The 57,671-nt window shown below is 58.7% G+C and carries 52 protein-coding genes (1 of these 52 running past the window's edge); 18 read left to right on the forward strand and 34 right to left on the reverse strand.

Annotation, left to right across the window (positions count from 1 at the left end; all coding sequences use genetic code 11):
- Nucleotides 1-209: 209 nt before the first annotated feature.
- Together MHK00_RS03805 and MHK00_RS03810 are read left to right on the forward strand one after the other, a co-directional pair.
- Entirely contained in the window at nt 210-926 is a 717-nt protein-coding gene (locus tag MHK00_RS03805; protein ID WP_250410542.1) for a TVP38/TMEM64 family protein, read from the forward strand.
- Between the two features lie 53 nt (nt 927-979).
- Nucleotides 980-1,558, forward strand: coding sequence for a hypothetical protein (locus MHK00_RS03810; protein WP_005328374.1), 579 nt, complete (start codon nt 980-982; stop codon nt 1,556-1,558).
- On the opposite strand, the gene MHK00_RS03815 is transcribed toward MHK00_RS03810, so the two are convergent.
- Complete coding sequence (locus MHK00_RS03815) at nt 1,555-2,394, reverse strand: DUF3097 domain-containing protein (RefSeq protein WP_200435636.1); 840 nt, start codon at nt 2,392-2,394, stop codon at nt 1,555-1,557. The two genes, MHK00_RS03810 and MHK00_RS03815, sit on opposite strands and share 4 nt — an antisense overlap.
- Nucleotides 2,395-2,427: 33 nt before the next feature.
- On the opposite strand from MHK00_RS03815, the gene MHK00_RS03820 reads away from it, so the two are divergent.
- On the forward strand, nt 2,428-3,201 hold the full coding sequence (locus MHK00_RS03820) for an Rv1486c family protein (RefSeq protein WP_250410544.1): 774 nt from the start codon (nt 2,428-2,430) through the stop codon (nt 3,199-3,201).
- On the opposite strand, the gene MHK00_RS03825 is transcribed toward MHK00_RS03820, so the two are convergent.
- The 3 genes from MHK00_RS03825 to MHK00_RS03835 all read right to left on the reverse strand — a co-directional run bounded on the left by MHK00_RS03825 (nt 3,198) and on the right by MHK00_RS03835 (nt 7,940).
- Complete coding sequence (locus MHK00_RS03825) at nt 3,198-4,271, reverse strand: ferrochelatase (RefSeq protein WP_005324811.1); 1,074 nt, start codon at nt 4,269-4,271, stop codon at nt 3,198-3,200. The genes MHK00_RS03820 and MHK00_RS03825 overlap by 4 nt on opposite strands.
- 31 nt (nt 4,272-4,302) lie before the next feature.
- Complete coding sequence (locus tag MHK00_RS11935) at nt 4,303-5,757, reverse strand: NlpC/P60 family protein (protein WP_005328380.1); 1,455 nt, start codon at nt 5,755-5,757, stop codon at nt 4,303-4,305.
- Nucleotides 5,758-7,475: 1,718 nt separating this feature from the next.
- Nucleotides 7,476-7,940 (reverse strand): Rv1476 family membrane protein, encoded by a 465-nt coding sequence (locus tag MHK00_RS03835; protein WP_040425242.1) that lies wholly within the window; start codon nt 7,938-7,940, stop codon nt 7,476-7,478.
- Between the two features lie 328 nt (nt 7,941-8,268).
- On the opposite strand from MHK00_RS03835, the gene can reads away from it, so the two are divergent.
- Together can and MHK00_RS03845 are read left to right on the forward strand one after the other, a co-directional pair.
- A complete protein-coding gene (can, locus tag MHK00_RS03840; protein WP_250410546.1) occupies nt 8,269-11,082 on the forward strand; it encodes an aconitate hydratase in 2,814 nt (937 codons plus the stop codon).
- 191 nt (nt 11,083-11,273) lie between these two features.
- Nucleotides 11,274-11,849, forward strand: a complete 576-nt coding sequence (locus MHK00_RS03845) for a TetR/AcrR family transcriptional regulator (RefSeq protein ID WP_005324819.1) — start codon at nt 11,274-11,276, stop codon at nt 11,847-11,849.
- Between the two features lie 77 nt (nt 11,850-11,926).
- Here MHK00_RS03845 and MHK00_RS03850 read toward each other — a convergent pair whose 3' ends face one another.
- From MHK00_RS03850 to MHK00_RS03870, 5 genes are all read right to left on the reverse strand, one after another.
- Nucleotides 11,927-13,063 carry an ATP-binding cassette domain-containing protein gene (locus tag MHK00_RS03850; RefSeq protein ID WP_250410548.1) on the reverse strand — a complete coding sequence of 379 codons (1,137 nt, stop codon included), beginning with the start codon at nt 13,061-13,063 and terminating at the stop codon, nt 11,927-11,929.
- Nucleotides 13,054-13,746 carry an energy-coupling factor transporter transmembrane component T family protein gene (locus tag MHK00_RS03855; RefSeq protein WP_200435641.1) on the reverse strand — a complete coding sequence of 231 codons (693 nt, stop codon included), beginning with the start codon at nt 13,744-13,746 and terminating at the stop codon, nt 13,054-13,056. Before MHK00_RS03855 ends, MHK00_RS03850 begins: the two co-directional genes overlap by 10 nt.
- A complete protein-coding gene (locus tag MHK00_RS03860; RefSeq protein ID WP_179387566.1) occupies nt 13,746-14,456 on the reverse strand; it encodes an ECF transporter S component in 711 nt (236 codons plus the stop codon). Before MHK00_RS03860 ends, MHK00_RS03855 begins: the two co-directional genes overlap by 1 nt.
- Before the next feature lie 182 nt (nt 14,457-14,638).
- A complete protein-coding gene (locus MHK00_RS03865; protein WP_250410550.1) occupies nt 14,639-15,610 on the reverse strand; it encodes a nucleoside hydrolase in 972 nt (323 codons plus the stop codon).
- Nucleotides 15,611-15,631: 21 nt separating this feature from the next.
- Complete coding sequence (locus tag MHK00_RS03870; RefSeq protein WP_005324825.1) at nt 15,632-16,306, reverse strand: NAD(P)H-binding protein; 675 nt, start codon at nt 16,304-16,306, stop codon at nt 15,632-15,634.
- Nucleotides 16,307-16,410: 104 nt separating this feature from the next.
- Between MHK00_RS03870 and MHK00_RS03875 the strand changes: the two genes are divergently transcribed.
- Together MHK00_RS03875 and MHK00_RS03880 are read left to right on the forward strand one after the other, a co-directional pair.
- Nucleotides 16,411-16,680 (forward strand): ACT domain-containing protein, encoded by a 270-nt coding sequence (locus tag MHK00_RS03875; RefSeq protein ID WP_005324826.1) that lies wholly within the window; start codon nt 16,411-16,413, stop codon nt 16,678-16,680.
- Between the two features lies 1 nt (nt 16,681).
- Nucleotides 16,682-18,046 carry a PFL family protein gene (locus tag MHK00_RS03880; protein WP_005324827.1) on the forward strand — a complete coding sequence of 455 codons (1,365 nt, stop codon included), beginning with the start codon at nt 16,682-16,684 and terminating at the stop codon, nt 18,044-18,046.
- 24 nt (nt 18,047-18,070) lie between these two features.
- Here the strand turns inward: MHK00_RS03880 and MHK00_RS03885 are convergent, their stop codons facing one another.
- The 9 genes from MHK00_RS03885 to MHK00_RS03925 all read right to left on the reverse strand — a co-directional run bounded on the left by MHK00_RS03885 (nt 18,071) and on the right by MHK00_RS03925 (nt 27,419).
- The gene (locus MHK00_RS03885; protein WP_005324828.1) at nt 18,071-19,393 is read right to left on the reverse strand and encodes a DUF2254 domain-containing protein; all 1,323 of its coding nucleotides are present in this window, start codon (nt 19,391-19,393) and stop codon (nt 18,071-18,073) included.
- Between the two features lie 6 nt (nt 19,394-19,399).
- Entirely contained in the window at nt 19,400-21,031 is a 1,632-nt protein-coding gene (locus MHK00_RS03890) for an ABC-F family ATP-binding cassette domain-containing protein (RefSeq protein WP_250410552.1), read from the reverse strand.
- A gap of 115 nt (nt 21,032-21,146) precedes the next feature.
- Entirely contained in the window at nt 21,147-21,554 is a 408-nt protein-coding gene (locus tag MHK00_RS03895; protein WP_005324830.1) for a metal-sulfur cluster assembly factor, read from the reverse strand.
- Complete coding sequence (sufU, locus tag MHK00_RS03900; protein WP_005324831.1) at nt 21,555-22,007, reverse strand: Fe-S cluster assembly sulfur transfer protein SufU; 453 nt, start codon at nt 22,005-22,007, stop codon at nt 21,555-21,557. It abuts the gene before it with no gap.
- Nucleotides 22,004-23,251: a cysteine desulfurase gene (locus MHK00_RS03905; protein WP_250410554.1), complete on the reverse strand. Its 1,248-nt coding sequence runs from the start codon at nt 23,249-23,251 to the stop codon at nt 22,004-22,006. The genes sufU and MHK00_RS03905 overlap by 4 nt, the downstream gene beginning before the upstream one ends.
- 45 nt (nt 23,252-23,296) lie before the next feature.
- Nucleotides 23,297-24,055 (reverse strand): Fe-S cluster assembly ATPase SufC, encoded by a 759-nt coding sequence (sufC, locus tag MHK00_RS03910; protein ID WP_005324834.1) that lies wholly within the window; start codon nt 24,053-24,055, stop codon nt 23,297-23,299.
- Between the two features lie 30 nt (nt 24,056-24,085).
- Complete coding sequence (gene sufD / locus MHK00_RS03915; protein ID WP_005328395.1) at nt 24,086-25,240, reverse strand: Fe-S cluster assembly protein SufD; 1,155 nt, start codon at nt 25,238-25,240, stop codon at nt 24,086-24,088.
- Nucleotides 25,241-25,245: 5 nt separating this feature from the next.
- Entirely contained in the window at nt 25,246-26,685 is a 1,440-nt protein-coding gene (gene sufB, locus MHK00_RS03920) for a Fe-S cluster assembly protein SufB (protein WP_275431205.1), read from the reverse strand.
- Nucleotides 26,682-27,419 (reverse strand): helix-turn-helix transcriptional regulator, encoded by a 738-nt coding sequence (locus MHK00_RS03925; protein ID WP_250410556.1) that lies wholly within the window; start codon nt 27,417-27,419, stop codon nt 26,682-26,684. Before MHK00_RS03925 ends, sufB begins: the two co-directional genes overlap by 4 nt.
- 269 nt (nt 27,420-27,688) lie before the next feature.
- Between MHK00_RS03925 and mptB the strand changes: the two genes are divergently transcribed.
- From mptB to MHK00_RS03950, 5 genes are all read left to right on the forward strand, one after another.
- Nucleotides 27,689-29,413, forward strand: a complete 1,725-nt coding sequence (gene mptB / locus MHK00_RS03930; protein ID WP_250410557.1) for a polyprenol phosphomannose-dependent alpha 1,6 mannosyltransferase MptB — start codon at nt 27,689-27,691, stop codon at nt 29,411-29,413.
- 6 nt (nt 29,414-29,419) lie between these two features.
- Nucleotides 29,420-30,349, forward strand: a complete 930-nt coding sequence (locus MHK00_RS03935; protein ID WP_005328403.1) for an ABC transporter ATP-binding protein — start codon at nt 29,420-29,422, stop codon at nt 30,347-30,349.
- Nucleotides 30,350-30,406: 57 nt separating this feature from the next.
- On the forward strand, nt 30,407-31,171 hold the full coding sequence (locus MHK00_RS03940) for an ABC transporter permease (protein WP_250410559.1): 765 nt from the start codon (nt 30,407-30,409) through the stop codon (nt 31,169-31,171).
- Between the two features lie 69 nt (nt 31,172-31,240).
- On the forward strand, nt 31,241-32,269 hold the full coding sequence (locus MHK00_RS03945; RefSeq protein ID WP_250410560.1) for a COX15/CtaA family protein: 1,029 nt from the start codon (nt 31,241-31,243) through the stop codon (nt 32,267-32,269).
- 64 nt (nt 32,270-32,333) lie between these two features.
- Entirely contained in the window at nt 32,334-33,311 is a 978-nt protein-coding gene (locus MHK00_RS03950) for a quinone oxidoreductase family protein (protein ID WP_250410562.1), read from the forward strand.
- An 83-nt stretch (nt 33,312-33,394) separates the two neighbouring features.
- On the opposite strand, the gene MHK00_RS03955 is transcribed toward MHK00_RS03950, so the two are convergent.
- On the reverse strand, nt 33,395-34,339 hold the full coding sequence (locus MHK00_RS03955; protein WP_150850955.1) for a heme o synthase: 945 nt from the start codon (nt 34,337-34,339) through the stop codon (nt 33,395-33,397).
- Between the two features lie 348 nt (nt 34,340-34,687).
- Between MHK00_RS03955 and tkt the strand changes: the two genes are divergently transcribed.
- From tkt to pgl, 5 genes are all read left to right on the forward strand, one after another.
- Nucleotides 34,688-36,760: a transketolase gene (gene tkt, locus MHK00_RS03960; protein WP_005324848.1), complete on the forward strand. Its 2,073-nt coding sequence runs from the start codon at nt 34,688-34,690 to the stop codon at nt 36,758-36,760.
- Nucleotides 36,761-36,787: 27 nt separating this feature from the next.
- The gene (tal, locus tag MHK00_RS03965) at nt 36,788-37,873 is read left to right on the forward strand and encodes a transaldolase (protein WP_005324849.1); all 1,086 of its coding nucleotides are present in this window, start codon (nt 36,788-36,790) and stop codon (nt 37,871-37,873) included.
- A gap of 99 nt (nt 37,874-37,972) precedes the next feature.
- Complete coding sequence (gene zwf / locus MHK00_RS03970) at nt 37,973-39,505, forward strand: glucose-6-phosphate dehydrogenase (RefSeq protein ID WP_005328410.1); 1,533 nt, start codon at nt 37,973-37,975, stop codon at nt 39,503-39,505.
- Nucleotides 39,506-39,519: 14 nt separating this feature from the next.
- The gene (locus tag MHK00_RS03975; protein ID WP_179386532.1) at nt 39,520-40,455 is read left to right on the forward strand and encodes a glucose-6-phosphate dehydrogenase assembly protein OpcA; all 936 of its coding nucleotides are present in this window, start codon (nt 39,520-39,522) and stop codon (nt 40,453-40,455) included.
- Between the two features lie 42 nt (nt 40,456-40,497).
- Nucleotides 40,498-41,259 (forward strand): 6-phosphogluconolactonase, encoded by a 762-nt coding sequence (gene pgl / locus MHK00_RS03980; RefSeq protein WP_200435649.1) that lies wholly within the window; start codon nt 40,498-40,500, stop codon nt 41,257-41,259.
- A gap of 146 nt (nt 41,260-41,405) precedes the next feature.
- Here pgl and secG read toward each other — a convergent pair whose 3' ends face one another.
- The 4 genes from secG to gap all read right to left on the reverse strand — a co-directional run bounded on the left by secG (nt 41,406) and on the right by gap (nt 44,987).
- Nucleotides 41,406-41,639 carry a preprotein translocase subunit SecG gene (gene secG, locus MHK00_RS03985; protein WP_150851357.1) on the reverse strand — a complete coding sequence of 78 codons (234 nt, stop codon included), beginning with the start codon at nt 41,637-41,639 and terminating at the stop codon, nt 41,406-41,408.
- Nucleotides 41,640-41,823: 184 nt separating this feature from the next.
- Nucleotides 41,824-42,606: a triose-phosphate isomerase gene (gene tpiA, locus MHK00_RS03990; RefSeq protein WP_005328415.1), complete on the reverse strand. Its 783-nt coding sequence runs from the start codon at nt 42,604-42,606 to the stop codon at nt 41,824-41,826.
- Between the two features lie 38 nt (nt 42,607-42,644).
- Nucleotides 42,645-43,862 carry a phosphoglycerate kinase gene (locus MHK00_RS03995; RefSeq protein WP_250410564.1) on the reverse strand — a complete coding sequence of 406 codons (1,218 nt, stop codon included), beginning with the start codon at nt 43,860-43,862 and terminating at the stop codon, nt 42,645-42,647.
- 117 nt (nt 43,863-43,979) lie between these two features.
- Nucleotides 43,980-44,987 (reverse strand): type I glyceraldehyde-3-phosphate dehydrogenase, encoded by a 1,008-nt coding sequence (gap, locus tag MHK00_RS04000; RefSeq protein ID WP_250408520.1) that lies wholly within the window; start codon nt 44,985-44,987, stop codon nt 43,980-43,982.
- Between the two features lie 540 nt (nt 44,988-45,527).
- Here gap and MHK00_RS04005 point away from each other — a divergent pair.
- Nucleotides 45,528-47,174: an L-lactate permease gene (locus MHK00_RS04005; protein WP_436232065.1), complete on the forward strand. Its 1,647-nt coding sequence runs from the start codon at nt 45,528-45,530 to the stop codon at nt 47,172-47,174.
- A 132-nt stretch (nt 47,175-47,306) separates the two neighbouring features.
- Here MHK00_RS04005 and whiA read toward each other — a convergent pair whose 3' ends face one another.
- From whiA to MHK00_RS04060, 11 genes are all read right to left on the reverse strand, one after another.
- The gene (gene whiA, locus MHK00_RS04010) at nt 47,307-48,296 is read right to left on the reverse strand and encodes a DNA-binding protein WhiA (RefSeq protein ID WP_250410565.1); all 990 of its coding nucleotides are present in this window, start codon (nt 48,294-48,296) and stop codon (nt 47,307-47,309) included.
- 174 nt (nt 48,297-48,470) lie between these two features.
- Nucleotides 48,471-49,454: a gluconeogenesis factor YvcK family protein gene (locus MHK00_RS04015; protein WP_005324869.1), complete on the reverse strand. Its 984-nt coding sequence runs from the start codon at nt 49,452-49,454 to the stop codon at nt 48,471-48,473.
- Nucleotides 49,455-49,477: 23 nt separating this feature from the next.
- Nucleotides 49,478-50,359, reverse strand: a complete 882-nt coding sequence (gene rapZ / locus MHK00_RS04020) for an RNase adapter RapZ (protein ID WP_034668409.1) — start codon at nt 50,357-50,359, stop codon at nt 49,478-49,480.
- Between the two features lie 40 nt (nt 50,360-50,399).
- Nucleotides 50,400-52,475 (reverse strand): excinuclease ABC subunit UvrC, encoded by a 2,076-nt coding sequence (gene uvrC, locus MHK00_RS04025; RefSeq protein ID WP_250410567.1) that lies wholly within the window; start codon nt 52,473-52,475, stop codon nt 50,400-50,402.
- Between the two features lie 3 nt (nt 52,476-52,478).
- Nucleotides 52,479-53,027 carry a PH domain-containing protein gene (locus tag MHK00_RS04030; RefSeq protein ID WP_040425246.1) on the reverse strand — a complete coding sequence of 183 codons (549 nt, stop codon included), beginning with the start codon at nt 53,025-53,027 and terminating at the stop codon, nt 52,479-52,481.
- Between the two features lie 75 nt (nt 53,028-53,102).
- The gene (ribH, locus tag MHK00_RS04035; RefSeq protein ID WP_200435652.1) at nt 53,103-53,582 is read right to left on the reverse strand and encodes a 6,7-dimethyl-8-ribityllumazine synthase; all 480 of its coding nucleotides are present in this window, start codon (nt 53,580-53,582) and stop codon (nt 53,103-53,105) included.
- Nucleotides 53,583-53,611: 29 nt separating this feature from the next.
- Nucleotides 53,612-54,874, reverse strand: coding sequence for a bifunctional 3,4-dihydroxy-2-butanone-4-phosphate synthase/GTP cyclohydrolase II (locus MHK00_RS04040; protein ID WP_250410569.1), 1,263 nt, complete (start codon nt 54,872-54,874; stop codon nt 53,612-53,614).
- A 32-nt stretch (nt 54,875-54,906) separates the two neighbouring features.
- The gene (locus MHK00_RS04045) at nt 54,907-55,500 is read right to left on the reverse strand and encodes a riboflavin synthase (RefSeq protein WP_179386540.1); all 594 of its coding nucleotides are present in this window, start codon (nt 55,498-55,500) and stop codon (nt 54,907-54,909) included.
- A gap of 35 nt (nt 55,501-55,535) precedes the next feature.
- Complete coding sequence (gene ribD, locus MHK00_RS04050; RefSeq protein ID WP_250410571.1) at nt 55,536-56,558, reverse strand: bifunctional diaminohydroxyphosphoribosylaminopyrimidine deaminase/5-amino-6-(5-phosphoribosylamino)uracil reductase RibD; 1,023 nt, start codon at nt 56,556-56,558, stop codon at nt 55,536-55,538.
- Nucleotides 56,558-57,226 (reverse strand): ribulose-phosphate 3-epimerase, encoded by a 669-nt coding sequence (gene rpe / locus MHK00_RS04055; RefSeq protein WP_005324881.1) that lies wholly within the window; start codon nt 57,224-57,226, stop codon nt 56,558-56,560. The genes ribD and rpe overlap by 1 nt, the downstream gene beginning before the upstream one ends.
- Before the next feature lie 19 nt (nt 57,227-57,245).
- On the reverse strand, nt 57,246-57,671 hold the 3' portion of the coding sequence (locus MHK00_RS04060; RefSeq protein ID WP_250410572.1) for an RsmB/NOP family class I SAM-dependent RNA methyltransferase. The gene runs 1,125 nt beyond the window's last position; only the last 426 of its 1,551 coding nucleotides appear in the window; its start codon lies off the right edge, out of view — the gene reads right to left on this strand; it ends in the stop codon at nt 57,246-57,248.

A 57,671-nucleotide genomic window follows, 5' to 3' on the forward strand; every position in this document is an offset into this window, starting at 1 on the left:
TCGCGGCCGGGCAAATTTAACTTCAGAGTTTTCTACCGGATCGATGTAATGAGACATTAGTGCTGGTTAGACCGGAACTATCTCATAAGACATGCGGAACGATGTCTCCGAACCAGACACCCCCTCGGGCACAGCGTTCCGGCGGTTACCACTAAGGTAGCCGCCGGATTTTTCTATTCAGTACTCCCACAAGGACTACGATCTCCCCCATGACCACACTTTTGAGTTGGGCGCGCAGCTTCGGCCATTTCCTCAAATCGCTCGCCTGGTCCGCTTGGCGGTCAATTCTCCAGTGGTCGATGCGTCGTTGGGTAGCCGTCCTCGCCGCCATCGTCACCGGCGTCACCCTCCTTTACTTCTTCGATCTGCCGGACGTGGCTCAGCTTCGCGTCGCCTCCACCCGCTATGGCGCCTGGTTCCCCCTCCTTTTCACCCTAGGTTATGTCATATTTACGCAGCTTCCCTTTCCCCGGACGTTGTGGACGGTAGCCGCAGGAATACTTTTCGGCCCCTGGAAAGGACTCGCGCTATCCCTGTGCGCCTTGACGGTGTCAGCGGCCCTGTCGCTCCTCATCGTCCGCACGCTCCTTGGAGACTGGATCCGGCCGCACCTGACCCACCCCGCAGTGTTTAAAATCAATGCCCACTTAGAGCGGCGCGGCTGGCTGGCCATCGCTTCGCTGCGAATGGTGGCCGGCGTCCCCTTTAGCCTCCTCAACTACGTTGCCGCCCTAACTCCGGTGAAGCTTAGCCACTTCACCGTGGCCACTCTCCTCGGTTCCATCCCGACTACTGCCCTCGGCGTCTTCTTCGGCGATGCCCTCACCGGCCACACGTCGCCCGGCATCATTGTCGCCATGGTAGCTTTTGCCGCCATCGGTATGGGCGGGCTGTATATGGATTCGCGCCTACCCACTCGCCCATAAGTCAAGTGCGAGCGGTAGACTATTTCGCAATTGGTTCCTTAAGGAGGATTTCTGTGCTTGCTGTCCACGCCCGCTACCGGGGCCGCTCCGTGCGTCGCGCAGATTTGGTCCAACGTTCTGCAACGGCTCTATCCACCCTCAACGGTGTGGGCGAGTTCCACGTGCTCGGCGTGGAAGATATTTGCGCCGTAGTTGATTCAGCAACTGCCGTGTGCGACGTGGTCATGGCCTTGCTTGCCGACGGCGACTGGGCTATCGGCATCGGCATTAGCCCCGGCAACCAGGAAGATGAGGAAGGCGCGCGCCAGGTAGCAACCGCCGCATTGCGGAAGTCCGCCCGCATGGGGCAGGTCTACGCCAAACTCAATAAGCGCGGGCGCGCCTCGGAGGCAAGTGATATTGCAGCCACCTTTGCCCTGCTTGGGTACGTTCTGCACAAGCGCACCATCGAAGGGCGCGAAGCAACCTCGCTCGTCCGCGCAGGGCTCAACCAGAATGAGGCCGCCGAAGAGCTAGGAATTTCCAAGCAAGCCATGTCGCAACGCCTCCAGGCAGCCGGCTGGAGCGCAGAGATGGCGGGGTGGCAGTTGGCCGTCAACCTCATTGAACGCGCCAACCTTGCCCATCCCTAGAGCAAGTCGGACTTGCTCAACTCAGGTGTAGTAACGAAGTCCACGAGGCGCTCCACGGCGCCGATCAGGCTGGAGTCCAGGTCGCGGAAAGAATGCACGGCGTTATAGACATGACGCCACCCATCCTTCGGGTCGCTCCACCCTACGCGGCGGCAAATGCCGGTTTTCCAATCCTCGCCGTAGGGCACATCTGGCCATTCACGCAGGCCTACGCGCTGCGGCTTTACCGCCGCCCAGATATCGATGAAGGGGTGTCCAGTTACCAGGACATGCTCTCCCACGGTTTCCGTTAATCGGGTTTCCTTGGAGCCTTGAACCAAGTGATCCGCCAATACTCCGACCCTGCGGCCCGGCCCTGGCTGAAACTCTGCGAGGCGCGCCTCCAAGTTGTCCAAGCCCTCGAGGTATTCGACGACCACGCCTTCCACACGCAGGTCGTGACCCCACACTTTTTCCACAATGGCGGCATCATGCACGCCTTCTACCCAAATTCGCGACGGCGCGGCGACCTTAGCCTCCACGTTTTCTACGCGGCGGGAGCCGGAGTTGGACTTACGGGGAGCCTGCTTTTCGACGTACCGGGTAAGCGTTACTGGCTTGCCTTCCACTAGGAACCCGCCTTTGACCAGGTTAAAGACCCGTTCTACGCCGTGGCGATCCTCAAGGCGTACCACCTCACCGAAAACGGTTTTATCCACGCCCATAACAGCCCCCACAAAGTCATCGCCGCGCACTTCCACTACCATTCCGGGCTCGGCTGGTACTTCTGGGTACTGGCGCGGCTTCGACCGCGAGTGGCCAGCAAAAATATCTCCGCCATAAGGATCAAAACTCATGGCCCGTTAGTCTATCTACTAGACTGGCTCGCCATGGATATGCGCGCCGAAGTATGGTCACCTTTACAAAACACCGCCGTCTGGCTTGGCTCGTGGCTGTGGGGACATGAAACCACCGATGACTTGCTGGACGCGCTTACTGAACTAGGCGGACGTCCAGAGTGCCTTGACGAATCCCCCTTCGTCGATCTATTAGCCATGCTGCGCGCGGAGACCACCGAGCTCACCGCTCATCGCGGTGTACGCGCAGAGCCTATTGTGCGCCTCGCACTGTCCGGGCCAGGCGAGCCGCCTGCATTGCCGGCAGGATCGGAGTCCTATCGCGCGGCCGCACAAAGTTCTGCCGGGGCAATCATAGTTCGCACCAATGATCCCTTGCGTAACTTAGTCCTCGTCCCCCACATTCGCCACAGCCATACAGCGTGGCAAGTGGTCGTCGAAAAGCAGCAGCTCCCCGCGCCCGCCTGGCTAAGCCCCGGTGAAGCTGATGCCCTCCTCTCTCAGGCAACCAATGAGTCCGCCGATCTCATCGCCGCAACCGGGTATAGCACCGAGGCCTTGCCCAACCCACGCCTCACCGTGGGAACCCTGAGCGACTTCTATGACACACCCGGACTTCCCCGTTCAACGCCAGCTCGAGCAGCCAAGCTCTTTGCCCGTGCCGACCGAGTGGCCGCGATCATCGAAACCGTCACTGACCGCATCAATGACCACAGCCTTGATCCACAATTGCTTCGCTTGTGGCGCCACATCCGCCAGGCCCGCATGACGGGCGTGTCTTATGCGCTTGGAGAGTTTGCCCGTTAACGCGACCAGATATCGCAGCACCCCGCCGCGCACGGCTCACCATTGACTGTGCACCCTTGCACCGTGACGCTCCCGCTGGTCTCCCACTCGCGGCCCTGCTCTAGCTCATCGATGAGATCAACGACCATCTCCGCAAACCGTGGAGTCGGACCCGCTGTACGAGTGCGCAGGACCTTGACGCCCATCTCTTCGGCTGCCTTCTGCAGCTCGGAATCGAGATCCCAGATGACCTCCATATGGTCTGAGATGAAGCCAATCGGACACACCACTACCGTGTCGATACCTTCGTTGTGGTGGATATCAGTGGTGTGATCAATAATGTCAGGCTCGAGCCACGGAGTGCGTGGATTGCCCGAACGTGACTGCCATACAAGGTCATAATCAGAAATACCGGCCCGTGCGGCCACCAACCGCGACGCCTCTGCCACCTGGCGGGAGTAAAGGTTTTTATCCCCTTCTGCGCCGCCCACGTTATCGTGCGCGACGGGAACCGAATGGGCGGTAAACAGCAAGCGAGTGGATTCCTTCTTTTCTTCCGGAACCTGTCCCCAGACCTCCGTGACAGCGGCTGCCATTTCGGCCACGAACTTCGGATGGTCGAAGAATTGGCGAATCTTAGTAAATTCAATGTCCGGCAGACCCTGCTCCGCCAGATGCTCGCGCATCCGCTGAATATCCTCATCATATTGCCGGCATGCGGAGTACCCACCCCATGCAGAGGTAGCGAAGACAGCTACCTTGCGCACCCCGTCCTGAGACATCTTCTCCGCAGTCTCACTGGCAAAGGGGTGCCAATTTCGATTGCCAAAGTAGACAGGTAGATTATGTCCGCGTTTTTTCAGCTCCACTTCGAGGTGATCGATGATTTCGCGGTTAAGCGCATTGAGCGGACTTACCCCTCCGAAGTGGTAATAATGCTCGCCCACCACTTCTAGCCGCTCGCGAGGGATGCCTCGACCTCGGGTAACATTCTCCAAAAAAGGAACGACCTCCTCGTTTCCTTCCGGGCCACCGAAAGAAAGAACGAGGAGGGCGTCGAAGTTTTGGGCATTCTGTTGTGCGTCAGTCATGCCCTAAACCATACCAACCAAAAGTTGGAGATTAGAGAAGGCGCACGACATCGGGAGTAGCGCCACCCCAGCGAACTGGAACTACTGAAACAGTCTGACCAGACTGTGGCGCTTCAATCATTTGGCCGTCGCCTAGGTAGATAGCTACGTGCTGGCTTCCACCAGCTCCGTAGAAGATAAGGTCACCGCGCTGTGCATTCGCACGAGGAACCTTCTTACCCTGCTGGTACTGCGCACCAGTGTAATGAGGAAGGTCCAGGCCGGCTGCCGCGTAGGCGTACTTGACTAGCCCCGAGCAATCGAAGCCAGACTGACCGAAGTCACCGAAGGAATCAGCCACGCCACCATCGCGAAGCCCACCAGTAGGACCATTATTATCGCCGCCACCCCACACATAAGGGACACCAACCTGGGACTCGGCGCGAGAAATCACGGCCTCGATCTGAGCGTCTCGGCCCGCATCTGCACCAGTGGTGGTTTCCTCGGACTCAGTTACCTCATCCACCTCGGGAGCGTCAACACTGGCGGCAGGTGCAGTGTTCGGACTGCCCAAACCAAGCAAGTCAGATGAACCTTGCATGAGGGTGCGCACATCGTCCTCATCAACGGCTGCGGCGATATCATTCGCAAGTCCGAGCGCATCGTTCACGGAGGATCCAGTGCCAAAATCGACGTTCTGGAACGTCGGCGTTGTACCCTTGTTGAGGGCGTTTCCGAAGTCCGCTTCTGGAGTAGTCTTCTCCTGCTCAGCAACGGATGGAGCCTCCGGATTATCGGCAACGTCCGCACTGCCAGGAGCCTCAAGCGAGCCCCGATCTACTACCTCATCTGTAAAGCCCTGAGACTTGTCCTCGGAAGTCAAGTCTTCAGAGTTGACCGTAAAGGCGTTAGTCGAAGCTGCAGAATCAAGATTATCAACTTGATTTGGCGAGGTTGGAAGAGAATCCTGCTGCGAGAGCTGTATCCCGCTTGCTGCCCCCTCTTGGGGCGCAGCCTGCTGCTGGCGGGCAAAAGTGGCCTCCGCAAACCTTTGGGTAGCGTTTAGTCGAGCTTCATTCTGGGCCAGCTCTCGACGCTCCTGCGCGACCCGACTCTCGGCTTCTCGCTTTTCCTCCCCCGCCTGGCGCAGCTCATCTTCCAAGCTGGCAACATACTCTTCATTAGTGCCCGGCTCGCCGTTCACTTGTTCCAATTGGGTTCGAATCTGAGCAATACGGTCTTCCGCTCCGGAAACATCCGCTTCCGCGCGACCTAGCTCTGCCCGGGACTCCTCTACAGCGGCCTGCAGTGAATCTGCATTGGCAACCGCACGGTCAATTGCTACGTGGTCTGAGTTTTGATCCTGGACCGTACCCGGGTTTGGCGTTGATACTTCATCGGCGCCCGCTGGGGCTACGGTGGAAAGCGTTGAAATAGCTGCGGTACCTGCTACTGCAGCAATGAAAGCGCGAACATGTCGAATGCGCGGAAGGCGAATGGTGGCCACTGAAATACTCCTAGTTTGGGCCCACGCTGCTCGTTTAGTGAGAGTCCATGAAGACTCCGGACATAGGTATGCCCGGGATCCCCGCCTGTATATTTCGCACAAACACAGGCGTTATCGCATGCCTTATTGGGCGGCCTAGAGGTTCGCCTTGGGTAGATATCAATAGATACGCGAAGCTAACCCCCTGGTGCCCGCAGACACTAGAGCGGTAATTGTTGATAGACTGCCTACTTCGGCTGAGACTTCACTCCGGGTGTGCACATTCTGTGGACGCTCAGCAGACTTAGGGCTTTCATGTTGGAACTAGAGACAGTTGAGGACGATTGCTGCGCCGATACTGGACGACTCTAACCGCTACTGTTTCCCCACAACAGCGATATCCAGACAATTTGCACTCTGGCAAGAGAGCCTAAAGGTCTACTTGCGCGAGTCCGCCAAGCCGGACACAGATGGTCTACAACTATCCTCTGTTCAAACAAAGTCCCACGACTGTGAAATCCACTTCTATTCTTGCGCTGCGCGCGACATACGCTCCAGGGTGCGTTTTACAACCCGCGATTCCGTATGCCCCGATCACGTCTTCGTTGCACTGAGCACCGTGAGAACTGCTCTACGGGTTCTGGCAGACCTCGCCGCGGCGCCAACTGGAGTCCAAAAGGTCTAACCTTTTGAGCACTACCAAGCCGTCGAGGGCAAGCAGCCACAAACCATGAACAGGCCGCACGAAGCTGACCCTTGTGGAGTGATTCGGCGTTCCCGGACCCTATCCCTATGGACCTCTCCGTACGCACCTTCTGTAACAACAGGCTTTTAGCCTTAGCCATATAAAGGTTCGCACCAAAATTTCCACACGGTGGAGTTCTAATGAACCCGTCTCACCTCATAAACGGAAGGTGGGTTGATGTGTAATTTTTCGAACATTGTAATCGCTCAAGTTCTTTGCCTGCGTTCCCAATCGCTATCGAAAGGTCCCGGTTCATTGACTTCCAAGAACGGCCACTCGACGTTCTAACTTTCGCTCGAGGCGTGCTTCCCCACATACCCGTGCGAGTTCTCTCGTGACAGTCAAGGCTAAGCCCATGAACCCAGGAAGCAAGAAATGTCTCCTGAGTCGACAACCGAACCTTACGTCACGACACGCCCGTTTCGCACAATTTTCCCGCAATTCACGTGAGTCAAGTTAATTCACATGACTCAACATGTGCACCTAACCTGCAATGATTTTGTTACCATCCCGTTATTGTGACTTTAATCACTAGACAGCCGGAGCCCCATACGCCCTACTAGCCCCGAGTCTGACCATAACCAGGACAACTCAACCACTCCCCCACCGGATGTCAACCCCTAAGGGTTTACTTTGACCACTCCCCCGCCCCATCCACGATCCCCAATTAGGTATCCGGCTCACGTTAAGTCCAGGCCGAACTTCTGCCTCCCCAATCCGCAACCGACTCTCCCGGCATCCCGTGAGTGAACGAAAGTGTGTCATCCACATTCACCCGGAGCCCTTCAGTACACACCTTCGGGCCAGTTGCCCGAATTTCTCGGGGCATCAAAGGCCCGCAAAAGTTTCACCCTCTAACGTGATACTTTCTCGAACAAACTTAATTTTCAGGGACTATTTGTCGAATTCTGAAAAGCCAAGTTCCACGTTTCTCGCCCGGCTTTCATCACTAGCCCGTCTCGCACGCCCAGCTTCCGTAGGTTCTTTTCAACTATTAGAGCGTGCGACGGCCGGCCGCTAGGAAAGAGCCAACCAATACAATCACGGCGATTACGGCAACTGCCCCCACCACTGCGCCGACCGGGAAGCTGATTTGGTCTAGCCCCCTGTAGTACTCAGACAGAAGGTCTACTTGTTCAACCCCAGGCGGGATCTGTGCCTGCACCGACTCAATGTCGGCACGGCTATAAGTGTCACTAACGGAAGAAACATGGCGAGGGGTTTGTACGATGACGGTATTCAAGCCTGTCGCATCCTGGAGCTCTTGGGCAATGTCACGGACATCAGGTGCCCGATCAGCCACCACATCAACCACGGCCACTCCGTCACCGTCTCGCAAGCCTTGAGCTACCTCCGCGTTGAGCTGTGCATCTTGGCTGAGCGTTGGGGACGTGTAGGCCACGCCATCCTCTTCCAGCTGGCCTGCCAAATCAGCTACATCTACGCCCGCGGGAACCATGTGTATCTCTTCCTTATATATAGGGCTCCTAAACTTCTTCTCCCCCAAGATACGGGCGGGCCACAGACGTCCTTCCCCTCAACTCGCCGAATTTCTCGAAAAGGTGAAAACAGAACGCTTGTACTGTTACAATGGCAGCGACCGAAGGTTTTAGCCTCTACAATATCTAGGTGAACCATCGCGTTCTTTGTCGCCTTCAACACAGCGGGCCCCATGGTCGCGTCGCGTCACACCAGTGACCAATGATGCCGAGCACTGCCCCGCGGTGACGACTGGCGGCGAGTACCAAACAGAACACACTGTTTATTAACAAGGAATGGAGCTCCCTGTGACTGAAAGCTTGAACTCCTTCGAGGCCAAGAAGACCCTTGACGTCAACGGCAAGTCTTATGACTACTTTGACATCAACACCGTCTCCGGCTTGGAGAAGTTGCCTTACTCCCTCAAGGTGCTGGCAGAAAACCTGCTGCGTAACGAGGACGGCAAGAACGTAACCAAGGACCACATCAACGCCTTGGCAAACTGGGATCCGGAGGCAGAGCCGGACACCGAAATCCAGTTCACCCCAGCACGCGTCCTCATGCAGGACTTTACCGGTGTTCCTTGCGTTGTTGACCTCGCTACCATGCGTGAGGCCGTCTCCGCACTGGGTGGCACCCCGGATCAGGTTAACCCTCTCAACCCGGCCGAAATGGTCATTGACCACTCCGTCATCGTTGAGGCTTTCGGCTCTACCGATGCGCTGGAAAAGAACGTTGAAATTGAGTACCAGCGCAACGAAGAGCGCTACCAGTTCCTCCGCTGGGGTGCTGAGAACTTCTCCAACTTCCGCGTTGTTCCTCCAGGAACCGGCATCGTCCACCAGGTAAACATCGAGTACCTGTCCCGCGTTGTATTCGACAACGAGGGCCTCGCTTACCCGGATACCTGTATCGGTACTGACTCCCACACCACCATGGAAAACGGCCTGGGCATTCTGGGCTGGGGCGTCGGCGGCATCGAAGCAGAGGCTGCCATGCTCGGCCAGCCGGTATCCATGCTTATCCCGAAGGTCGTAGGCTTCAAGCTGACCGGTGAGATTCCTACCGGCGTCACTGCAACCGACGTCGTTCTTACCATCACCGAGATGCTGCGCGAGCACGGCGTTGTTCAGAAGTTCGTTGAGTTCTATGGCAACGGCGTTAAGTCTGTCCCGCTGGCAAACCGCGCCACCATCGGCAACATGTCCCCTGAGTTCGGTTCCACCGCTGCGATCTTCCCGATTGACGAGGAGACCACCAAGTACCTCGAGCTCACCGGCCGCCCGCAGGAGCAGATCGACCGCGTCGAGGCCTACGCCAAGGCACAGGGAATGTGGCTGGAAGAGGACGCTCCAGAGGCAAAGTACTCCGAGTACCTCGAGCTGGACCTGTCCACCGTTGTTCCTTCCATTGCCGGCCCGAAGCGCCCGCAGGACCGCATCCTGCTGACCGAGGCTAGGGAGCAGTTCCGCAAGGATCTGGCTAACTACACCACCGACGAGGTTTGCGTTGACGAATCCTCTGTCGAGGCAAAGCGCATGTCCGCAGAAGGCGGCGCCCCAGTTATGGAGGACGTCACCGGTGGCTTGAACAAGGCTCGTGAGGGTCACGGCGAGTCCTCGGCTACTGGCGCGAAGGGCCGTCACTCCAACCCAATTACCGTTGAGTCCCAAAACGGTGGCGAGTTCACCTTGGACCACGGCATGGTTGCCATTGCCTCCATCACTTCCTGTACCAACACCTCTAACCCATCCGTCATGGTGGGCGCGGGCCTTATCGCCCGTAAGGCAGCAGAAAAGGGTCTGCAGTCCAAGCCATGGGTTAAGACCATCTGTGCTCCTGGCTCCCAGGTTGTTGATGGCTACTTCCAGCGTGCAGACCTGTGGAAGGACCTCGAAGCCATGGGCTTCTACCTCTCCGGCTTTGGTTGCACCACCTGTATCGGTAACTCCGGCCCACTGCCGGACGAGGTTTCCGCAGCCATCAACGAGAATGACCTCGCTGCCACCGCGGTCCTTTCCGGTAACCGCAACTTTGAGGGTCGTATCTCCCCGGATGTCAAGATGAACTACTTGGCTTCTCCAATCATGGTCATCGCCTACGCCATTGCCGGCACCATGGACTTTGACTTTGATGCTCAGCCGCTGGGTCAGGATAAGGAAGGCAACGACGTCTTCCTGAAGGACATCTGGCCTTCCCCGCAGGAGATTGAGGACACCATCCAGTCCGCTATTTCCCGCGAGATGTACGAGGCTGACTACGCCGACGTCTTCAAGGGCGACGATGCTTGGCGCAACCTGGACGTGCCGGAGGGTGAGACCTTCAAGTGGGATGAGGATTCCACCTACATCCGCAAGGCTCCTTACTTCGATGGCATGCCAACCGAGCCGAACCCGGTTGAGGACATCAAGGGCGCACGCGTTCTGGCAAAGCTGGGCGATTCCGTCACCACTGACCACATCTCCCCTGCTTCCGCTATTAAGCCGGGCACCCCGGCCGCGCAGTACCTCGATGAAAACGGCGTTGCCCGCCAGGACTACAACTCCTTGGGTTCCCGTCGCGGTAACCACGAGGTTATGATGCGCGGTACCTTCGCGAATATTCGCCTGGCCAACCAGTTGGTCGACGTCACCGGTGGCTACACCCGTGACTTCACCCAGGAAGGCGGCCCGCAGGCCTTCATCTTCGATGCTTGCCAGAACTATAAGGAAGCCGGCATCCCGCTCGTTGTCATCGCCGGCAAGGAGTACGGCACTGGCTCTTCCCGTGACTGGGCAGCCAAGGGCACCAACCTGCTTGGCGTGAAGGCTGTTATTACTGAGTCCTTCGAGCGCATCCACCGCTCCAACCTGATTGGTATGGGCGTTATCCCACTGCAGTTCCCACAGGGCGAGTCCCACGAGTCCTTGGGCCTGGATGGTACGGAAACCTTCGACATCGAGGGCATCTCCGCCTTCAACGATGGCTCCATCCCGAAGACCGTCCACGTCACCGCTACCAAGGAGTCCGGCGAGGCCGTCGAGTTCGATGCCGACGTCCGCATCGACACCCCGGGTGAGGCTGACTACTTCCGCCACGGCGGCATCTTGCAGTACGTTCTGCGTCAGATGGTCAAGAACTAAGCGTCTTCGCGCAGTCCTTTAGCCCAACCGATGGGTTAAAGGACTAAGTTCAGTCGACAACGCGGGGTTGCACCGCCCTCTCTCAGGAAGGGCAATGCGGCCCCGCGTTTCGTCACGTCGATTTTATTTCTTATTTAAAATTACTGATTAAACAATCTTTAGATATCCCCCATTAAGGAGAGTTCCCTACTATGCCCATCGTGAGCGAATCTGAACTTAGCCGCCGCCGGCACGACATTCTCGTAGGTGCCCGCCGCTGCTTTGCAGAGCACGGGTACGAGGGAGCGACTGTTCGGCTACTCGAACAAGCTACGGGTAAGTCACGTGGCGCAATTTTTCACCACTTCGGTGACAAAGAGTCACTATTCCTTGCCTTGGCGCAAGAAGATGCCGCTCGTCAGGCCGAAGTCGTGGCTCAAAATGGCTTGGTAGAAGTCATGCGGGAAATGCTCCAACATCCTGAGCGCCACGATTGGCTGGCCACACGCTTGGAAATCACCTCCCTGCTACGCACTGACCCCTCGTTCGCCGCTCGGTGGAAGGAAAACCAGTCGGTTCGTGATGAAGCCGTTCGCGCACGCTTGGCATCTAATGCGGATAAGGGCCGCCTTCGGGATGATGTAGAAATCGATACCTTGGCCATCTATCTTGAGGTATTTATGGATGGATTCATTAATCGGCTTGCCTTGGGCGATACCGCGGAACTAGAAAATGTTCTTGACTTAGTAGAGCAATCCATCCGCGGTGCTCAGGCGAGCCCACAGTAATCCCCCGTACATCCAATCCTGCTCCCGGCTGCTTCTTAACTGATATTGGAGAGAGCCGGGAGCAGTTTTGTATGCGCTTATAGCTGCGGCGCCAGCAGTGTTTTTTCCGTTACTTCAGCATAGGTTTCTATTTCTGCCACAAACTTAGAATCGTGGCAGGTAACTACGAGGGCGCTGCCGGACTGCAGTGCGTAGTGGATGAGTTGGTGCATGAGCCAGCGGTCGGCAGCTGAAAGCAAGGTGTCTGGTTCGTCGAGCAGGACCACCGGTCGCTGCTGTCCGATCACGTGGGCAACTTGCGCTAGCCGCAGGCGAGACGATGATAAATCGAGAGGATGGTCTGCGGGGTTTAGTCCCAGCAGGTTGCGCACGGTGTCATTGGGGACGAATTCCTCCACTGTTGGGAACACTGCCTGATCAAATGGCGATTGCAGGGCAAGAGCGGGTGGATTCGGGACAGCTCCGGCGCCATCGAGCCCAGCCGCGGCGCGCAGGAGCGTGGTCTTGCCACTGCCGTTATCGCCACGCAGCCACGTAACCGCGGATTCCGTGATAGGGATTTCCACCGGTCCGACGCTGAAGGAAGTGCCACGGGGCTGAGAAAAGTGCCACCATTTCTTCTTTGCTGCACCCCGGCGTGCCGTTAGCGGACCGATGCTACCAGTCCGGGGACTTGGGGAAACACGCGGTAAGTCGACGGCCGCTACGAGTGGGTCTGTGCCAATGATGTCCCCACCCAATTCTGGCCAGGAGGAACTAGAAACGGAAATGACGCAAGTCTCCGGCATCGACTGCAAGAGGCGAACCACTTGCGTGCGCGAATCAGCATCAAGCCCGGCTGCGGGCTCGCACACAATCATGATTTCTGGCTCGCGAATGGCGACACAGGCAGCCGCAAGCCTGCGTGTTTGGCCACCGGATAGCTGCGTTGGGTCATGTTCGCAATAGTCAGACAGTCCTACAGCGCGAAGCATTCGCTCCCCACGCCGCTGCATTTCAGGGGCAGGCACGCCGGCATTTTCGAGGCCTAAAACTACTTCTTCGATACAGGTTTCCCGCAGGAAGCTAATCTGTGCTGAGGCATCCGTGCCGATGATGGCTTCGGTAGATAGGTGCTCGGCTAGTTCCACGGCAACGTCTTCGACGGCTGTGTCGGGCTCGACAAGTACTTGATATATGGCCCCAGGATTGGGCTTAATGCGGGCTAGATCCATGTAGCAATCACCACCGCAAGGCTAACTAGCGGAATGACGAAGCGTAAGACGCGGGAGACCCTGGAATCGGCAACGGGGCGCAGTAGGGTGCGTTGCCCTTCTTGGTCGAATCCGACGGCGGCGAGGGCCTGGCCACGTTGGGTTCCTTGGGTAAGGAGGCGAGCGATAACGGGAATAATGACGCGCGAGATGGTATTGCGCCAGGTCACGGTGATGCCGGCGAGCTGGTTGGCTTCACGCACGCAACGCCAAGCGTGCGCGCCTTGGGGCAGGGTTTGTAGGGAGGCTCCCACGATATACGCGACCTTGTGGCCAGCGCGCGACACTTGCAGCCACTTGGCGATATCAGCAATGCGCAGGGCTGCCATGGCCGCGATGAAGCAGGCCATGAGGGCGCAGAATCGGAGGGTGAGGGTGGCGGCGAGAACCAGGCCGTCGCTTGTTAGCAGCGGCAGCACTGGGTCATCACCGTAGGGGGCGTGAATGACCAGCATGGAAAGGGCCGCTGGGGCGCTTAGCGCCAATGTTGTCAAAATCACGGAAGCGTTGCGGGTAGCGGCAGTACCGCAGGCTAGGGCGATGAGCGCTACGCTTGCCGACGCCACCGGGTTATTCAGCGCCAAAGTAAGGATCCAGCCGCAGGCCGCGATGGTGACAACGGTGGCGGGATGAAGGCCGTGCATTAACGTGGCTGGAGGGATTCTCGGGTGCGCTGCGGCAGTGCCTTGACCGCTGCCCAGACAATGAGGAAAACCAGTGCCTTATCCAGGGGATCCGAAATAAAGGACTGCAGCGTAACCGAGGCGATGAGGGAATTGCCCAATTCTCGGAAGAGCGAAACAACCGCGCCCGTACCAAGACCTGCGGTACCGCCATAAACAAAGGCAGCCACTGGTGCGGCGAGCATGCCGGAAATGATTCCAATGATGGCGCCGCTGAGAATGACCCACCACACCTTAGTGAAAGCGCCCTTCTTGATTACCAGTCCGGAGAGGAACCCCGTGGCGGCGGACACGGCGGCGAAGGGCAAAGCGGCGGGGTTCAACAGTCCCCATACGACGGAGGACAAGGTACCAGTAGCCAATCCGGCGATGGGTCCCGCGAGCGCGGCTACCAGGATCGTTCCCACGGAGTCGATATACAGCGGAACACCGATAGAACCGATGATTTCGCCGACAACAATATTGAGCACTAGTGCTACCGGGATGATGGCGATGGTTCGCGCCGGTAATGCCGGAACGGTGCCGGTGAGAAGGAGCGCGGCGCCAACGAGGTAGCCGGCGAGGGTAATGAGCGCCTCGGTCGAGCCGGCAACGGATTCCCAATCAGTAGGACGCAGAAGAACCAGATAAATCCAGGTTGCGGCGACGATGAGTGCACCCGCGATGACCATAGCCTTGCGGACGGGGGTGAGAGAAAGCTGTGACACAGTAAAAGTCCAAATCCATATACCGAAAAATGGGCAAAATAAACGCCGACCGCGGATGGTGCTGCTTTCCTATGTCACCTCGGAAAGCGAGCTCGCACGGCACGTGCGCCGCGGATAATAGTAGAGGCTCTGCGTGCTAAAAGCCACTAATGCGAAACCAATAGCGTCAATGCCCGCGCGCATTCGTGGTGTGCGGCCTCCATGTCTGCGCTTGTTACCAGCCGCGCGTTGTGGGCGCGGCCCCAATGGTTGCGCAAATCTGCGACGCTCGTACCACGCAGCAGTGGCGATTCCGCCTCGACGTCCATGGTGGTTTCTATCGCGTCGAAATTGATGCGTCCGAGTGCAATCATGCAGGTCAAGAGGTCGTGAATCTGAGCTTGATATCCCTCCCCCTGTGCCTGGTGGAATTCAAAATAAAAACGCAGCACGTCCGGCAGGATTTGTGCCGTGGGGTGCCCCCCCAACAATTCCAAGGCCTCGTCTAGGCGCTGCGGAGTAATGAGAAACTGTTCCGTTACTTCGAGGGAACACAGCGTGGTGAGAACGCGTGGGGCGTTTGAATGAAAATGTTGGGCGGCGGCGTGCGGATCCACCCAAAAGTTCCATTCGGCAGTTGGCGTGGTGTTTCCGCCGTAATTGACCGCGCCGCCCATGATGGTGATGGCACCGAAGCGCGCGGCAGCCTCGCTATGGGTTGCTTCGAAGGCCGCAAGGTTGGTGACCGGTCCAGTAACGATCAGCTGCAGATCGTCATGGGTGGCTAATGCTTCTTCCCATACCTGCTGCCAATCGCGCTGTTGTAGCTTGGCGGCGGCAGCGGGGGCGTGTGCGTAGCCCAGCCCTGTCGGGCCATGGGTCTCAGGGGTGGTGGTGAGATCTACCTTGAGGGGTTGGGGTAGGCCGGGGGCTACGGGGACGTCGGAAAGCGAGCACAGGTCCAGAATCCAGCGGGCATTATCCGCGGTCCGGTGGACCTCGACGTTGCCGGCCGTGGTGGTAACCCCCACCAGCTCGATCTCCCCGGCATGATGCAGCCCCGCCAGGTACATAAGGGCGAGGCAATCGTCGACGCCGGGATCGCAATCAATAAGTACAGCTGGTGGCTTAGCAGTCATAATGCCAGCCAGTCTAGCGCCTTACTTGATGGAGCTCACCGGATTGTCGCCATCAACGAAGGCAAGCGGGGATCCCGGCAGGTTTTCACGGCCAAGGGACTCGACGATGACGTCCGCAACCAGCTCGCGAGAAGAAGTCAGAGACTCCTTCAGCTTCTTATCCTCAATCTGCTCAATGCCCTTGGCTGGTTCCTCGGTCAGCATCGCTGGCTTGAGGATGAGGTGCGGGTAGCTGGCCTGTACAAGGCGGTTGTCTACTTCCTTCTTGGACTCCACGTAGGCATACCACTTCTCATCGGCAGGATCCGTGGTTGCTACCTGGGAGCCGACATAAGAGATCATCACATAGGCAGGCACATTCTTGCCCTCCTGCTGCAACTTGTCCATGGCGTCGAGGGTAGCGAGGGCGCCATCGCGGTCGACGGCCCAGGTGAGGTCTGCCCCACCGCGGCCGCCATTGCCAGCGCCCCAGACTACAGCGTCATAAGCGGCGAAAAGCTCTGCCCACTGATCCACGGTTTGTTCAGTAATATCAGCCATAACCGGGGTCGCGCCGAGCTTTTCAATCTCGGCCTTCTGCTCTGGGTTGCGGATGAGGGAGTGGACCTCATGGCCGGCGTCAACCAGCTTAGGGGCGGTCAGCAGCCCGACCTTGCCGTGTCCACCGATGTACAGAATCTTCTTCTTATCAGTCATACCTCCCCACCGTAACAACGGCGCGGCCGGCGTGCAGACGGCCTCCTTACTCCGGCACGCACAAACCACCGCGGCGCGCTCGGCAAGCAGATAGAATTGCACGCATGTATGCCATTATGACCGTCACCGGAGCCGATAGCACCGGCATCATCGCCGCGGTGACCACTACCCTTGCAGAACTCGATATCAACGTCATTGACGTCTCCCAGACGCTCATGGGCGGATACTTCACCATGATCCTGCGCGTCGAATTCGATGCGGACAAGGTCTCCATCCAGGCCATCAAGGAGCGCATGCGCCCCGTGGCGGAGGAAAAGCACCAGTCCATCCGCATTCAGTCCGAAGACCTCTTCACCGCCATGAACGAAATTTAATATGAGTACGCGTTTTAATACCACCAATATCTTGGACACCATCGAGATGATTGAGAACTATCGTCTCGATATCCGCACCGTGACCATGGGCATCTCGCTCCTCGGATGCACCCGCTCCACCATGGAGGCTACCTGCCAGGCCATCTATGACCGGGTCACCCAGCAGGCAGGGCGCCTCGTCGAGGTATGCGAAGGCATCGAGGGCGAGCTCGGCATCCCCATCGTCAATAAGCGCATTTCCGTAACCCCCATCTCCTTGGTGGTGGCCGGCGTAGAGGGAAACCCCGTTGATGCGGCGAAGGCACTGGACAAGGCAGCCAAGGAGGTAGGCGTCAACTTCGTGGGCGGCTATTCCGCCTTGGTAGAAAAGGGCGCTACCACCGCGGAGCAAAAGCTCATCAGCTCCATTCCGGAGGCGCTGGCTACTACGGACGTCGTGTGTTCCTCCGTAAACATCGCCAGCTCCCGCGCGGGCATCAACATGGATGCAGCCAAGAAGATGGGCGAGGTCATCAAGGAAGCGGCCGAGCTGACCAAAGACGATTCCGCCATTGCGTGCGCCAAGCTCGTGGTCTTTGCAAACTCCGTGGGAGATAACCCCTTTATGGCCGGCGCCTTCCACGGCATTGAGGAACCCGATTGCGTGGTCTCCGTGGGCGTTTCCGGCCCGGGTGTGGTCGACCGTGCCTTGGGCTCGCTCGAGGGGGCCAGCTTAGACCAGGTTGCAGAAGAGGTGAAGAAGGCTGCTTTCAAGATCACTCGCGCCGGGCAGCTGGTGGGCAACATGGCCTCGGAGCGCCTGGGAGTGCCTTTCGGCATCATCGACCTTTCGCTTGCCCCCACCGCCGAATTGGGCGATTCGGTTGCGCACATCTTGGAGCACATGGGCCTAGACCAGGTAGGCACCCACGGCACCACTGCGGCCTTGGCTCTGCTTAACGACGCCGTTAAGAAGGGCGGCATGATGGCTTGTTCCCGCGTGGGCGGGTTGTCAGGTTCCTTCATCCCCGTTTCCGAGGACAAAGGCATGATCGACGCGGTCAAGTCCGGCTCCATTTCCATGGACAAGCTGGAGGCCATGACCGCTATTTGCTCGGTTGGTTTCGACATGATTGCCCTGCCGGGCGACACCTCTGCCGCGACGATCTCGGGCATGATCGCTGATGAGGCCGCCATTGGCGTGATGAACCATAAAACCACCGCAGTACGCGTCATTCCGGTACCTGGCGCCCAGGTAGGCGACGAGGTCAGCTTCGGCGGGCTTCTTGGCTACGCCCCTGTCATCCCGGTCAATCAGGTGGGCAATACGCAGTTCATAAACCGCGGCGGCTTCATCCCCGCCCCGGTGCATGGATTCCGCAACTAGCGCCAGCGACAACCGCGCCGCGGTCTAATCCGCGGCGTGCTCCTCGCCTGGCTTATCGGATTCCGCCCACGCAGCTAGGTTGGCCTGGAAGTGCTGGTAGGAGGCCTCCAACTGTTTCAGCTCCACCTCGCCGCCTACCTGGCGGCGGGCATCGGAGTAGATGGCCCGGGCGGCGTCGTCAAGCACGCGCCGGCGTTCCGCTGTGCGAAGAAGGGCAACCACCTTAGCGAGGTTATCCAGCATGCTGAGGTAGATCTCCGCATTATCGGCCGCATCGCGCCGAATCTGTGTAAACATCGCCTCGACGATCTCGTCATAGCTAAAGGTCTGATAATCCAGCCGAAATTCGCCGTCCACATGCACAATGCCCTGCGGAAGCCGCTTATCCCCAATCACGGTGAGGATCTGGGTGAAGCGGTCAATGATGTCAATTACCGTAAATGGGTCATTAACGCCGGTGCTCAAAGCGCGGGCAGCAATTTCTGCAAGGTGCCGAGCGGTAAACCGAGGATCGTGGGCAGAGGCGTTTTCGCGGTGTTGCGTGAGCACGATATGACGCTCAATATCTTCCGGCAAACGTGGCACGCCGTGGGCAATGACCTCGCCTTCCAATACGAGGTCTCCCGGTGCCACGCCGAGGTGCACCGCGCAATCCTCTTGCGCTGCAGCCTGCGCGATGGCGTCATAGTCCACGAATTTGAGATAGCCAGTCTCACTACTGCGGCGCTTTTGCGCGTTCGTGTAGAACTCTGGCCCCGGCGCTTTTACTTTCTCCTCCTCCTCACCGCGGCGGATGAGCCGGCGCATGTGGCTTTCTACGTCTTGGGCAACCACGTGCACCACGTGGGACATGCTGATGGATTGCGCAATGTGCACGATGAAGTAGATGAGGAAGACAACGCAGGCGATGGCCAGCAGAACCGTGACGGCTACATTGAGGGAAGGAACGTATTCTTCTACCCCACCGCCGCCGGTACGAACCGCGCGCAGGGATAGGAGCGCAAAAATAAAGGTTGCCAGGTAGATCGCCAACGTGGATTGAATGGAGCGATCCTTTAAAAACTCGTGCAGGAGGCGCGGGCCCATCACCGTGACGACACCGGATAGCGCGGTCAGCGTGATGAAAAAGACGGTGCCGGCCAAGGAGAGTGACGAGGTTGCTACCGCGCTTAAAATCCCTTGCGCGCTATCGGCGCTGCCGTCATAAAAGGGCGTGTCCGACACGTCAAAATTGCTACCAACCGCAATGAGCAATTCCGCGCCGATCGCGGCGATGGCCACCGCCACGGCGGGGATGAGCCAAAACTTCTCCCGCCAAGCGGGCATCCTCTCCAGCAGTGTCTTCATAAATCCCTAAGCTAGCTCCACGATCTCCATATAGTCATCGGACCACAGGTCCTCATCACCATCGGGCATGATGATCACGCGTTCCGGATCCAGTGCCTTAACCGCACCCGGATCGTGCGTCACCAGCACCACAGCGCCCGTATACGTTTTCAGTGCATCAAGCACCTGCTCGCGCGAAATCGGATCCAGGTTATTGGTCGGCTCGTCTAGCAACAGGACGTTCGCGCGGCTGGAGACCAAGGCGGCTAGCGCAAGGCGCGTCTTCTCACCGCCGGAGAGGGTACCCGCAGGCTGCTCCAGCTTCTCACCGGAGAACATGAAGGCGCCAAGCAGGCTGCGCAACTCCTGCTGATCCGCGTCTGGGCAGGCATCGATAGTGTTTTGCCACACGGAATTATCCGGGTCGATGGTGTCATGCTCCTGCGCGAAGTAGCCGATGCGCAGGCCGTGGCCGCTGACGATGCCACCTTCACCATCGGTGCGTTCCACGCCGGCAAGCAATTTCAACAGGGTGGTCTTACCTGCACCGTTGTAGCCGAGAACAACCACCCTAGAGCCTTTGTCGATAGCGAGGTCTACGCCCACGAAAACCTCCAGCGAGCCGTACATCTTGGTCAGACCCTTGGCATTCATGGGCGTCTTGCCGCACGGCGCCGGCTCGGGGAACTTAATATTGGCCACCTTATCGGCCACGCGGACCTCGTCGAGCCCGCTCATCATGCGTTCAGCACGGTGGAGCATCTGCTTTGCCGCGGCGGCCTTGGTTGCCTTGGCACCGAGCTTGGCAGCCTGCTTTTGCAGTGCAGACGCCTTCTTTTCCGCATTGGCACGCTCTCGGCGACGCCGCGCTTCATCGGTAGCACGGGCATCGAGGTACTTCTTATAACCCATGTTGTAGACGTCGGCCTCGCCGCGGACCGCGTCAAGGAACCACACCTTGTTGCACACGGCCTCCAGCAGTTCGACGTCGTGGGAAATCATAATGAGCCCGCCCTCATGCTTGGACAGGAATTGGCGCAGCCACGTAATAGAGTCGGCATCCAAGTGGTTAGTCGGCTCATCCAAGAGCAGCGTGGTCTGGGATTTGCCGGAGCCTTCAGTAGCTGCAAAGAGGATCTGTGCCAGCTCCACGCGGCGACGCTGGCCGCCTGAGAGGGTCTTGAGCTTCTGGTCTAGGACACGCTGTGGCAGGCCCAAATTATCGCAAATCTGCGCACACTCGGAATCGGCTTCATAGCCGCCGAGCGACTCGAACTGCTCCTCCAAGCGGGAATACTTACGGATAGCCTTATCCCGGAACTTATCGTCCGTGGCCGATTCCATGAGCTCTTGTTGCTTCGCCATGCGGCGCTTAAGATCATCCAGGCCGCGTGCGGAGAGAACGCGCTCGCGCGCCGTTTGCTCGATATTTCCCTCGCGGGAATCCTGGGGCAGATAACCAATGGGGCCCGAGCGAGTCACAGAACCACCATAAGGCTCCGTCTCCCCTGCCAAAATGCGCATGGTCGTCGTCTTGCCCGCGCCGTTGCGGCCGATGAGGCCAATGCGGTCGCCGGGCTGCACGCGGAGGTGCTGCCCGGGGGCGTCGAGAAGCGTGCGCGCTCCTACCCTGACTTCGAAATCATTGGTTACAATCACGAAGAAATAGTCTAGCAATTGACGCGGCCAACGCTAAGACGCACTAACGCCCCCCAACAGCCACTTCCCGAATCCGAGAAATGCGCTGCTGGGGGCGTGTGATTAATACGCGATTTTAAACCGCGAAACCGAGGGCCTGAAGCTGCTCGCGGCCCTCCTCAGTAATCATTTGCGGTCCCCATGGCGGCATCCATACCCAGTTGATGCGGACGGCATCGGCCAGCTTATTGGCCTTGACGATGTCTTCGACCTGCTCCGCAATGACATCGGTCAGCGGGCAGGCCGGCGAGGTCAGCGTCATATTGATCATGACGATTTCCTTGCCATTGTCCTCTTCAAACCAGAGGTCATAGACAAGGCCCAGGTCGACGACGTTAATGCCGAGCTCGGGGTCGATGACATCGCGCATGAATTCGGTGACGTCAAAGGCCTTAGAGATCTGCTCTTCGGTCTGCTCCGGGCGCTCGCCGCTGCCGGAGAATGAAGAGTTCTCGTTCTGATAAGGATCTACGGGTTCCGTCATCTAGTTCTCCACTTCAGTTAGTGCATCGGCGGATGCAGCCTGGAAGGCCTTCCATCCGAGGAGCGCACACTTGACGCGCGCTGGGTACTGGGACACGCCGGCGAAGGCAACGCCGTCACCGATGAGGTCTTCATCGCCCTCTTCTTGGCCACGAGAGGTAATCATCTTTTCAAACTCGGCCAGCTTCTCGTTGGCTTCCGCAAGCGGCAGTCCAACGATCTCTTCAGCCATAACCGAGGTAGAAGCCTGCGAAATGGAGCAGCCTTCCGCGTCATAGGAGACGTCCTCTACGGTCTTGCCGTCGTCCGAAAGGCGCACGCGCAGGGTGAGCTCATCGCCGCAGGACGGGTTCACGTGGTGAACCTCGGCCTGATATGGCTCCCTCAGGCCGGCGTGTTGGGGGTTCTTATAGTGATCCAGGATGACGTCCTGGTACATGGAATCTAGGTTCATGAGGCAACTCCAAAGAATTCGCGGGCAGCCTTGATTGCGTCCACCAGCTTATCTACTTCTTCCTCGGTGTTATATAGGTAGAAGCTAGCGCGGGCGGTGGACTGTGCGCCGCAGGCACGGTGCAGTGGCCACGCACAGTGGTGGCCAACGCGAATGGACACACCGTGGTCATCGAGGACCTGGCCCAAGTCGTGCGGGTGAACGCCTTCCACAGTGAAGGAAATGGCGCCACCGCGATTTTCGGTGGTCTCTGGACCGATGATGCGCAGACCCGGGATTTCCTTGAGCTGGCGCAATGCGCGCTCGGTGAGCTTCTTTTCGTGGGCGTGGATATTGTCCATGCCCACTTCTTCCAAGAACTTCACCGCTGCGCCAAGGCCAACCACCTGGCTGGTCATCTGCGTGCCCGCTTCAAAGCGCGTCGGGGGCTCGGCAAAGGTGGTCTCTTCCATCTTGACGATCTCAATCATGGAGCCACCGGTCAGGAAGGGCGGCAGCTTCTTGAGCAGCTCATCCTTGCCGTACAGCACACCCACGCCGCTGGGGCCGCACATCTTATGGCCGGAAAAGGCCGCGAAATCCACGTCCAAGGCGTGGAAATCCACCGCCATATGTGGCACCGACTGGCAGGCGTCGAGGACGACCATGGCGTCCACCGCGCGGGCGCGGCGCACCAGCTCATCCACATCCGCCACGGCACCCGTGACATTGGATTGGTGAGTAAACGCAACTACCTTGACGGAATCATCGAGCTCGAGCGAATCAAGATCGATACGGCCGTCTTCAGTCATGGAATACCACTTCAACGTAGCGCCAGTGCGAGCACAGAGCTCCTGCCACGGCACCAAGTTGGCGTGGTGCTCCAATTCGGTGATCACGACGGTATCGCCCTCGCCCACGTAGAGGTCTCCCGCGCGCTCGTCACTCAGCACATAGGCAACTTCGTTCAGGGCCTCAGTGGCGTTTTTGGTAAAGGCGATTTCGTCGCGGTCCGCACCCACAAATGCGGCGATAGCTTGCCGCGCCGATTCGTAGGCATCATCGGCCTCTTCTGCCAGTTGATAGGAACCGCGGTGAACAGGGGCGTTCGTGTGCAGCACAAACTCCTCTTCCGCCTTCCATACCGGCAGCGGGCGCTGGGAGGTAGCACCCGAATCCAGGTACACCAGTGGCTTATCACCACGCACCGTGCGCTGGAGAATCGGGAACTGTTCCCTAATTGCGTTTACATCAAATCCAGACATGAATCTTCTTTGGATAGTCGCGGTTGACCGGCCGAGGGTCGGTCCTTACTTGAGGAACTGGTCGTAGCCGTCAGACTCGAGCTGATCCGCCAATTCGGCGCCACCGGTCTTGATGACGTGGCCGTCAGCGAAGACATGGACGAAGTCCGGCTTCACATAGTTCAGAATGCGCTTGTAGTGGGTAATCATCAAGATGCCACCATTGGTTTCCTTCTGGTAGCTATTGATGCCCTCAGACACGATGCGCAGAGCGTCAACGTCCAGGCCGGAGTCGGTCTCGTCCATGACTGCGAACTTCGGCTTCAGGATATCGAGCTGCATGACCTCGTGGCGCTTCTTCTCACCGCCGGAGAAGCCTTCGTTTACGGAGCGGGAGATGAAGGACTTATCAATCTTCAAGTTCTCGCGGGCCTGGGTAAGCTCCTTGTTCCATTCGCGCAGCTTCGGTGCCTCGCCGCGAATGGAGGTGACTGCGGAGCGCATGAACTGAGAGACCTTTACACCCGGTACCTCAGTTGGGTACTGCATCGCCAGGAAGAGGCCGGCGCGAGCGCGCTCATCGACGGGCATCTCCAGCAGATTTTCGCCGTCGAGAAGCACCTCGCCCTCGGTGACCTCATACTTCGGGTGGCCGGCGATGGTGTAGGACAAGGTGGACTTGCCGGAACCGTTCGGGCCCATGATGGCGTGGATCTCGCCGGAGTTGATGGTCAGGTTAACGCCCTTGAGGATTTCCTTCGGCTCGCCGCCTTCTTCCGTCGGCAGCACCTGGGCGTGGAGGTTCTTAATTTCCAGAGTAGACATAATGTGTGTGGGTTTCCTTCTATGAAAGAGTTAGGCGGAGATCTTTTCCAGTTCTTCGGAAATGCGGTTTTCCAATTCCTCGGACAGGGACTGCACCGGAATACGGTGGATGACCTCATTGAAGAAGCCACGGATGATGAGGCGGCGTGCTTCAGCCTCTGGAATGCCGCGAGACATCAGGTAGAACAACTCGATGTCATCGAAGCGACCAACGGTGGCCGCGTGGCCTGCACCGGTAATTTCACCGGTCTCAATCTCCAGGTTAGGGATTGCGTCCGCGCGAGCGCCCTCAGTCAGGATCAGGTTGTTGTTGGTCTCGTAGGTATCGGTGCCCTGTGCATTGGAGCGGATAAGGACATCGCCTACCCAGCAGGTGCGGGCCTCATTGTCCTTGGTGCCCTGCAGTGCGCCCTTATAAAGGACGTGGGAGCGGCAATTAGGGACGGAGTGATCCACCAACATGCGGTTTTCAAAGTACTGGCCTTCATCAGCGAAGTAGACGCCCAGCAGCTCTGCGTCGCCGCCTTGCTCGGTGAAGTTCACGCGAGGCACGATGCGTACCACCTCGCCGCCAAAGATGGCGGAGTTGTGGCGCAGCACAGAATCGCGGCCGAGCTGTGCCACGTGGTTAGACAGGTGTACGGCATCGTCTTCCCAATCAACGTCAACGACGACGGTCAGGTGAGCGCCATCGCCCACGATGAACTCGACGTTATCTGCGTGGGTGCCAGAGCCGACGTACTTCAGGATGACGGTGGCTTCCGCGTGGTGGCCTACCTCGATGGAGGTAGCGCCAAAGGAAGTTACGCCCTCGCCCTTGCCGGTGTAGGTAATGACCACGGGCTCTTCCACCTGAGCCTCAGCGTCAATGGTGACAACCTGGCCCTCAGGCATAGAAGTCCACGCCTGTGCCGCGACGCGGTCAGACGGGGTACCAACGCGGCCCAAGCGCTCGTCATCGCGAGCGACGGTCTCGGAGCTTACGCCTGGATGTTCGCTCACGGTGACGTCCTGTGCCACTGCCTCAGCGAACTCGCCATTGTGGAGTCCACGGAGCTTGCGCAGGGAGACAAAGCGCCACACCTCATCGCGGCCGTGCGGCACCGGGAAGTCCTCCACGTTGGTGGAGGTAAAGACGTCACCCTTGGTGATCTTATCCGGATTGAATTCGTTCGAAGCGACCATTTTCTTTAGCCGACCGATCCTTCCATTTGCAGTTCGATGAGGCGGTTGAGCTCGAGGGCGTACTCCATCGGCAGCTCCTTAGCAATCGGCTCAACGAAGCCACGCACGATCATCGCCATTGCTTCTTCTTCCGCAATACCGCGGGACATCAGGTAGAACAGCTGCTCCTCAGAAACCTGGGAAACGGTTGCCTCATGGCCCAGCGTGACGTGGTCATTGCGGATGTCGTTATACGGGTATGTATCCGAACGCGAGATATTGTCCACCAGCAACGCGTCGCACTCGACGTTAGAGGTGGAATGGTGCGCGTTCTGATTAACCTGCACCAAGCCGCGGTACGCGGCGCGGCCGCCGGCACGGGCAACCGACTTGGACACAATATTGGAAGAAGTGTGCGGGGCCATGTGAGTCATCTTGGCGCCCGTGTCCTGGAACTGGTTCTCACCAGCAAAAGCAACGGAAAGAACCTCACCCTTGGCGTAAGGACCGGTCATCCATACGGCTGGGTACTTCATGGTGACCTTGGAGCCGATGTTGCCGTCGACCCATTCCATGGTGCCGCCTTCTTCTACCTTGGTGCGCTTGGTCACCAAGTTGTAGACGTTGCTGGACCAGTTCTGAATGGTGGTGTAGCGGCAGCGGCCGCCCTTCTTCACGATGATCTCTACTACCGCGGAGTGCAGGGAATCAGACTTGTAGATAGGAGCGGTACAGCCCTCGACGTAGTGAACATAAGCGTCCTCGTCGACGATGATGAGGGTGCGCTCAAACTGGCCCATGTTTTCCGTGTTGATGCGGAAGTAAGCCTGCAGCGGAATATCTACATGCACGCCCTTGGGCACGTAGATAAAGGAACCACCGGACCACACTGCGGAGTTCAGCGCGGAGAACTTATTGTCACCGGCTGGGATAACGGTGCCGAAGTATTCCTTGAAAAGCTCAGGGTAGTCGCGCAACGCGGTGTCAGTATCGACGAAGATGACACCCTGGCTTTCCAGGTCCTCACGGATCTGGTGGTAGACAACCTCAGACTCGTACTGGGCGGCCACACCGGCAACGAGGCGCTGCTTCTCAGCCTCTGGAATGCCCAACTTATCGTAGGTGGCCTTGATATCGTCAGGGAGTTCGTCCCAGGTCTGGGCCTGCTCCTCAGTGGACTTCACGTAGTACTTAATCTGGTCGAAGTCGATGCCAGACAAATCCGCGCCCCAGGTGGGAACGGGCTTCTTATCAAAGATGTTGAGTGCCTTCAGACGCTGGTTAAGCATCCATTCCGGCTCGCCCTTCTTGGCGGAAATATCGCGTACTACATCTTCATTCAAGCCGCGGCGAGCAGAAGCACCAGCCGCGTCCGAGTCGTGCCAGCCGTACTCATATGCACCAATGGAATCAATGATTTCATCATCGGTCATCTTGTTTTCGGGTGCCGATTGTGCCTGGGTCATGACTCGCTCCTTTCAGTATCTGTATTAACGGGTGTCAAGGGGATGTTCGTGGTACAGATCCCGTGACCGCCAGCAATGGAGGCCAAAGGTTGTACGTGTTTGCCTAATAGAGCAGAAAAGACTTCTTGTTCCGCCTCACACAGCTCCGGATGCTCGGCCGCCACATGGGAGACCGGACAATGATGCTGACAGATTTGCACTCCCTGACCAGCGCGGTCCACCGTGGCGGCATACCCGTGTCCGTCCAAGACCTCAGCCAGCTTACGGGCCACGTCCTCTACAGATTCGCCCTCTTCTATCAAGGGACGCACATCTGCAACGAGTCGCTCGAAGCGGACCTTGGCAAAGCGCTTAACAGCCTCAGACCCGCCGACGGCGCGTAGTGCCGTCAAGGCATCAGAGGCCAAATCATCGTAGGCGTGGCCGAATTGCGCTCGGCCACGATCAGTGAGGCGGAAGTGTTTGGCTGGTCGCCCGCGACCAGAGCCGCTACCCGCTGAACTGCGGGTAACTGGGCGGCGGCGCACGACCTCCGTCAGTTCCTCTTCCACCAAATTGTCTAAGTGCCGGCGGATTCCGGCAGCAGAAAGGCCAAGGCGTTCACCCAAGTGGGAAGCGGTAACGGGCCCGTCCTTCAGCAGCAACAGCATCACTTGCCGGCGGGTATCGCCATCCGTAGTGCGGGATTCCTTAGCCGCCTTGTGCGTAGTTTCTACGCGCTGGGGTGTGCTCATGCCGGGACCTCCCTTCGTGCTTCGCTCACTTACAGCCGCCCTGCAACCGACTCCCGTAGTGCCGAGAGTCGCACCGCAGTCCGACTGTGCCTCCTTTATTAGACAACACTAGTGTTCCTTAATTCATTCCGGAATGCCACCATTGGCCACTCTTCGGCGTGGCACGGGGGTGGCCAACTCCCCTCGTCGCCACATCTGGCGGTGCTGCGCGCGCTAAAAGAGCGGGCCTGCTGGGGTTGGGGCGGAGGATTCGCGTAAGGTCTTATCCCATGACAGGCAAATTCCGCGGCTTTCTTTCCGGCGTCAAGGCCGAGCTGCCACAGCTGGGCACCGCTGGTTCTCGGTCTGCGCGACTACACGCCGAGGACACCGGAGCCGCGGAACCTGATTCTCGTTTTGATTTTGTCCCTGCCAATGCGGATGGCCTAAAGCGCACCACCACCGCACAATGGCGGACATTTTTTATCCTGCGCTGGGTGGGCACAGTGGGGTCTCTGCTTATCGCCTTCGGCGCGTTAGGAGCCGGCGCCCTCCCAGTAGTGGGAAACCCTTATGACAACGTGCCTTTTGGCTCCCTCATGTCCCGCATGCTGCAGACCTCTTCTGCCATAGTCATGGTGGGAGTAGGCCTGTTGGTGGCCGCCTGGGTTTTCCTGGCCCCTTTTGTAGGCACTCCGCTGCGCCAACCCCAGGAAGGTGCCCTCACCCCTAAGCGCGCCCGCCGGCTCGTCACCACCCACCAACTGTGGCGCACGTGGGCCGGCTGGGTCATCCCGCTGATATTTACAGCCCCGCTCTTTACCCAGGACATCTACTCCTACTTGGCCAACGGTTCCATCGTGATGCAAGGCATGGATCCCTATTCTGCAGGACCGGTGCAATTGCTTGGCGCGGGTGATGAGCTCGCCCGATCCGTACCGTTTATCTGGGCCAACTCCCCCTCCCCTTATGGCCCCGTAGCACTCGGGCTCGCTGGAGTGGTGAGCGCAGTTACCTCAAACTCCATCCTCTTGGGAGTAATCGCCCACCGGCTCTTATCCATCGCCGGCATCATGGTTGCTGGGTGGGCAATTAGCTGCCTCGCGCGGCGCTGCCGGGTATCTCCAGAATCTGCCCTATGGCTCGGCATTCTCAACCCTCTCACTATCTTGCACCTGGTGGGCGGAATCCATAATGAGTCCATCATGTTGGGCCTGCTCCTAGTGGGTATGGAGCTGGGCCTGCGGGGCGTCGACAAGCTAGAAAAGTCCACGCGCAGCGCCTACCTAGCACTCATTGCTTCTGGAGTTTTCCTGTCCTGCGCCGGAATGGTCAAGGTTACCGGCTTTATTGGACTCGGCTTTGTAGGGATGGCATATGCTCGCCACCTGATAGACAAGGACGGTGCAACACGCTGGAAGGCCTTAGCCTACGCCATTGCCCTGCAGCTAGTTATTTTAATTGCAACCATCGCCCTTATTAGCGCCCTGACCGGCATTGGCCTGGGGTGGATCACAGGACAAGGCGGGGCGGCCTCCATCCGCTCGTGGCTTTCTACCTCCACCGCCGTAGGCGTGGGTACCGGCTTTATCGGAATGCTACTGGGCCTAGGTGACCACACCGAAGCTATTCTCACCGTAACCCGTACCTTTGGTGTGCTGGTGGCAGTAGCTTTCATGGCCCGCATGCTCTTTGCAACGTTGCGCGGCCGCATCCACCCTGTGGGAGGACTCGGCACCGCCTCCTTAGTGCTGGTTATCTTCTTTCCCGTGGTCCATCCGTGGTACATCCTGTGGGCGGTACTGCCTTTGGCTGCATGGGCCAACCGGCTTATCTTCCGGTTCTGCGTCGTGGCTTATTCGGCAGCTATGAGCTTCTTTGTGCTGCCACGCGGGCTCGGGTTACCGCCCAGCACCATCATCGTCATCTATGTGTCGGCAGCCTGCACTTTCGCAGTCATCGCCACCCTGTGGTGGGTTGCAGTGCGGCGCAGCGGAATCCGTGTCCTAAACTAATCCCACGTGAATTCCATTTCAGCCGATCGCCCAGCCCTCACCGTGGACAACGTGGTGAAAAAATATGGCTCCACCACCGCCGTTAATGGTCTAAGCCTTAGCGTTGCCACAGGTGAGGTCTTTTGCCTCCTTGGCCCTAATGGCGCCGGAAAGTCCACGACGATTGAGATGTCAGAGGGTTTTATCCACCCCACCAGCGGCACGATCGACGTCCTCGGGCTAGACCCGAGTTCCGCACCGGACAAGGTGCGCGAAAAGGTCGGCATCATGTTGCAGGGTGGTGGTTCCTACTCCGGCATCCGTGTTCTGGAAATGCTTGAACTTTCCGCTAGCTACAGCGCCCATCCCCTCTCCCCGCGCTGGCTACTGGAAACGCTCGGGCTGGAAGGGGTAGCCCGGACTCCCTATCGCAGGCTCTCCGGCGGGCAGCAGCAACGGCTTTCCCTCGCCTTAGCAATCATCGGCCGGCCCGAGCTGGTTTTCCTGGATGAGCCCACCGCTGGCATGGATGCACAATCCCGGTTGGCGGTCTGGGACCTTGTTCGAGCCCTTAGGCACGATGGCGTCACCATTGTTCTTACCACCCACCTCATGGATGAAGCGGAGTCACTAGCGGACCGAGTGGCCATCATGGATCATGGCGAGCTCGTAGCCCACGGCACTCCCGCGGAACTTACCGCCCAGTCGGACTCGGCAGGGCTTAGTTTCAGCACCGATATCGATGTTGATGTGGAGGCTCTGGCTAAGGCTGGAATTCGAGCGACCAAATCGCGACCGTTGCACTACCGCTTAACCCAGGCCGGCACGCCCGAGACGATTGCCGCGCTGAGCGCCGAACTTGCCCGCCAAGGAGTCCTGCTGCGGCGCCTAGACGCGGCTCACCGCAACTTGGAGGAGGTCTTCCTTGACCTTACCGGCCGCCATTTGCGCAGCTAGCTGCACTCTACGCCAGGACCGAATTCAATCAACTGCGTTGCGGAAAGAAGCCACCACATGAGCACGACCTTTAACCCTGGAACCTTTACCCCAGCCCCCAAACGGGCCAGCGCCGGCGCTATGTTGCTTGCGCAAGGAACGATGGAAGCAAAACTCATGCTGCGCCACGGCGAGCAGCAATTGCTGAGCGTCATCATTCCGCTGGCCCTGCTCATTGGCGCGGCCCACCTGGAGTCGCTCACCGGACATGGCTTGCACGAGGTATTTCCCATGGTGCTTGCAGTAGCTGCCACCTCCGCAGGCTTTACCGGTCAGGCCATTTCGCTTGCCTTTGACCGGCGCTACGGGGCCCTTAAACGCACCGGCGCGTCCGGCGTGCCCGCATGGGCCATTATTGGCGGCAAGATCCTCGGCGTGCTCACCATGGTGGTATTCCAAATCCTCGTTTTGGGCATCGCTGCCTATATCCTGGGCCTCCGCATCAGCCTGGGCGGGGTGCTGCTCATGATTCTTTCGCTATTTTTTGGTGTTGCGGCTTTTACCGCCATGGGGCTGCTGCTCGGCGGCACCCTCAGCTCTGAGGTGGTACTCGCACTGGCCAACCTCATCTGGTTCCTGCTCCTCGGCGTAGTCGGGTGGACCCTCTACTCCCAGGGACTGGGCGATAATGGCATCCTCAACGCGGTGCCGACCGTCGCCCTAGCAGGCGCGCTTACCGACGCCTCTAATTCCGTCTTCCCCGGCCTCGAGCTCCTGTCCTTGTTGGCGTGGCTTGCGGTGGCGTCGTTCGCTGCGGTCCGTTGGTTCCGCTTCGATGGCTAAATGTGACTTTTGTCCGGTTCCTTTCGAAACGAGAGGAATTTTTATGCCCAAAATCTCCCGACTAGTAGGATGCAATGCGTGAATTACTGGACGAAGATCAAGCGCTTCTTTAAGGAAGCCGCCCCTACACTGCAACAGCAGCGCCCCATCGCGCTCATCCTCCTCTTGTGCCAGGGTGGCATCACCGTGTCTGGTTCCATTGTCCGCGTGACCGGCTCGGGATTGGGCTGTCCCACCTGGCCGGAATGCCAACCAGGCTCCCTTGTCCCTATGGAAGGCGCCGCGCCTGCTCTCCACCAGGCCATTGAGTTTGGTAACCGGCTGCTGACCTTTGTCGTCTCTGCGGCAGCGGTTGCCGCCGTCATCGCCATGCGCATGGCGCGTCGCCGCACAGAGCTCAAGGTGTACGCCTGGCTCAACGTCGCCGGCATCGTTCTGCAGGCGGTCATTGGCGGCATTTCTGTCCATCTGGACCTCCGCTGGTGGTCCGTGGCGCTGCACTTCCTCCCTTCCATGCTCTTGGTATGGCTGGCGGCAATGCTCTATTCCCGCATATTGGAACCCGATGACGGAACGCCACGCGCTCGTTTCCCCCAAGCGATTCGCCTGCTTGCAGCCGTCGCTACCGTTGCCTTGAGCGTTGTGCTCATCACCGGCACGATGGTTACCGGTTCGGGCGTTCACTCTGGCGATTCCGGGGTGGGAATGGAAGGCCGCCTGCAGGTAGATACCGAAGCCATGGCCGTCACCCACGCCATGTGCATGTACGTCTATCTGACGCTCACTGTTATTACCGTCTTCCTGCTCTACAAGAACCGGGCGCCACAGGATGCCAAGAAGGCAGGATGGGTCCTCGTTGTATGCATCCTCATTCAGTGGGCAGTAGGCGTTTACCAGTTCTACATGGGCATTCCGCGTTGGACTGTACCGTTCCATATTGGCCTCTCCTCCTTCGTCACCGCGTATACCGCCCTGCTGTGGGCGCACGGTGTACGCCGCACCGATGGCACCGCAGATCTCATTACCGGCTCTCCCAGCGGCGATGAGAAGTACGCGGCGCGTCAAGCCTCTCTCGAGCGGGAGCGCGCGAACGCTTAACCCGTAACGCTCACGGCCGACCGAAGTACTGCACTCGGCCGGCTTTTTGCGCTAGCCTGGCTATATGCACGCAATTCAGGTCACAGAAACCGGCGGACCAGAAGTACTTCGCTATACCGAAGTACCCGCCCCCACCCCTAATGACGATGAGGTATTGGTGGACGTCATCATGGCTGGCGTCAACTACATCGATACCTACTATCGTGAGGGTATCTATAACGCGGCCACCCCGTTCATTCCCGGATTCGAAGGCACCGGGCGCGTAGTCCACGACCCCAAGGGGAAAGTTGCCGAGGGCACGATGGTGGCCTGGAACCAGGCTTTTGGCTCCTACGCCGAGCAGGTCTGCGTCCCACGCGAGGGACTAGTAGCAGTCCCGGATGATTTCCAGCCAGAAGTCGCTGCTTCCATGTTGCTGCAAGGCATTACCGCACACTACTTGGCGCATGGCGTTTATCAACTGGGTGAAGGCGCTTCCTGCCTGATTACCGCCGGCGCCGGCGGTGTAGGCCAGATCCTCACCCAAATGGCATCGTCGCTCGGCGCTACCGTCTATACGGTGGTCTCCACGGACGAAAAGGAAGAACTCTCCTACGCAGCCGGTGCGGATAAGGTATTTCGCTATGGCGACGGACTCGCCGAGCAGGTCCGTCGATACAACGGTGATAAGGGTGTTGACGTGGTCTATGACGGCGTCGGCAAGGCTACCTTCCAGGAGTCACTCGAAGCGGTGCGCCCCCGTGGCACCGTTGCGCTATTCGGCGCCGCCTCTGGTCCGGTTGAACCTATCGACCCGCAGCTGCTGAACAAGCATGGGTCCATCTTCCTCACCCGGCCTTCCATCGGCGCATGGACAGCCCAGGAAGGCGAATTCCAAATGCGTGCCCAGGCGGTCGTCCAAGCTGTTATCGACGGCGATCTGAGCTTCAACGTCACGGCGTCCTATCCACTGGAAGATGCCGCTGCAGCCCACCGCGATCTCCAAGAGCGCAAGACTACCGGTTCCATCGTGCTGCGCGTCCAAGCTGGCGATAAAGCCTAAACCCACCCACAAACACCAAAAGCGCGGGAAAGCATTGGCCTTCCCGCGCTTTCGCTATCTTATCCTTGGATATGTGGGCGCAGTTAGAATAACGTGGCTGACCAGCCGAGCATCCGGCCTAGTGGCTCCCAGCCCAATACTGCGTCGATGGACAACCCGATAAAGAGCACCGACAGATAGTTATTGGAGTAAATGAACAGGCGCATCGGCTTAACCTTGGCACCGTTCTTGACTCCCTTGTGCAGGCGGATAGCCATCCACAGGAATACCGCTCCGGAGGCAAGCGCTGCGACCAAGTAGATCCACGAGGCAGCGGGGACGATAAGTAGGGTCACGATAACCGTGCCCACGGTATACCACACGATCTGTCGAGTGACTTCCTTTTCATCAGCCACTACGGGCAGCATCGGCACGCCGGCCTTGCGGTAGTCTTCCTTGTACTTCATGGCCAGCGCCCACGTGTGTGGCGGAGTCCAGAAGAAGATGATGAGGAAGAGCACGATTGCCTGCCACCAGCGGTCAGGTTCTCCAGCAGGAGCGTTATCCCGGATAACTGCCCAGCCGACCATCGCCGGCATGCAGCCGGCCAAGCCGCCCCAGACAATGTTTTGGGCATTGCGCATCTTCAAAAACTTGGTGTAGACGAAGACATAGAAGAAGTTCGTCAAAACCACGAAGAAGGCCGCCAGCCAGGAATGAGCTAGGACGCCCAACCACAGCACGGAGATAATGAGCATTATCCACGCGAAAATTGCTGCGTTTCGCTTGGAAATCTTAGCCCTCACCAGTGGTCGGGCCCTAGTGCGCTGCATCTTTTGATCCAGCTCATAGTCCACGACGTTATTGAACGTGTGGGCAGCAGCAGCGCCCATCCAACCGCCGAAAATGGTCGACACGATAAGCCAGATATTGTCTGAAACGGCCTCCACACCGCGTTGCGCTTGGAGCATCGCCGGGATTGCGGCCACGAGGAGGAGCTCAATGATCCTCGGTTTCGTTAGCGCAAAATAGGCCTTGATGGTCTCCAAGGGATTCCTCCACTATCTGAACGTTGGTGAACTGTGCCCCGCGCACTTCCCGCGCGCGGTCACCCCTAGCGGTCGCACATGCCCGTGAAAAAGTTCCAGTTCTCTCACTCACAATTTTCGGCGCAGGGGTGAAAGACTACAGGCCTATGGCCGCTAGATTCAGTGCGCGCTCTAGCGCCCGCGCGCACTCCACTTAGCCATGCCAGCATACCTTTTATGCCTAGCTTTCTATAATTGCGCACCGCCGGTTAGAAAATTACTAGACTGAATAAAGTTAAGTATTTTTTGCCTAGACGTAAGCGAGGCTTTCCAGTGTCGAAAGATAAGTTGTCCCCAGAACTCCAAACTATGGTCGAGCGCCGTTATCCGGAGGATTGGTCGGAGTTTGACACCCGCGCCGTCGACACCGTGCGAGTTCTAGCCGCAGATGCGGTACAAAAATGCGGTTCCGGCCACCCCGGTACGGCAATGTCCCTCGCTCCCCTCGCCTACACCTTGTATCAGCGCGTCATTAACCATGATCCCGCCGATGTGCACTGGGCCGGCCGCGACCGCTTCGTCCTTTCGGTTGGTCACTCCTCCCTCACCCAGTACATCCAGCTCTACCTGGGCGGCTTTGGCTTGGAGATGGACGATCTCAAGCAGCTGCGTACGTGGGGTTCGCGCACCCCAGGTCACCCGGAGGTGCACCACACCGATGGCGTGGAAATCACCACTGGCCCCCTTGGCCAAGGCTTGGCTTCCTCCGTGGGCATGGCCATGGCCGCACGAAAGGAGCGCGGGCTTTTCGATCCAGAGGCACCGGCCGGCGAGTCTCCCTTCGACCACTACATCTACACCATCGCTTCCGATGGTGACCTGCAGGAGGGCGTAACCGCTGAGGCCTCTTCCCTGGCGGGTACGCAAAAGCTGGGCAACTTGATTGTCTTCTGGGACGATAACCGCATCTCTATTGAGGACGATACGAATATTGCTTTCAACGAAGACGTGGTCGCCCGCTACGAGGCCTACGGCTGGCACGTCCAAACGGTCGAATCCGGCGAAGACGTCGTAGCTATTGAGGAGGCCGTCAAGGCCGCACAGGCAAAGACCGAGCGCCCTTCCTTCATCCGCGTGAAGACCGTCATCGGCTACCCGGCCCCGAATAAGATGAATACCGGCGGCGTTCATGGCGCTGCGCTGGGCGATGACGAAGTTGCTGCCACCAAGGAGGTCTTGGGCTTCGATCCGGAGCGCAGCTTCCACATCGACGACGAGGTCATCGCACACACCCGCAAGCTGCGCGAGCGCGGCGCCGAAAAGCACGCCGCGTGGCAGAAGAAGTTCGACGAATGGGCTGCGGCTAATCCGGAGAACAAGGCACTCTTTGACCGCATGCAGGCGCGCGAATTGCCGCAAGATTTCGACGCTGAATTGCCGGTGTGGGAACCGGGTGAATCTTTGGCCACCCGCAAGGCCTCTGAGGCCACCATCCAAGCCTTGGCCGCTTCCCTTCCTGAGATGTGGGGTGGCTCTGCTGACCTTGCCGGCTCCAATAACACCGTGATTAAGGGCGCGGACTCCTTCGGCCCCGCAGCCATTACCACCGATATGTGGTCGGCTCAGCCGTATGGCCGCAACCTCCACTTCGGCATTCGCGAGCACGCGATGTCTGCGATCATGAACGGTATTGCTCTGCACGGCAATACCCGCGTTTACGGCGGCACCTTCCTTATTTTCTCCGAGTACCAGTACCCCGCTGTCCGCCTGGGCTCATTGATGTCTACCGATACCTACTATGTCTGGACCCACGACTCCATCGGCTTGGGCGAGGATGGCCCGACCCACCAGCCGGTAGAGACCCTTTCTGCCCTTCGCGCTATCCCGAACCTGTCCGTTATTCGCCCGGCCGATGCCAACGAAACCGCTCAGGCTTGGGCCGCAGCGCTCGAGTACAAGGCCGCACCAAAGGGCCTGGCACTGAGCCGCCAGGGACTGCCGGTACTGGAAGGCACCAAGGAAAAGGCACATGATGGCGTGCGCCGCGGCGCTTATGTTCTGGTGGAAGAGTCCAAGGAAACGCCAGACGTGATCCTTCTCGCTACCGGCTCTGAGGTGCAGCTTGCCGTCGCCGCCGCTAAGGAACTGGAGGCCGCTGGAACAGCCACTCGCGTTGTCTCCGCACCGTGCCTTGAGTGGTTTGATGAGCAGGATGACGCATACCGCGAATCCGTGCTGCCTAGCGAAGTGCAGGCCCGCGTGTCCATCGAAGCCGGCATCGCTATGCCGTGGCACAAGTACACCGGTTCTTTCGGCCGGACCATTTCCATCGAGCACTACGGCGCCTCTGCTCCTGCGGGCGAGCTCTTTGAGAAATTTGGCTTCACCACCGCAGCGGTAGTTGAAGCGGCGCAGGAATCGCTCGCTGCCGCGCAGAAGTAAACCTCCAGGACTGGATAAGGAGTAATCATGAACCACATTTCCGAACTTGCCCAGCTGGGAACCTCAACCTGGCTCGATGACCTTTCTCGCGAGCGCCTAGTCTCGGGCAATCTCAAGGAGATAATTTCCGCTAAGTCCATCGTGGGAGTTACCACCAACCCGGCGATCTTCGCCGCGGCGATGACCAACGGCACCGCCTACGACGCCGAGCTTTCCACGTTGAAGGAGACCAAGGCCACCGCCGATGAAGCGGTGTACGCATTGGCTATTGAGGACGTCAAGAATGCCTGCGACCTCTTTGCGGATATCTACTCCTCTACTAACGGCGCAGATGGCCGCGTGTCCATCGAGGTCGACCCGCGCATTTCTGATGACGCTACTGCCACCCTTGAACAGGCGCGTGAGCTGTGGTCCAAGGTTGATCGTCCCAACGTGATGATCAAGATTCCGGCCACCACCGGCTCCCTTCCGGCCATCGAAGATGCCCTGGCAGAGGGAATCAGCGTCAACGTCACCCTTATTTTCTCCGTGGATCGCTACCGCGATGTCATTGAGGCTTTCCGCACCGGCCTCAAGCGTGCCGCCGAAGCTGGCAAGGACGTCTCTACCATTCACTCCGTGGCTTCCTTCTTTGTTTCCCGTTTGGATACCGAAGTAGATAAGCGCTTGGAAGCCATTGGCAGCGAGATTGCTCTGGCACTGCGGGGTAAGGCGGGCGTCGCCAATGCACAGCGCGCCTATGCTCTTTTCCAGGACGCCTTGCTTAACGACGCCGACTTGCCCGAAGGCGCCCACCTCCAGCGTCCACTGTGGGCTTCTACCGGCGTGAAGAATCCGGAGTACCCAGCCACCTTGTACGTATCTGAGCTGGCTGGCCCGCACACGGTAAACACCATGCCGGAAAAGACCATCGATGCGGTTCTCTCTGAGGGCAACCTCCACGGCGATGCCCTGTCTGATAGCCGCGAGGCTGCAGAAGGCGTCTTTGCCCAGCTAGAAGAGGTCGGCATTGATTTCGATGATGTCTTTGCAGTGCTGGAGCGCGAGGGCGTAGATAAGTTTGTCGCCGCGTGGGAGGAACTGCTTGCTTCCATTGAGGAGCGACTCGCGTAAACTAGCCGTGTGACTTGTGCCCCGCCGAGAATTCGGCGGGGCATTCTGCCGCTAGAATATTAGCGAGCTTAAAGCCCATAAACTCAGGAAGGATTCTTCGTGACCGACTCAGCCGCTTGGGTCAACCCCTTGCGCAATGCCAGCGACAAGCGATTGCCGCGAATCGCAGGACCCGCGGGCATGGTCATCTTCGGCGTTACCGGTGACCTAGCATATAAAAAGCTACTGCCCGCCATCTACGACCTAGCGAGCCGTGGTCTCCTCCCCGCTGGCTTTACCCTTGTGGGTTATGGTCGCCGCGACTGGGACAAGGTCGCATTCTGTGACTACGTTCGCTCAGCCGTCATCGCTGGCTCACGTACCGAGTTCAATGAAGATGTCTGGCAGCATCTATCCCAGGGCATCGAATTTGTACAAGGCTCTTTCGACGATGCTGGATTCGATCGCCTCTCGGCGCGTTTGGGCGAGCTAGATCGCGAGCGCGGCACCGGCAGCAACTGGGCATACTACCTTTCGGTTCCACCGGAATTCTTCTCTAATATCTGCCACCAGCTGGAGCGGGTGGGCATGGCCAACTCCGTCGAGGACTCGTGGCGCCGAGTAATCATTGAGAAGCCTTTCGGCCACGATCAAGAGTCTGCCCGCAAGCTCAATGAGATTGTCAACGCCGTCTTCCCTGAGTCCGCGGTCTTCCGCATTGACCATTATCTGGGCAAGGAAACGGTGCAAAACATCATGGCTTTGCGCTTTGCCAATCAAATTTTTGAGCCCATGTGGAACGCCCACTACATCGATCACGTCCAAATCACCATGGCCGAAGATATTGGCTTGGGCGGCCGCGCTGGCTATTATGACGGCATCGGTGCGGCTCGCGACGTCATCCAGAACCACCTGCTGCAGCTTTTGGCTCTGGTTGCGATGGAAGAACCGTCCTCCTTCGAGCCTGAGGCCCTGCAGGCAGAAAAGGTCAAGGTGCTGCGCGCTACCCACGCCGTGCACCCACTCAATAAAACAACTGCTCGCGGCCAGTACTCCGCCGGCTGGCAAGGCTCCGAGTTTGTCAAGGGCTTGCGCGAAGAAGAAGGCTTCGATCCGGAGTCCACGACGGAGACCTATGCAGCCTGCACCTTGGAAGTAAACTCCCGCCGCTGGGGAGGAGTACCCTTCTACCTGCGCACGGGCAAGCGCTTGGGCCGCCGCGTGACCGAGATTGCGTTGGTATTCAAGGCAGCGCCAAATCAACCATTCGTTGACGGCCAGACCGATGCGCTGGGCCGAAACGCAGTGGTGATCCGCGTACAGCCGGATGAGGGCGTCACCATGCGCTTTGGTTCCAAGGTGCCCGGTTCCACCATGGAGGTCCGCGACGTCAATATGGACTTTGCTTATGCTGAGGCCTTTACCGAGGAATCTCCGGAAGCATACGAGCGACTGATTTTGGATGCCCTCCTCGATGAGTCCTCGCTCTTCCCCACCAACGAAGAGGTGGAACTTTCCTGGTCGATTTTGGATCCCATCATCGATTACTGGGCCGAAGCTGGTCAGCCGGAGGAATACCGCGCTGGCACGTGGGGCCCGGAATCCGCCGATAGAATGTTGCGCCGCCGGGGCCACTCCTGGCGCCGCCCCTAGGAGGGACGCAGACAATGATTATTCCATTGCCCAACACCACTACGCGTGAAATCTCCAAGAAGCTAGTAGAGGCCCAAGAGCATTACACCCTTACTACCGGCCGAGTACTCACCCTAATCGTGGCTGCCCGCGAGGACGATGATCTGGAAAACATCCTGGCCTCCGTGCGTGATGCCTCCCACGAGCACCCGTCGCGCGTTCTGGTCGTCGTGACGGGCGACCCGCAGGCAGATACCCACCTGGACGCGCAGCTGCGCGTGGGCGGTGAAGCGGGTGCTTCTGAGATGGTCATCATGAAGTTGCACGGCGCTTTGGCAAACCAGGACGAGGCAGTCGTTACTCCTCTCCTGCTTCCCGATACCCCCTTGGTCGCCTGGTGGCCTACCTTGTGCCCGCCCGACCCAGCTTCCAGCTCGGTGGGCAAGCTGGCTCAACGCCGCATTACCAACGTTGCCCATGACGGACGCGTCACTGGCGAAGATCTGCGCACATTATCCGCCGGCTACACGCCGGGCGATTCCGATATGTCCTGGGCCGCCATCACTTTGTGGCGCGGCGTCGTGGCCTCCGCATTGGACCGCCATCCTCACGAGCCCGTGCAGTCCGTCGAAGTGGCGGGACCTGCGGGCCACCCAGCCCCAGACTTCGCGGCCGGATGGCTCCTCGATCGCCTTGCAGTCCCCGTCCACCGCACCGTGACCGACTCTCAGGAGCCGCACTTCCCGGTGACCCACTTGCGGTTTAATCGGGAAACGAGCCACGTCGACGTTGATGTCATCGACGAGCGCACGGTGCGTGTATGCGTTCCAGGTTCCCCGGATTCCCTGGTGAGCCTTAGCAAGCGCTCCCAAGCTGAGGTTCTCTCTGAAGAATTGCGCCATCTAGATGCCGATAAGACTTATGCGCAAGCACTCCGTGCGCTCGCGCAAGTAGACTACAGTAAGCAGTAAAACGGCTTAACTCTGATTCTTTGCAAAGGATAGCGATACCTCATGGTAACTCTTCACCGCGTAAGCGATGTGGATGACCTTATCTCCCAGGCCGCGCTGAAATTCGTGGATACCGTAGCGCGTATCCAGGCCGCCGGTGGCGGGCTCCACCACGATGGGGTCGCGCGAGTTGTCCTAACCGGCGGTGGCGCTGGAATTGGCGTTCTTCACGAGCTAGCTCGTTTGGAGTTCGCGGCACAGCAGCAAGGCGAGAATTTTCCAGCCCAGCGCATCGATTGGTCGCGCGTTCACGTCTTTTTCGGCGACGAGCGTAATGTGCCCGTCTCTGACGCAGATTCTAATGAAGGTCAAGCACGCAGTGCCCTGCTCAATCACGTAGATATTCCGGACCAGAATATTCACGGCTTTGATCTGGGCGCGGTGTCCATGGAAGCCGCAGCGAGTGCGTATGAGCCAGAGCTAAAGGAATTCGCCCCGAACGGATTCGACCTGCATCTGCTGGGCATGGGCGAAGAGGGCCATATCAATTCCTTGTTCCCCCATTCTGAGGCGGTTCGGGAACAAGAAGAGCTAGCTGTTCCCGTCCATGACTCTCCCAAGCCGCCGAGCGAGCGCATTACCCTTACTCTTCCCGCGGTAAACAAGTCTGCTCGTATTTGGCTTCTTGTTGCAGGCGAGGCCAAGGCGGAAGCTGCCAAGCATGTCGTTGAAGGCGCTGAAGCCGAAGAATGGCCGGCTGCAGGCGTGCACGGTAAGGAGGAGACCATCCTCTTCCTTGCCGATGACGCTGCCTCCGAGCTCTAGGCACGGCTGCCTAACGCGCAGCCGAGCTGAACTTGTGACTCGGCGCCACACAAAAAGCGCCGGTACCGCTTCCCCACCTCCAGTTCCCACAGGGAACCAAGAGGTTGGAAGCCGATACCGGCGCTTTCGTTATTCCAGCTGGTGGCTTAAGCGAATGCCTGGATGAGGTTAAGGCCTACGATGCACGCAAGCCAGATAATTACCATGATCACGGTGTAACGGTCCAGGTTCTTTTCCACGACGGTCGAGCCGGAAAGGTTAGACTGCACGCCGCCGCCGAAGAGGCTGGACAGGCCGCCACCTTTGCCCTTGTGCAGCAGCACGAAGATGGACATCAAAATAGCTGCGATGACCAAGATGATTTCCAGTGCCAAGACCATGAGGATAATCCTTATTTCTAACGTGCGCCCTGTGGGTAACTCTCGCCACCCGCTAGCGCGGAATCGTACTTTTAGGCTTCGCGTACAGCGAAGTAATCACACCGGCCCACTGTACACGATGGCGCGGGCTGGAACCACTCCAACCCGCGCCTTAGCGCAAACCTGTGACAGGTGATAACTCCTGTTAGCTCAGAGCATTAGCTGCGTTGGCAGCCAACTTGGCAAACTCCTCCCCGACCAAGGAAGCGCCACCAATGAGGCCGCCGTCGACGTCCGGCTTGCTGACAATCTCTGCAACGGAATCAACCTTGACGGAACCACCGTAGAGAATGCGGATACCTGCAGCAACCTCCTCGCCTGCGAGCTCCTTTACGAGCTCACGGATGGCGGCGCAGACTTCCTGGGCATCGTCTGCGGAGGCAACTTTGCCGGTGCCAATCGCCCAAACTGGCTCGTAGGCGATAACAGTCTTGGCAAGCTGGTCTGCGCTCAGGCCAGCCAAAGAATTGCGGGTCTGGTTGACCACGTAGTCCACGTGGGTACCGGCCTCGCGTACAGCCAGCGGCTCGCCTACGCACACGATAGGGCTGATGCCATTGTCCAATGCTGCGGCTGCCTTTTCTGCAACGAGCTTATCGGTCTCGCCGTGGTACTGACGGCGCTCCGAGTGGCCCACGACCACCCAGCTGCAGCCGAGCTTGGCCAGCATCTTGCCAGATACTTCACCAGTGAATGCGCCGGACTCGTGCTTAGAGATGTCCTGCGCACCGTAGGTGACCTGCAGCTTGTCGCCCTCTACCAGCGTTTGGATAGTGCGGATATCAGTAAACGGGACCATGTAGGCCACGTCGACCTTCTCGTAGTAGTCCTTTGGCAGGGAGAAGGCGAACTTTTGAACGGAGCCGATGGCCTCGACGTGGTCGAGGTTCATTTTCCAGTTACCTGCAATAAGTGGGGTGCGTGCCATGAATTTTTCCTCTCTTTTGGCAAGTTGATCAGGCAGTTTTAGGCTTCCAGGACAGATACGCCCGGAAGCTCCTTGCCCTCGAGGTACTCGAGGGAGGCGCCGCCACCGGTGGAGATGTGGCTGAAGCCGTCCTCGTCCAAGCCAAGCATGCGCACGGAGGCAGCGGAGTCGCCGCCACCGACGACGGAGAAGGAACCGTTGTTTGCGGTGGCGTCGATAATAGCCTGCGCTACACCACCAGTGCCCTTGGAGAAAGCTTCCATTTCGAATACGCCCATCGGGCCATTCCAGAAGACGGTCTTGGAAGAAGCAAGAACCTCTGCAAATTCTTCCACGGACTTTGGCCCAATATCCAGGGACATCCAGCCCTCAGGGATGCTATCGAGCTCGACCACCTGGGTCTCTGCATCCGCCGCGAACTTGCTTGCAGCAATCAGATCAACCGGAAGCACCAGCTTGTCACCAAAGCGCTCGAGCAGGTCCTTGCAGTTTTCGATCTGATCTTCCTGCAGCAGGGACTCTTGAACGTTGTAGCCCTTGGCAGCCAGCAGGGTGTAGCACATGCCGCCACCAATGATGACCTTGTCTGCCTTGCCGGCCAGTGCTTCAATCACGCCGAGCTTGTCCGAAACCTTGGCGCCGCCGAGGACAACCACGTACGGGTGCTCCGGCTCCTTAACTACCGTGGACAGAACCGACAGTTCCTTTTCTACGAGCTTGCCTGCGTAAGCCGGCAGGCGCTTAGCGACGTCATACACAGATGCCTGCGCACGGTGGACAACGCCAAAGCCATCGGAAACAAAAGCGCCGTTATCGGCTGCCAGAGCAACGAGCTCGTCAGCGAACTGGCCGCGCTCAGCCTCGTCCTTGGAGGTCTCACGGGGGTCGAAGCGGACGTTTTCTACCAACATCACGTCGCCATCGTTGAGGCCGTTGGCACGCTCATGAGCGTCTTCTCCGGTGACGTCGCCGGCTAGGGCAACGTACTGGTCAAGCGCTTCAGACAGCGCTTCAGCTACTGGAGCCAAAGAGAACTTAGGGTTTACCTGACCCTTGGGACGACCGAGGTGTGCGGAAAGAATGACCTTTGCGCCACCTTCTACCAGTGCCTTGATGGTCGGAAGAGAAGCGTTGATACGTCCGGGATCGGTAATGTTTCCCTCTTCATCAAGTGGAACATTGAAGTCAGAGCGGACGAGGACGTGGCGGGATTCGACGCCCTCCTTGAGAAGATCGTCAAGTGTCTGGAAAGCCATTATTTACTCCTTAATTAATTCGGACGGGTTAAAAGGCTATACACATAAGAATACCGGCCGCGACGCAGCGCCGTTAAGGCGTGCATCGGGCCGGTTCCTCATTGCTAGAGCTCTAGTTTAGAGCTTGTCTGCCACCAAGTTGGTCAGGCGAACGAGCTGGGAGGTGTAGCCCCACTCGTTGTCGTACCAGCCCAAAACCTTAACCAGGTTGCCGTTGGAAACCTTGGTCATGCCGGAGTCGAAGATGCAGCCGTGCGGGGAGGTAACAATGTCGGTGGAAACCAGCGGATCCTCGGTGTATGCGAGGGTGTCCTTGAGCTCGCCCTCAGCAGCTTCCTTCAGGGCAGCGTTGATTTCCTCAGCAGTGACGTCGCGGGAAGCGGTGAAGGTGAGGTCGGTAGCGGAGCCGGTGATAACCGGGACGCGCATTGCGTAACCATCCAGCTTGCCGTCCAGCTCAGGCAGAACCAGGGATACGGCCTTAGCAGCGCCAGTGGAGGTAGGCACCATGTTTACTGCAGCGGCACGGGCGCGGCGCGGATCCTTGTGCGGAGCGTCCTGGATCCGCTGGTCGCCGGTGTAAGCGTGAACGGTGGTCATCAGGCCCTTTTCGATGCCGAACTTGTCGTTGAGAACCTTTGCCATCGGTGCCAGGCAGTTAGTGGTGCAGGATGCTGCGGAGATGACGTTGTGGTTTGCCGGATCATAGGTGTCAGAGTTGACGCCGTAGACGAAGGTTGCGTCTACTTCCTTACCCGGAGCGGAGATAATGACCTTCTTGGCGCCAGCTTCGAGGTGAGCCTTGGCGTCGTTGCCGTTGGTGAAGCGGCCGGTGGACTCGATGACGAGGTCTACGTTGTACTCGCCCCACTTGAGCTGCTTCGGGTCCTTTTCTGCGGTTACCACGATGCGGTGGCCGTTAACGGTAATGGACTCATCGTCGTGAGTAATTTCGCCATCGAAGCGGCCCAGTACGGAGTCGTACTTCAGCAGGTTAGCCAGCGTGCCGTTGTCGGTCAGGTCGTTTACTGCAACAACTTCGAGGTCGTTGTCACCCTGAGCGACTGCACGGAAAAAGTTACGGCCAATGCGGCCAAAGCCATTGATACCTACGCGGATAGTCACTGTATTTCTCCTCAAAGAGTCGAGTAAATGTGTGTACGGGTATGTGCGCGGGTCCTTCAATGAAGTCTGTGTTTGAGAAGCGCCCGAGCGTTTTCCCTTACATTGCCGATACTACCGAGCGTTTTTTGTCAGCGCAGGCTCCCAGCAGCCTTAAGAACTAGTAGATGACAGACTTTCCAAAAGCGCGTACACTCTTTCCGATCCTTTTTATTTCCCACATATAAACCCGCTGGATAGGCCCGAACCCGTGGGTTTGTGTTGTGTTTACCCCGTAAACGTGAGATATATCACCGTTACACTTCAGGAGTTGCGCCCGCCTCTGTCCGATCGGACATTGAGAAATGCTGCCGCTAACACCTACCAAGACGACCGTATTGTTTCCGTGACACCCACCGCACGATATGCTTTCCTTACTCACTGGCTCACAAAGCGTTTAAGGCAACCCTGCCTGCTCTAGCGCCACCGTTGGTCACCGTGAGAATGCTTCATGTGCCCGTAATCTCCTACGGGCAAGACCACCGTAGAAATCAAGGACTTCTCTTGTTCGAAATAAATACCTCTGCTGTGGGTGACAGCCTCGGGCTTACCGCCCTGGTGGCGATTCTCCCGCTCATTGCATTCTTTATCATGCTGCTAGGCGTAAAGGCACGCGCGCATACTTCTGGCGCCGTTGCCCTGGCAGTATCCCTCATTATTGCCATCGCCGGCTTCTCCATGCCGGTAGATATGGCTTTGTCCTCTGCCGTACGCGGCGGGCTGTTCGGGCTCCTGCCCATTGTCTGGGTCATCATTACTGCAATCTGGTTCTATGAAATCACCGTAGCTTCCGGGCGCTTCGAGGACCTGCGCAAGACCTTTGACCTTTTGGGTGACGGCGATATTCGCATCCAGGCTATCCTCATCGCCTTCTGTTTTGGCGGTTTGTTGGAGGCCCTCGCCGGTTTTGGTGCCCCCGTAGCCATTACCGCGACCATGATCATGGCCCTCGGTGTGAAGCCACTGCGCGCGGCTACAGTAGTTCTGATTGCTAATACCGCTCCGGTTGCTTTTGGCGCGGTTGGCATCCCCGTAACCACTGCTGGCGAGGTAGCCGGTCGCAGCGCCGAGCAAACCCACGACATCGCAGCACTTATCTCCTTGCAGGTGCTGCTCATCGCCGCCATCGTGCCATTCCTCATCGCCTTCATCTTGGATGGCTTCCGCGGTGTCAAGGAAACTGCCCCGGCTGCTGCCGTGATTGGCATTTCCTTCGCGTTGGCTCAGTGGTTGACCGCGACTTTCTTTGCGTACCAGCTCACCAACGTCATCGCCTGCATCGTCTCTTTGGGCTGTGCTTTCGCCTTCCTCCGGGTATGGAAGCCGAAGGGCGTCAAGGAGTTGCGCGAGCGTCTCGAGCTGCCTGCCGCTGAGTCCACCACCGACCTCAACGGACGCCGTATCTGGATGGCGCTGCTTCCCTACGCCGTAGTGACCGTGGTCTTTGCCGTGGCCACCGCCGCCCCAGCCATCTTCGGATTCCTCAAGCTCCACTTTGCCTGGCCTTTGCTTGATGACGCGATTGTCGACGCCGACGGCAAGCTCATGGATACCAGCTTCAGCTTCAATGTCTTTGGCAATCCAGGTACGCTCCTGCTACTCTCGGGCATTATTGTTGCGGTTGTCTACCACTACTTCAATGAAAATGGCCGCTACAGCCTAAGCTTTGGGCAGCCAGTAAGCGCCTTTGGGGACGTAGTCAGCCGCATGAAGTTCTCGGCTCTTACCATCATCCTGGTGCTGGCCTTGGCCTATACGATGAACTACTCCGGCCAGACTATTGCTATTGGTGAGTTCGTCTCTTCTGCCGGCAGCATCTTTGCGCTCTTCGCCCCAGTCCTGGGCTGGATTGGTACCGCGGTTACTGGCTCCGATACGTCTGCTAATGCCCTCTTTGCCAACCTGCAGGTTGCAGCGGCAGAGCGAATCAGCGTGAATCCTGACCTCATGCTCGCGGCCAATACCGCAGGCGGCGTTGTGGGCAAGATGATCTCCCCGCAGTCCCTTGCAATTGCGGCTACCGCCATCAATATGGAGGGCAAGGAATCAGTCATCCTGAAGAACGTAGTGGGCTACTCCGTGGCCTTCCTTGCGTTTGTCTGCGTCATCGTATTCCTGATGACCAACGTCCTAGGATTCCTCGTGCCCTAGTTCTTTAACGCTTCTGGCTAACCGGTTGCGCACCTGCTAGCCGGGAAGGCACTAAAAATCTCCCCGCAGCTGCGCCTACCACTTTGGTATCCGCACTGCGGGGAGTTCTTTTAATGTAGGTGATTCCGAGGGTCAGGATTCGTTGAAAAGGTCATCTGTAATCGCTTGATTGGTATCGGGGATATCAAGCTCCTCGGCTCGTTTATCGGCCATCGACAGCAAGCGGCGAATACGCCCAGCTACTGCGTCCTTAGTCATAGGAGGCTCGGCCAACCGGCCCAGCTCTTCGAGCGAAGCCTCGCGGTGCTGAACTCGCAAGCGGCCCGCGTCTGCCAAGTGCTCAGGAACATCGTCACCCAAAATCTCCATGGCGCGGTCAACGCGCGCTGCCGCGGTAACCGCAGCGCGCGCAGAGCGCCGAAGGTTGGCGTCATCAAAATTGTCCAAGCGCCGAGACGTATCGTGCGCCTCCCGCCTGACGCGCTTCTTTTCCCAGCTCAATCGAGTCTCCTGAGCACCCATACGCGTAAGAAGCGCCCCGATAGCATCACCATCGCGTACAACGACGCGATCTTCACCGCGAGTTTCCTTGGTCTTCGCAGAGATACCAAGGCGGCGGGCGCAGCCCACCAGTGCCAACGCAGCCTCTTGGCACGGGCAGGTAACTTCCAGCGCGGAAGAGCGGCCGGGCTCCGTGAGGCTGCCATGGGCAAGGAAGGCTCCGCGCCATGCTGCTTCGCTATCTGCCACGGTGCCGGAGATGACCTGCGGCGGCAGCCCCACTACTGCATGACCGGAGCGGGTGATAAGGCCCAGCCGACGGGTCAGCTCTTTCGCGCCGGTGGAGATGCGAACCGTTACGCGAGTCTTCTTGGTGGTTCCTGCCGGGCCAGCGACATGGCTATCGGCAGTGATCCCATACAGGTCATCAAGAGCGTTGATGAAGCGCCGTGCAATAGCGTGGCTTTCTAGCTCTAGCTCATAGGACATGCTGTCGCCGGAAATATCTAGCTCGCCGGCGAAGCGCAACATCGCCGCCAGTTCGGCAGCGCGAGCGGACTGGCGTGGCACAACGACAGCCGTCAATTCTTCTTTGACCTGGTCGGTCAATGGTGTGGTCACCTAGTTCGCCCCATTTCTTTTCTCACAGTCACAAAGTTCGCATACCGGCCAGAGCCATCGCTCCCAGCCCAGTGCGGTGAAAGGATTTCTGACATCATACCGCGCGCGCCCGGTCGACGTGCAGTCGGTCGAGCGCGATCGGCCGCACGCTAGCCGGAAGAGTAGGCGCCGGTTCTAATCGCGAGCGCTGCGATAGTCCGAATATAGGTCCAGAAGTGCTGTAGACAGCTTTTCCGGGTCGTGCTTATTGATGCTACGGCCATTGGCATCAACTTGGCTCACATCCGCGAAGGTAGCGCGAGCGCCTAAGGACTGCGCGGCGCGCTGAATATAGACGCGCTCACTATCGGTGGGCAAAGCCGCCTCATCCACCAAAATGCGGTCAATCCGCAGATCAGGGGCGTGTTGAGCGAGCACATGCAAGTGACGCTCGGCGGAAAAGCCATTAGTCTCACCAGGCTCGGCCGAAAGGTTCAAAACAACGACGCGCAGCGCATCGGAAGCAGAAATCGCATCCACTACCTCCGGCACGAGAGTATGTGGCAATACCGAACTAAACCACGAGCCTGGACCGATGGTGATGAGATCCGCGCGCTGGATGGCATCGAGCGCATCCGGATTCGCGCTGGGCTGTTCGGGCACGATGCGCACGCGCCGCACCTGGCCCGGCGTGGAAGCGACGGCAACCTGGCCGCGGACTTGGCGCATGACACGGGGGTCGTCGTCAAGCCCGGCAACATCCGCCTCAATCTCTAAGGCCTGGTTGACCACTGGGAAGACTCGCCCCTGGGAATTAGTAAGTTCTGCGATAGTATCCAGGGCAGCTTGATAATCGCCGAGCACATCCGTCAATCCCGCAATCATCAGATTGCCCACCGCATGCCCTGCCATCGCGCCATTGCCACCGAAACGGTGTTGCAAGGTTCGCGCCCACAAGTCCCCCACTGGGTCACTATTAGCCAAGGCAGCCAGCGCCATGCGCAGGTCACCCGGTGGGATGATTTCCAGCTCGCGGCGCAAACGGCCAGAGGATCCGCCATCATCCGCGACCGTAACAATGGCAGAAATATCGGCCGCCTCGCTAAAGCGTGCGGACAGAAGGGTTTGATAAAGTCCATGGCCGCCGCCAAGGCAGACCATGTGTGAAGGATTGGTCATAAAAGCGTTAAAACTCCTGTGCTCTAACCTCGAGCGATATCCCTATGTAAGGTGCTGACGTCTAAGGTGTCATTGTCCCGCAGGCGCGCCGCAATAGCCTCTGCGACGGCAACGGACCGGTGGTGACCGCCCGTGCAACCGACGCCAAGCGTGATGAAGTTCTTACCCTCATGGCGGTAGCCATCCAGCATGGTGGAAAACATCTGCAAGAAATTGTCTACGAATTCCTGCGCCGCTGGCTGCGAGAGCACATAGTGGGCAACTGGTTCATCCGTACCGCGGTATCCGCGCAGTTCTGGAACCCAATAGGGGTTGGGCAGGAACCGCACGTCTACTACTAAGTCAGCATCGCGGGGCGAGCCATTCTTAAATCCAAAGGATTCGACGGTGACATGCTGCTTTGCATTTTGCATCTCACCAAAGGCGGCCTCAATGGCACGGCGGAGATCATGAATGGATAGGTTGGTCGTATCGATAATGATATCCGCATGGGAACGCACTTCTGCCACTGCCTGGCGCTCGCGTTGGATTCCTACTTTGAGCGTGTCCCCCTCCTGCAAGGGGTGGGTGCGCCGCACCGAATCGAAGCGGCGGATGAGTACATCATCGCGAGCATCCAAAAAGAGCACGGTGGGCTTCATATTTAGTTCCGTAAGCTCATCCATAATCTCCAACAGAGACCCTGGGAACATGCGCGAGCGCACATCCGTGACGGCTGCTACCTTGCCCACCGGAGTTTCCTCTTGGTTGCACAGCTTGAGCAGGTCAACAATGGCGCGAGGCGGAATATTGTGGGCCACGTAGTAGCCCTTGTCCTCGAACACTTTGGCAGCGGAACTCAACCCGCCGCCGGACATGCCGGTTATCAAAATGGGTGGAGTTTCGAAATGCGTCATGCCCAACATTCTAGCGCTTTAGGATTCGCCGCTTCTAGGAGAATGCCACTTAATTGCCCGCAGAATCATGCAAACTCTCGTACACGGTCTGGGCCAGTTTTGGACCAAAACCGTTGACCTCACAGATCTCATCCACAGTGGCGGCCTTGAGCTTTTTCACCGAACCGAAATGCTTGACCAGATCGGTGCGCCGTTGCGGTCCCAATCCCGGCACGGAATCGAGTACCGAGGAACGCATCCGCTTTGAGCGCTGCTGCCGATGGTAAGTAATAGCGAAGCGGTGGGCTTCATCACGAATTTGCTGCAGGAGGAAGAGCGCTTGCGAGTTTCGCGGCAAAATCACCGGCTCATCATCGCCGGGAATCCAGATCTCCTCGAGGCGCTTGGCCAGGCCCACCAGGGTTACATCCACGATGCCTAACTCATCAAATACTTCTTGAGCCGCGGCCACCTGGGGCGCACCGCCATCCACGATAAAAAGCTGCGGTGGATACGCAAAGCGGCGACCCGCTTCGGCAGATTCTTCCGCCACCTTCTCCTCTGCAAAGGAAGACTCTTCTACTTCCTCATCCGGATGGGCCAGCTTATCTTGCTTGTGGCGCTTAAACCGACGGCGCGTGATCTCTGCGATAGAACCGACGTCATCCGAGCGGCCATCGCCTGCCGCCTCCTTGATGCGGTAGCGCCTATAGTCCGACTTCTTGGGCAAACCATCTTCAAAGACCACTAGGGAAGCAACCACATCTGTGCCTTGAATGTGCGAGATATCGGTACATTCGATGCGCAATGGGGCTTGTTCCATGCCTAGGGCTTCTTGAATATCCTGCAATGCCGCCGAGCGTGCGGTGAGGTCTCCTACCCGCTTGAGCTTATGTTGGCGCAACTGCTCCTTGGCGTTTTTCTCTACCGTGGCCATAAGCTGCTTTTTATCGCCACGCTGGGGAACACGCAGGTCCACCTGGGCACCGCGCAGCTCCTCCAACAACGCGTTGACCTGCTCCGGTTCATCCGGCAGGGCCTGAACCAAAATCTGGCGTGGTATAACCTGCACGCGGCGGGATTTCATGTGCGATTCTTGGTCCACCCCGCGCCGCTTCACGTCCGCGGCGAGCGCAGCATCTTCGCGCGCTTCTTGTTTCTCGCGCTCTACTGCATCGGAATAGAACTGGATGAGGAAGTTTTGTACCAACGCGGGCAGCGCGGGATCAGGTTTTCCTTCTTCCAAGGGCTCTGAACTCGCCTGATCGCCGGCGCGTTCAACTACCCAACCGCGCTGACCGCGAATGCGCCCATCGCGAACGTGGAAAATCTGTACCGCTGCCTCAAGTTCATCGGAGTTAAAAGCAATGAGATCAGCATCCGTGCCGTCTGTGAAGACCACGGCCTGCTGTTCCATAATCTTGTCAATAGCGCCCAAATCATCGCGCAGGCGCGCCGCTCGCTCGAACTCTAAGTTCTCGGCGGCCTGCTCCATGTCCTGGGTGAGTTTGCGGCGCACTGAACCGGTGTTGCCATTCATGAAGGACACGAGATCGTTGACCGTCTCGCGGTGGTCTTCCTTGCTTACTCGGCCAATGCAGGGTGCATCGCATTTGCCGATGTATCCCAAAAGGCACGGACGCCCGAGCCGCTCATGCCGGTTATACACTCCCTTGGAGCAGGTGCGCATGGGAAAGACGCGGGTAAGCAAGTCCAAGCTTTCGCGCACGGCCCAGGCATGAGAATAGGGGCCGAAATAGCGCACGCCCTTTCGCCGCGGGCCACGGTAGAAAAAGGCGCGAGGGACCGTCTCCCCGACCGAAACCGCGAGCATAGGATAGGTTTTATCGTCGCGGTACATGACGTTGAAGTGTGGATCAAAGCGCTTGATCCACGTGTACTCCAACTGCAGGGCTTCCACCTCGCTGGCAACTACCGTCCACTCCACCGAGTTGGCGGTGAGCACCATTTGGCGCGTGCGCGGGTGCAGTTGCGTGATGTCCTGAAAATAGTTGGACAGCCGAGCGCGCAGGTTCTTGGCTTTGCCCACGTAGATAACGCGGCGGTTTTCATCGCGGAACTTATAGACGCCCGGGTCGGTGGGGATGGTACCAGGAGCCGGGCGGTAGGTGGTGGGGTCAGCCAATTGTTAATCCTGAGGCATGTACTTGGCTTCCACGTCGCGGAAGCGGCGGACGTTGTCGATGACGGTGTCCTTATCGCCAGATTGCAACGCCCAGACGGGGACGAATTCGAATTCGGGCAGCTCAAGGCGTGCCATACGCTGGCCTACGGGGAAGGAAAGCCCGTAGACCACCTGCCACGGATAAAAGCGCGTGCCCACGATATTGCGGACCTCTACCCCATCCTCATTGGCGCGCAGGCGTGGTCGGTTTAGAGCGATCCAAGACAGAACGGAAATGAGAACACCGACGCCAGGGAAGGCGAATTTGTCGATGGTAGTCACGTGCGCACCGGTAAAGGACACATCCAAGGTAACTCCCATGAAGATATGGATGGCCATAACGAGGATCACCCAGGCGATAGCCACCTTGCGGAGGAAAGGCGAGGTTGCCGTAAACTCCCATGGCTTAGACGTGGTCTGTGCGAAGGGATCGGCGCTGGTATAGGCCAATACTTCGGCGTCGCTAAGCTGGCGGCTGTGCTGCGGATTCTTTGGGGCCTGCGCCTCGTTCATGTGCATACTCCTTTGGGGCGCGCCCCGCCGGCCACCTTAGTGGTCAAGCATCGGGCGCTGACGCATTGCTAGCGGTTACTTCTGTGCTGCGTTTAGTGTACGCAACTGCAGCACGGTATCTAAAGCTGCAATCATAGCTTCGGCGCCCTTGTTTTCTACCGAATCTGCAAAACCAGCGCGGTCGATGGCTTGCTGCTGGTCGTTGACTGTCAGCACACCGTTAGCAACCGGGGTGGATTCATCGAGCGAGATGCGAGTCAGCGCCTGGGTGACGGAATCGCACACGTAGTCAAAGTGCGGGGTGCCGCCACGGATAACGCAGCCTAGGGCCACCACGGCATCGTAGGCACGGGCTGCGGCTTGGACCACAACGCCAAGTTCCAGCGCACCTACCACTCGGTATTCGGCAACCTCGGCCCCATTATCGGTTGCAGTCTGCACCGCCTGGGCATGGAGCTGGTCGCAGATTTCTGCGTTCCACGTAGCAGTAACCACGGCAACGCGCAGTCCACTGCCATCTACCTGGGCAATATCAGGCAGGCCTTCTTTACTCATCGCTTTCCTTTCAATTGCACGTCAAAGCTCTACTTATGTTCGGCATCCCACTGGGCGACCTGCGGAAGGTCGTGGCCCATGCGGTCGCGCTTAGTACGCAAGTATTCAATATTATCCGCGTGTGCTGGGGTGGCCAGCGGCGTGTGGTGGCTGGCATCCACGCCAAATCCGCTCAGCCCTTCGCCCTTATGCGGATTATTGGTTAAAAGGTTTGCGGATTCTATGCCGAGATCGCGAAGGATCTGCCCGGCCACGGAGTACTCGCGGGCGTCCTCGGGCAGGCCCTGCTCCAGGTTGGCATCGACGGTATCCATGCCCGAATCCTGCAGGCGGTACGCCTCCAACTTATGCAAAAGCCCGATGCCGCGTCCTTCCTGACCGCGCAGGTAGATGACCACGCCGCGGCCTTCTTGGCTGATAAGGCACATGGATTCATGCAGTTGAGGCCCGCAATCGCAGCGTCGTGAGCCAAAGGCATCGCCGGTTAGGCATTCCGAATGGACGCGCACTAGGACGTCGCGCGCGCCGCGCAGGTGGGCGGGATCCCCTGCGACCAACGCAACGTGCTCCTGCCCGTCTACCTCGTGGCGGTAACCAATGGCGGTGAAGTGACCGTATTCGGTAGGCAGCTCAGTGGTTACCTGGCGGGTGACTTGGGTTTCATTATGGCGGCGCCACTCGATGAGCTGCGCGATAGAAATCATGGAGAGCCCATGCGTATCGGCAAAGCGGCGCAGTTCTGGCGAGCGCGCCATATCCGTGGGGTCATCCTCAGAGACGATCTCGCACAGCACACCGGCCGGGCGCAGGCCCGCCAAACGGGCCAGATCAATGGAAGCCTCAGTATGGCCGTCGCGCTCCAGAACGCCACCTGGGCGGGCGCACAGCGGCACCACGTGACCTGGCCGGGTGAATTCGCCGGGCGTGGTGTTTGGGTCTGCCAGACGCCGGATGGTTTCTGCGCGCGAAGTCGCAGAAATACCGGTACTGCCCGTTGCTGCGTCCACGGTCACCGTATAGGCGGTGCCGCGTACATCCTGGTTGACCGCCAGCATCGGCGGAAGGTTCAGGCGGTTGCAATCGTCTGGCAATAAGGGTGCGCAGATATATCCAGAGGAATAGCGCACCATGAAGGCCACGAGTTCCGGGGTGGCTAGCTCCGCGGCGAAAATCAGATCGCCTTCGTTTTCGCGATCCTCATCATCGATGACAACAACCGGCTTACCAGCGGCGATATCCGCGATGGCCTGGTCGATGGAATCTAGACGGATGGAATTATCACTCGCGCTCATAAGGTAGCAGTCTAGTCCTTAGCCCCAGGGGGTTAAGCTTCGGGGTGAAGCATCTTTTCTACATACTTGGCCAGCACATCCACCTCGAGGTTTACCTCTCCTCCCACCGGCAATGCACCGTGGATGGTATCGCGCAGTGTGGTGGGGATAAGGGATACCTCGAACCAGTCTGGGCCCACGGCGCTCACGGTCAGCGAGGTGCCGCTCACGGCAATGGACCCCTTTTCCACGACGTACCGGGCAAGCTCGGACGGCAAGCTAAACCGCAGCACATCCCAGTTCTCGGAGCTAGTTCGGCTCTGCAGCGTAGCGGTGCCGTCCACGTGGCCTTGCATGATGTGCCCACCCAGCCGGGTGGTGGGAAGCAGCGCCGGCTCTACATTGACCGGATCGCCCTCGGCAAGGCGCCCCAGGGCGGTGCGGTCAAGGGACTCCTGCATCACATCCGCACAAAAAGTATCGGCCGACAGATCCGCCACGGTAAGGCATACGCCGTTAATGGCAATGGAATCACCCAGTGCGGCCTCCGCAACGGTACGCGGGGCACGAATGCTCAAACGCAGCGCGTCTGCATGCGGTTCCATTGCCTCCACGGTGCCCAACTCTTGTACTAGCCCAGTAAACACGTCCAACCTTTCTCGCTCACTGCTTTGTCCAGCGCCTAGCGCACGTATTCAATAAGAACGTCATCACCCAGCGCCTTCATTCCCACCCGGCGGAAACGGGTGGCTTCTGCCAGCGTCTGGGTCACGGGGTGCGCGAGCACGCCGCGGCCCTCGCCCAGCAAAAGTGGCGCGATATAGGCAGAGATGGCATCCACCAAGTCAGCCTTGAGAAAGCTGCTGGCCAGGCCTGCGCCTCCTTCCACGAGGACGTCGCGGGCACCGGTGGCGTAGAGTTCGTAGAGAGCTTCTTCGATGCTGTCGTACTGCTCGTACCCCAACTCGCGCAGGTGGCTTGCTGCATCGCCCGCCGATTCCAAATCACGCTTGCCAATGACCACCCGGCGGGGCTGGTGCGCGCGCAAGCTGCCGTCGCTCAAGCGCGCAGTGAGCGAGGGATTATCAGCCAGCGCCGTACCGGTACCTACCACGATGGCATCGCGGTGCGCCCTATCGGCATGCACCCAGTCACGCGCTGCCTCGCCCGTAATCCATTGGCTGGTTCCATCGGCCGCGGCCGTAAAACCGTCCAGCGTTTGCGCGAACTTCAAGGTGACGTGGGGCCGTTGGGTGCGCACGGCGAATAGCCATGGCCCCAAAGCATCCTCGGCGTGCGGGGGCTTTTCTAGCTTGGCGACGTCCACTCCAGCCCGCGCCAACACTTCTGCTCCACCCGCAGCCTGCGGGGTGGGATCGGCGTGGAGGTAGTACACGCGAGCCACGCCGGCATCGATAAGCGCCTGCGCACAGGGACCCGTGCGGCCGGTGTGCGCGCAGGGTTCCAAGGTGACCACGGCCGTGGCCCCGCGCGCCTTATCTCCGGCCTCACGCAACGCCATGACCTCGGCATGCGCACCTCCTACGGGCTGGGTGGCGCCGACGCCCACAATTTCCCCGGCTGGGGACACGATGACCGCGCCTACCGGTGGATTAGGGCTCGTGGTTCCGCGGACCTCAGCACCCGCGGCCATTGCGCGCAATAGCGCTGCGGAGATGTTGCTGTCTTGTAGCCCCGCGCCCATTAGGCACCAGCCGCCAGATCACGCAGCTGCTTCACGACGCCGGCGGGATCGTCCGACTTGAATACGGCTGAGCCTGCCACGAAAGCGTCGCAGCCCGCCTCGGCGGCTGCCCCGATGGTCTCGGGTGAAATACCGCCATCGATCTCGATGACGGTATCAAGGCCCTGATCATCAATGCTGCGGCGCAACTTACGGACCTTCTCCAGCATCTCCGGCATGAACTTTTGCCCACCGAAGCCAGGCTCCACAGACATCACGAGCACCTCATCGAAATGGTGCAGCTTATCTAACCACGGTTCGATGGCGGTGCCTGGCTTGATGGAAAAGGCCGCACGCACGCCCAAATCGCGGATGCGCTGGGCCAAGTCCACTGCCGCCTGGTCATCGGCGACGGCCTCCACGTGGAAGATAATCGTATGTGCGCCCGCCTTGGCATAGGTCTCCACCCACTTTTCGGGTTCCTCGATCATGAGGTGGACATCTAGTGGCTTATCGGTGCTGCGATGGACCGTGGCCGTGATATCTGGGCCGAAGGACAGGTTGGGCACAAAGTGCCCATCCATAATGTCCACATGGACCCAGTCTGCGGTATCAATCGCCGCTAGTTCCTCGCCCAAGCGAGAAAAATCGGCAGCCAGGATGGAAGGGGAAATGATCGGTGCGGACATGCCCACCAGTCTATCGCGATTAGTCGGCTGCGCGGCGAAGCGCCGCAAAGAACATGGCGTCGGTACCGTGCCGATGCGGCCACATCTGCACGGATTTCTCATGGCCCACATCGCCCATATCAGGAATGAGAGCATGTGCATCGAGTTCTTCGGCGCCGAGTTCGCGCACGGCGCGGTCAACGATGCCCCGGGTTTCGCGCAGATCTGGCGAACACGTGGAGTAGATAACCACACCACCTGGACGCACCAGGTTTAATGCGGAAGACAAGAGCTCGAATTGCAGCTGGTTGAGCTCAGCAATATCGGCCTCCGACTTGCGCCACCGCGCCTCTGGGCGGCGACGGAGCGCGCCAAGGCCGGAACAAGGGGCGTCGACAAGCACGCGGTCAAAGCCCTCTCCCACGCCGGGATTTCGGCCATCTGCCACACGAACGTCTACGGGCAA

Origin of the sequence: Corynebacterium tuberculostearicum (assembly GCF_022347385.1) — a bacterium.
Lineage (GTDB): Bacteria > Actinomycetota > Actinomycetes > Mycobacteriales > Mycobacteriaceae > Corynebacterium > Corynebacterium tuberculostearicum_M.

Excerpts from the sequence above, each read along its gene's own strand:
- MHK00_RS03945 (WP_250410560.1), top strand. The coding sequence starts at position 31,241 with ATGCAATGCGTGAATTACTGGACGAAGATCAAGCGCTTCTTTAAGGAA.
- MHK00_RS04030 (WP_040425246.1), bottom strand. The coding sequence starts at position 53,027 with ATGAACGAGGCGCAGGCCCCAAAGAATCCGCAGCACAGCCGCCAGCTT.
- tkt (WP_005324848.1), top strand. The coding sequence starts at position 34,688 with ATGGTCGAGCGCCGTTATCCGGAGGATTGGTCGGAGTTTGACACCCGC.
- MHK00_RS03825 (WP_005324811.1), bottom strand. The coding sequence starts at position 4,271 with ATGACTGACGCACAACAGAATGCCCAAAACTTCGACGCCCTCCTCGTT.
- MHK00_RS03820 (WP_250410544.1), top strand. The coding sequence starts at position 2,428 with ATGGATATGCGCGCCGAAGTATGGTCACCTTTACAAAACACCGCCGTC.
- MHK00_RS03905 (WP_250410554.1), bottom strand. The coding sequence starts at position 23,251 with ATGTCTGGATTTGATGTAAACGCAATTAGGGAACAGTTCCCGATTCTC.
- MHK00_RS04040 (WP_250410569.1), bottom strand. The coding sequence starts at position 54,874 with ATGAGCGCGAGTGATAATTCCATCCGTCTAGATTCCATCGACCAGGCC.
- MHK00_RS03995 (WP_250410564.1), bottom strand. The coding sequence starts at position 43,862 with ATGGCTTTCCAGACACTTGACGATCTTCTCAAGGAGGGCGTCGAATCC.
- rpe (WP_005324881.1), bottom strand. The coding sequence starts at position 57,226 with ATGTCCGCACCGATCATTTCCCCTTCCATCCTGGCTGCCGATTTTTCT.
- MHK00_RS04015 (WP_005324869.1), bottom strand. The coding sequence starts at position 49,454 with ATGACCAATCCTTCACACATGGTCTGCCTTGGCGGCGGCCATGGACTT.
- MHK00_RS03950 (WP_250410562.1), top strand. The coding sequence starts at position 32,334 with ATGCACGCAATTCAGGTCACAGAAACCGGCGGACCAGAAGTACTTCGC.
- pgl (WP_200435649.1), top strand. The coding sequence starts at position 40,498 with ATGGTAACTCTTCACCGCGTAAGCGATGTGGATGACCTTATCTCCCAG.
- MHK00_RS03845 (WP_005324819.1), top strand. The coding sequence starts at position 11,274 with ATGCCCATCGTGAGCGAATCTGAACTTAGCCGCCGCCGGCACGACATT.
- MHK00_RS03865 (WP_250410550.1), bottom strand. The coding sequence starts at position 15,610 with ATGACTGCTAAGCCACCAGCTGTACTTATTGATTGCGATCCCGGCGTC.
- MHK00_RS03850 (WP_250410548.1), bottom strand. The coding sequence starts at position 13,063 with ATGGATCTAGCCCGCATTAAGCCCAATCCTGGGGCCATATATCAAGTA.
- MHK00_RS03975 (WP_179386532.1), top strand. The coding sequence starts at position 39,520 with ATGATTATTCCATTGCCCAACACCACTACGCGTGAAATCTCCAAGAAG.
- MHK00_RS03835 (WP_040425242.1), bottom strand. The coding sequence starts at position 7,940 with ATGGTTCCCGCGGGCGTAGATGTAGCTGATTTGGCAGGCCAGCTGGAA.
- MHK00_RS03815 (WP_200435636.1), bottom strand. The coding sequence starts at position 2,394 with ATGAGTTTTGATCCTTATGGCGGAGATATTTTTGCTGGCCACTCGCGG.
- tal (WP_005324849.1), top strand. The coding sequence starts at position 36,788 with ATGAACCACATTTCCGAACTTGCCCAGCTGGGAACCTCAACCTGGCTC.
- MHK00_RS03880 (WP_005324827.1), top strand. The coding sequence starts at position 16,682 with ATGAGTACGCGTTTTAATACCACCAATATCTTGGACACCATCGAGATG.
- MHK00_RS03925 (WP_250410556.1), bottom strand. The coding sequence starts at position 27,419 with ATGAGCACACCCCAGCGCGTAGAAACTACGCACAAGGCGGCTAAGGAA.
- MHK00_RS03870 (WP_005324825.1), bottom strand. The coding sequence starts at position 16,306 with ATGACTGATAAGAAGAAGATTCTGTACATCGGTGGACACGGCAAGGTC.
- MHK00_RS03885 (WP_005324828.1), bottom strand. The coding sequence starts at position 19,393 with ATGAAGACACTGCTGGAGAGGATGCCCGCTTGGCGGGAGAAGTTTTGG.
- ribH (WP_200435652.1), bottom strand. The coding sequence starts at position 53,582 with ATGAGTAAAGAAGGCCTGCCTGATATTGCCCAGGTAGATGGCAGTGGA.
- ribD (WP_250410571.1), bottom strand. The coding sequence starts at position 56,558 with ATGGGCGCGGGGCTACAAGACAGCAACATCTCCGCAGCGCTATTGCGC.
- MHK00_RS03875 (WP_005324826.1), top strand. The coding sequence starts at position 16,411 with ATGTATGCCATTATGACCGTCACCGGAGCCGATAGCACCGGCATCATC.
- sufD (WP_005328395.1), bottom strand. The coding sequence starts at position 25,240 with ATGGTCGCTTCGAACGAATTCAATCCGGATAAGATCACCAAGGGTGAC.
- tpiA (WP_005328415.1), bottom strand. The coding sequence starts at position 42,606 with ATGGCACGCACCCCACTTATTGCAGGTAACTGGAAAATGAACCTCGAC.
- sufU (WP_005324831.1), bottom strand. The coding sequence starts at position 22,007 with ATGAACCTAGATTCCATGTACCAGGACGTCATCCTGGATCACTATAAG.
- MHK00_RS03855 (WP_200435641.1), bottom strand. The coding sequence starts at position 13,746 with ATGCACGGCCTTCATCCCGCCACCGTTGTCACCATCGCGGCCTGCGGC.
- MHK00_RS03940 (WP_250410559.1), top strand. The coding sequence starts at position 30,407 with ATGAGCACGACCTTTAACCCTGGAACCTTTACCCCAGCCCCCAAACGG.
- sufC (WP_005324834.1), bottom strand. The coding sequence starts at position 24,055 with ATGTCTACTCTGGAAATTAAGAACCTCCACGCCCAGGTGCTGCCGACG.
- MHK00_RS03860 (WP_179387566.1), bottom strand. The coding sequence starts at position 14,456 with ATGGTCATCGCGGGTGCACTCATCGTCGCCGCAACCTGGATTTATCTG.
- rapZ (WP_034668409.1), bottom strand. The coding sequence starts at position 50,359 with ATGTTGGGCATGACGCATTTCGAAACTCCACCCATTTTGATAACCGGC.
- MHK00_RS03895 (WP_005324830.1), bottom strand. The coding sequence starts at position 21,554 with ATGACGGAACCCGTAGATCCTTATCAGAACGAGAACTCTTCATTCTCC.
- sufB (WP_275431205.1), bottom strand. The coding sequence starts at position 26,685 with ATGACCCAGGCACAATCGGCACCCGAAAACAAGATGACCGATGATGAA.
- MHK00_RS03805 (WP_250410542.1), top strand. The coding sequence starts at position 210 with ATGACCACACTTTTGAGTTGGGCGCGCAGCTTCGGCCATTTCCTCAAA.
- secG (WP_150851357.1), bottom strand. The coding sequence starts at position 41,639 with ATGGTCTTGGCACTGGAAATCATCTTGGTCATCGCAGCTATTTTGATG.
- mptB (WP_250410557.1), top strand. The coding sequence starts at position 27,689 with ATGACAGGCAAATTCCGCGGCTTTCTTTCCGGCGTCAAGGCCGAGCTG.